This window comes from Tardiphaga sp. 841_E9_N1_2, assembly GCF_051811065.1.
Taxonomy (GTDB): domain Bacteria; phylum Pseudomonadota; class Alphaproteobacteria; order Rhizobiales; family Xanthobacteraceae; genus Tardiphaga; species Tardiphaga robiniae.
This window is the reverse complement of sequence record NZ_JBPWQC010000001.1, coordinates 6,028,924-6,085,991: the sequence shown is the minus strand read 5'-3', so window position 1 is coordinate 6,085,991 and position 57,068 is coordinate 6,028,924. Positions and strand designations below refer to the sequence as shown.

50 protein-coding genes (2 of these 50 only partly in view) are annotated in these 57,068 nt (G+C 61.7%); 26 read left to right on the top strand and 24 right to left on the bottom strand.

Annotated features, from left to right (window positions below; all coding sequences use genetic code 11):
• Together AB8A50_RS29205 and AB8A50_RS29200 are read right to left on the bottom strand one after the other, a co-directional pair.
• Positions 1-955: the 5' portion of an ABC transporter substrate-binding protein gene (locus tag AB8A50_RS29205; RefSeq protein WP_420878682.1), read on the bottom strand. The gene continues 230 nt to the left of window position 1, outside the view; the window shows 955 of its 1,185 coding nt (coding positions 1-955); it begins with the start codon at positions 953-955; its stop codon lies off the left edge, out of view.
• 50 nt (positions 956-1,005) lie between these two features.
• The gene (locus AB8A50_RS29200; RefSeq protein ID WP_089268011.1) at positions 1,006-1,980 is read right to left on the bottom strand and encodes an NAD(P)H-dependent flavin oxidoreductase; all 975 of its coding nucleotides are present in this window, start codon (positions 1,978-1,980) and stop codon (positions 1,006-1,008) included.
• Between the two features lie 95 nt (positions 1,981-2,075).
• Here AB8A50_RS29200 and AB8A50_RS29195 point away from each other — a divergent pair, with 95 nt between their 5' ends.
• Complete coding sequence (locus AB8A50_RS29195; protein WP_120288825.1) at positions 2,076-2,966, top strand: LysR family transcriptional regulator; 891 nt, start codon at positions 2,076-2,078, stop codon at positions 2,964-2,966.
• Here the strand turns inward: AB8A50_RS29195 and hydA (AB8A50_RS29190) are convergent.
• The 5 genes from hydA (AB8A50_RS29190) to AB8A50_RS29170 are packed head-to-tail and all read right to left on the bottom strand — an operon-like array spanning position 2,952 to position 7,767.
• Complete coding sequence (gene hydA / locus AB8A50_RS29190) at positions 2,952-4,376, bottom strand: dihydropyrimidinase (RefSeq protein ID WP_439079781.1); 1,425 nt, start codon at positions 4,374-4,376, stop codon at positions 2,952-2,954. The two genes, AB8A50_RS29195 and hydA (AB8A50_RS29190), sit on opposite strands and share 15 nt — an antisense overlap.
• 48 nt (positions 4,377-4,424) lie before the next feature.
• Positions 4,425-5,150, bottom strand: coding sequence for a maleate cis-trans isomerase family protein (locus AB8A50_RS29185; RefSeq protein ID WP_309946919.1), 726 nt, complete (start codon positions 5,148-5,150; stop codon positions 4,425-4,427).
• Positions 5,147-5,935 carry an ABC transporter ATP-binding protein gene (locus tag AB8A50_RS29180; RefSeq protein WP_231077750.1) on the bottom strand — a complete coding sequence of 263 codons (789 nt, stop codon included), beginning with the start codon at positions 5,933-5,935 and terminating at the stop codon, positions 5,147-5,149. Before AB8A50_RS29180 ends, AB8A50_RS29185 begins: the two co-directional genes overlap by 4 nt.
• 3 nt (positions 5,936-5,938) lie before the next feature.
• A complete protein-coding gene (locus tag AB8A50_RS29175; RefSeq protein WP_309946920.1) occupies positions 5,939-6,754 on the bottom strand; it encodes an ABC transporter permease in 816 nt (271 codons plus the stop codon).
• 8 nt (positions 6,755-6,762) lie between these two features.
• Positions 6,763-7,767, bottom strand: coding sequence for an ABC transporter substrate-binding protein (locus tag AB8A50_RS29170; RefSeq protein ID WP_309946922.1), 1,005 nt, complete (start codon positions 7,765-7,767; stop codon positions 6,763-6,765).
• Positions 7,768-7,972: 205 nt separating this feature from the next.
• Here AB8A50_RS29170 and AB8A50_RS29165 point away from each other — a divergent pair, with 205 nt between their 5' ends.
• The 9 genes from AB8A50_RS29165 (at position 7,973) to AB8A50_RS29125 (ending at position 18,619) form a co-directional block, all read left to right on the top strand.
• Positions 7,973-8,719 (top strand): GntR family transcriptional regulator, encoded by a 747-nt coding sequence (locus AB8A50_RS29165; RefSeq protein WP_184514353.1) that lies wholly within the window; start codon positions 7,973-7,975, stop codon positions 8,717-8,719.
• 144 nt (positions 8,720-8,863) lie between these two features.
• Positions 8,864-9,838, top strand: coding sequence for an NAD-dependent epimerase/dehydratase family protein (locus AB8A50_RS29160; protein WP_439079780.1), 975 nt, complete (start codon positions 8,864-8,866; stop codon positions 9,836-9,838).
• Positions 9,839-9,842: 4 nt separating this feature from the next.
• Positions 9,843-10,601 (top strand): SDR family oxidoreductase, encoded by a 759-nt coding sequence (locus tag AB8A50_RS29155; protein ID WP_309946924.1) that lies wholly within the window; start codon positions 9,843-9,845, stop codon positions 10,599-10,601.
• A complete protein-coding gene (locus AB8A50_RS29150) occupies positions 10,598-12,028 on the top strand; it encodes an NAD(P)-binding domain-containing protein (RefSeq protein ID WP_439079779.1) in 1,431 nt (476 codons plus the stop codon). Before AB8A50_RS29155 ends, AB8A50_RS29150 begins: the two co-directional genes overlap by 4 nt.
• Positions 12,029-12,178: 150 nt before the next feature.
• Positions 12,179-13,795, top strand: coding sequence for an ABC transporter substrate-binding protein (locus tag AB8A50_RS29145; protein ID WP_439079778.1), 1,617 nt, complete (start codon positions 12,179-12,181; stop codon positions 13,793-13,795).
• A 112-nt stretch (positions 13,796-13,907) separates the two neighbouring features.
• Positions 13,908-14,939, top strand: coding sequence for an ABC transporter permease (locus AB8A50_RS29140; protein WP_170849808.1), 1,032 nt, complete (start codon positions 13,908-13,910; stop codon positions 14,937-14,939).
• A complete protein-coding gene (locus AB8A50_RS29135; protein ID WP_439079777.1) occupies positions 14,936-15,784 on the top strand; it encodes an ABC transporter permease in 849 nt (282 codons plus the stop codon). The genes AB8A50_RS29140 and AB8A50_RS29135 overlap by 4 nt, the downstream gene beginning before the upstream one ends.
• Positions 15,784-17,466 carry a nickel ABC transporter ATP-binding protein NikE gene (gene nikE, locus AB8A50_RS29130; protein WP_439079776.1) on the top strand — a complete coding sequence of 561 codons (1,683 nt, stop codon included), beginning with the start codon at positions 15,784-15,786 and terminating at the stop codon, positions 17,464-17,466. The genes AB8A50_RS29135 and nikE overlap by 1 nt, the downstream gene beginning before the upstream one ends.
• 175 nt (positions 17,467-17,641) lie before the next feature.
• Positions 17,642-18,619, top strand: coding sequence for a Bug family tripartite tricarboxylate transporter substrate binding protein (locus AB8A50_RS29125; RefSeq protein ID WP_231077759.1), 978 nt, complete (start codon positions 17,642-17,644; stop codon positions 18,617-18,619).
• Between the two features lie 48 nt (positions 18,620-18,667).
• On the opposite strand, the gene AB8A50_RS29120 is transcribed toward AB8A50_RS29125, so the two are convergent.
• From AB8A50_RS29120 to AB8A50_RS29090, 7 genes are all read right to left on the bottom strand, one after another.
• Positions 18,668-20,323 (bottom strand): dipeptide ABC transporter ATP-binding protein, encoded by a 1,656-nt coding sequence (locus AB8A50_RS29120; RefSeq protein WP_120288815.1) that lies wholly within the window; start codon positions 20,321-20,323, stop codon positions 18,668-18,670.
• 5 nt (positions 20,324-20,328) lie between these two features.
• A complete protein-coding gene (locus AB8A50_RS29115; protein WP_120289223.1) occupies positions 20,329-21,159 on the bottom strand; it encodes an ABC transporter permease in 831 nt (276 codons plus the stop codon).
• 13 nt (positions 21,160-21,172) lie between these two features.
• Positions 21,173-22,195: an ABC transporter permease gene (locus AB8A50_RS29110; RefSeq protein ID WP_439079775.1), complete on the bottom strand. Its 1,023-nt coding sequence runs from the start codon at positions 22,193-22,195 to the stop codon at positions 21,173-21,175.
• Positions 22,192-23,778, bottom strand: a complete 1,587-nt coding sequence (locus tag AB8A50_RS29105; protein WP_439079774.1) for an ABC transporter substrate-binding protein — start codon at positions 23,776-23,778, stop codon at positions 22,192-22,194. Before AB8A50_RS29105 ends, AB8A50_RS29110 begins: the two co-directional genes overlap by 4 nt.
• A gap of 101 nt (positions 23,779-23,879) precedes the next feature.
• Positions 23,880-25,466, bottom strand: coding sequence for an ABC transporter substrate-binding protein (locus tag AB8A50_RS29100; RefSeq protein ID WP_439079773.1), 1,587 nt, complete (start codon positions 25,464-25,466; stop codon positions 23,880-23,882).
• A gap of 40 nt (positions 25,467-25,506) precedes the next feature.
• Positions 25,507-27,093 (bottom strand): ABC transporter substrate-binding protein, encoded by a 1,587-nt coding sequence (locus AB8A50_RS29095; RefSeq protein WP_439079772.1) that lies wholly within the window; start codon positions 27,091-27,093, stop codon positions 25,507-25,509.
• Between the two features lie 161 nt (positions 27,094-27,254).
• The gene (locus AB8A50_RS29090; protein ID WP_439079771.1) at positions 27,255-28,184 is read right to left on the bottom strand and encodes a 2-hydroxyacid dehydrogenase; all 930 of its coding nucleotides are present in this window, start codon (positions 28,182-28,184) and stop codon (positions 27,255-27,257) included.
• Positions 28,185-28,420: 236 nt separating this feature from the next.
• Here AB8A50_RS29090 and AB8A50_RS29085 point away from each other — a divergent pair, with 236 nt between their 5' ends.
• Positions 28,421-29,299 carry an AraC family transcriptional regulator gene (locus AB8A50_RS29085; protein ID WP_439079770.1) on the top strand — a complete coding sequence of 293 codons (879 nt, stop codon included), beginning with the start codon at positions 28,421-28,423 and terminating at the stop codon, positions 29,297-29,299.
• 15 nt (positions 29,300-29,314) lie between these two features.
• On the opposite strand, the gene AB8A50_RS29080 is transcribed toward AB8A50_RS29085, so the two are convergent.
• From AB8A50_RS29080 to AB8A50_RS29070, 3 genes are all read right to left on the bottom strand, one after another.
• A complete protein-coding gene (locus AB8A50_RS29080) occupies positions 29,315-29,545 on the bottom strand; it encodes a hypothetical protein (protein WP_439079769.1) in 231 nt (76 codons plus the stop codon).
• Positions 29,542-29,760 carry a hypothetical protein gene (locus AB8A50_RS29075; protein ID WP_068737424.1) on the bottom strand — a complete coding sequence of 73 codons (219 nt, stop codon included), beginning with the start codon at positions 29,758-29,760 and terminating at the stop codon, positions 29,542-29,544. The genes AB8A50_RS29080 and AB8A50_RS29075 overlap by 4 nt, the downstream gene beginning before the upstream one ends.
• 276 nt (positions 29,761-30,036) lie before the next feature.
• Positions 30,037-31,578 carry an acetolactate synthase large subunit gene (locus AB8A50_RS29070; RefSeq protein WP_439079768.1) on the bottom strand — a complete coding sequence of 514 codons (1,542 nt, stop codon included), beginning with the start codon at positions 31,576-31,578 and terminating at the stop codon, positions 30,037-30,039.
• A 239-nt stretch (positions 31,579-31,817) separates the two neighbouring features.
• Here AB8A50_RS29070 and AB8A50_RS29065 point away from each other — a divergent pair, with 239 nt between their 5' ends.
• Together AB8A50_RS29065 and AB8A50_RS29060 are read left to right on the top strand one after the other, a co-directional pair.
• A complete protein-coding gene (locus AB8A50_RS29065) occupies positions 31,818-32,432 on the top strand; it encodes a L,D-transpeptidase (protein WP_081422064.1) in 615 nt (204 codons plus the stop codon).
• Positions 32,433-32,537: 105 nt separating this feature from the next.
• Entirely contained in the window at positions 32,538-33,356 is an 819-nt protein-coding gene (locus AB8A50_RS29060; protein WP_089268029.1) for a DUF2927 domain-containing protein, read from the top strand.
• A gap of 1,083 nt (positions 33,357-34,439) precedes the next feature.
• Here the strand turns inward: AB8A50_RS29060 and AB8A50_RS29055 are convergent.
• From AB8A50_RS29055 to AB8A50_RS29045, 3 genes are all read right to left on the bottom strand, one after another.
• Positions 34,440-36,026: an MFS transporter gene (locus tag AB8A50_RS29055; protein ID WP_089268035.1), complete on the bottom strand. Its 1,587-nt coding sequence runs from the start codon at positions 36,024-36,026 to the stop codon at positions 34,440-34,442.
• On the bottom strand, positions 36,013-37,182 hold the full coding sequence (locus AB8A50_RS29050) for an HlyD family secretion protein (protein ID WP_439079767.1): 1,170 nt from the start codon (positions 37,180-37,182) through the stop codon (positions 36,013-36,015). Before AB8A50_RS29050 ends, AB8A50_RS29055 begins: the two co-directional genes overlap by 14 nt.
• Before the next feature lie 126 nt (positions 37,183-37,308).
• Positions 37,309-37,989 (bottom strand): MarR family winged helix-turn-helix transcriptional regulator, encoded by a 681-nt coding sequence (locus tag AB8A50_RS29045; protein WP_439079766.1) that lies wholly within the window; start codon positions 37,987-37,989, stop codon positions 37,309-37,311.
• Positions 37,990-38,132: 143 nt separating this feature from the next.
• Between AB8A50_RS29045 and AB8A50_RS29040 the strand changes: the two genes are divergently transcribed.
• Both AB8A50_RS29040 and AB8A50_RS29035 read left to right on the top strand, forming a co-directional pair.
• Positions 38,133-38,714: an amino acid synthesis family protein gene (locus AB8A50_RS29040; protein WP_439079765.1), complete on the top strand. Its 582-nt coding sequence runs from the start codon at positions 38,133-38,135 to the stop codon at positions 38,712-38,714.
• 48 nt (positions 38,715-38,762) lie between these two features.
• The gene (locus tag AB8A50_RS29035) at positions 38,763-39,962 is read left to right on the top strand and encodes an amidohydrolase family protein (RefSeq protein WP_439079764.1); all 1,200 of its coding nucleotides are present in this window, start codon (positions 38,763-38,765) and stop codon (positions 39,960-39,962) included.
• A gap of 247 nt (positions 39,963-40,209) precedes the next feature.
• Here the strand turns inward: AB8A50_RS29035 and AB8A50_RS29030 are convergent, their stop codons facing one another.
• Positions 40,210-41,718, bottom strand: coding sequence for a 4-hydroxyphenylacetate 3-hydroxylase family protein (locus tag AB8A50_RS29030; RefSeq protein WP_439079763.1), 1,509 nt, complete (start codon positions 41,716-41,718; stop codon positions 40,210-40,212).
• Positions 41,719-41,905: 187 nt separating this feature from the next.
• Here AB8A50_RS29030 and AB8A50_RS29025 point away from each other — a divergent pair, with 187 nt between their 5' ends.
• The 6 genes from AB8A50_RS29025 (at position 41,906) to AB8A50_RS29000 (ending at position 47,511) form a co-directional block, all read left to right on the top strand.
• Positions 41,906-42,577: a MarR family winged helix-turn-helix transcriptional regulator gene (locus AB8A50_RS29025; RefSeq protein ID WP_158596773.1), complete on the top strand. Its 672-nt coding sequence runs from the start codon at positions 41,906-41,908 to the stop codon at positions 42,575-42,577.
• A 447-nt stretch (positions 42,578-43,024) separates the two neighbouring features.
• Positions 43,025-44,251 (top strand): ABC transporter substrate-binding protein, encoded by a 1,227-nt coding sequence (locus tag AB8A50_RS29020; protein ID WP_439079762.1) that lies wholly within the window; start codon positions 43,025-43,027, stop codon positions 44,249-44,251.
• Positions 44,252-44,340: 89 nt separating this feature from the next.
• Positions 44,341-45,219, top strand: a complete 879-nt coding sequence (locus AB8A50_RS29015) for a branched-chain amino acid ABC transporter permease (RefSeq protein ID WP_068738539.1) — start codon at positions 44,341-44,343, stop codon at positions 45,217-45,219.
• Positions 45,219-46,055 (top strand): branched-chain amino acid ABC transporter permease, encoded by an 837-nt coding sequence (locus AB8A50_RS29010; RefSeq protein WP_175366874.1) that lies wholly within the window; start codon positions 45,219-45,221, stop codon positions 46,053-46,055. Before AB8A50_RS29015 ends, AB8A50_RS29010 begins: the two co-directional genes overlap by 1 nt.
• Positions 46,052-46,804 (top strand): ABC transporter ATP-binding protein, encoded by a 753-nt coding sequence (locus AB8A50_RS29005; protein ID WP_439079761.1) that lies wholly within the window; start codon positions 46,052-46,054, stop codon positions 46,802-46,804. Before AB8A50_RS29010 ends, AB8A50_RS29005 begins: the two co-directional genes overlap by 4 nt.
• Entirely contained in the window at positions 46,804-47,511 is a 708-nt protein-coding gene (locus tag AB8A50_RS29000; protein ID WP_439079760.1) for an ABC transporter ATP-binding protein, read from the top strand. The genes AB8A50_RS29005 and AB8A50_RS29000 overlap by 1 nt, the downstream gene beginning before the upstream one ends.
• A 163-nt stretch (positions 47,512-47,674) precedes the next feature.
• On the opposite strand, the gene AB8A50_RS28995 is transcribed toward AB8A50_RS29000, so the two are convergent.
• Both AB8A50_RS28995 and hydA (AB8A50_RS28990) read right to left on the bottom strand, forming a co-directional pair.
• Positions 47,675-48,790, bottom strand: coding sequence for a DSD1 family PLP-dependent enzyme (locus AB8A50_RS28995; protein ID WP_439079759.1), 1,116 nt, complete (start codon positions 48,788-48,790; stop codon positions 47,675-47,677).
• Complete coding sequence (gene hydA, locus AB8A50_RS28990) at positions 48,790-50,256, bottom strand: dihydropyrimidinase (protein WP_439079758.1); 1,467 nt, start codon at positions 50,254-50,256, stop codon at positions 48,790-48,792. The genes AB8A50_RS28995 and hydA (AB8A50_RS28990) overlap by 1 nt, the downstream gene beginning before the upstream one ends.
• Positions 50,257-50,355: 99 nt before the next feature.
• On the opposite strand from hydA (AB8A50_RS28990), the gene AB8A50_RS28985 reads away from it, so the two are divergent.
• Positions 50,356-51,015, top strand: coding sequence for an aspartate/glutamate racemase family protein (locus AB8A50_RS28985; RefSeq protein WP_170849729.1), 660 nt, complete (start codon positions 50,356-50,358; stop codon positions 51,013-51,015).
• 267 nt (positions 51,016-51,282) lie between these two features.
• On the opposite strand, the gene AB8A50_RS28980 is transcribed toward AB8A50_RS28985, so the two are convergent.
• Positions 51,283-52,212 carry an N-carbamoyl-D-amino-acid hydrolase gene (locus AB8A50_RS28980; RefSeq protein ID WP_120288796.1) on the bottom strand — a complete coding sequence of 310 codons (930 nt, stop codon included), beginning with the start codon at positions 52,210-52,212 and terminating at the stop codon, positions 51,283-51,285.
• Between the two features lie 212 nt (positions 52,213-52,424).
• On the opposite strand from AB8A50_RS28980, the gene AB8A50_RS28975 reads away from it, so the two are divergent.
• The 4 genes from AB8A50_RS28975 to AB8A50_RS28960 all read left to right on the top strand — a co-directional run.
• On the top strand, positions 52,425-52,967 hold the full coding sequence (locus AB8A50_RS28975; protein WP_089268047.1) for a DUF4142 domain-containing protein: 543 nt from the start codon (positions 52,425-52,427) through the stop codon (positions 52,965-52,967).
• An 80-nt stretch (positions 52,968-53,047) separates the two neighbouring features.
• Positions 53,048-55,165, top strand: a complete 2,118-nt coding sequence (locus AB8A50_RS28970) for a catalase (RefSeq protein ID WP_439079757.1) — start codon at positions 53,048-53,050, stop codon at positions 55,163-55,165.
• Between the two features lie 226 nt (positions 55,166-55,391).
• A complete protein-coding gene (locus AB8A50_RS28965) occupies positions 55,392-57,005 on the top strand; it encodes an ABC transporter substrate-binding protein (protein ID WP_439079756.1) in 1,614 nt (537 codons plus the stop codon).
• A gap of 24 nt (positions 57,006-57,029) precedes the next feature.
• Positions 57,030-57,068, top strand: the start of a protein-coding gene (locus AB8A50_RS28960; protein WP_439079755.1) for an ABC transporter permease. 939 nt of this gene lie beyond the right edge of the window; only the first 39 of its 978 coding nucleotides appear in the window; its start codon is at positions 57,030-57,032; its stop codon lies beyond the right edge, outside the window.

Below are 57,068 nucleotides of genomic sequence, written 5' to 3'. Positions count from 1 at the left end.
GGAAGCCGGTCGCATAATTGGTGTTGCGCGGATCGGCTGACGGCAGACTCTCTTTCATGAAAGCGAAATAGGCCTTCACGTCCTCATCGTTGGCCCATGACGCGTCGTTGATGTCTTTCTGATAACTCGACGTGATCAGACCGGTGGCGTTGTCCAGACCTGCCGGTTCCAGAAAGGTGGTCGACGAAGCGGACGTGGGGACGAACATCAGGTCCGGCTTCCAGCCGATTTCCGCAACGCCCTTGATCATCTGCGACGAGAATTTGCCGACCACCGCGCCAAACAGCACATTCGCGCCGGACGATTTGAGCGCCGCAAGCTGCGACGAGATCGTCGGCGCACTGGTCTCATAGGTCGCCTCGGATACGATCATACTGGCGGCCTTGTCGCCCAGCGCACGTTTAAAGCCAGCCACATAGTCTTTGCCGAGATCGTCGTTCTGCGCGAGAATGGCGATCTTGGCATCCGGCTTGGTCTTCAACACGTGCTTGGCGTAGACAACGCCTTCCGATTCATAGGCGGCCATGCCCGGCATGGTCCACGGAAAACCTTTCGGATCCGCCCATTTGGTCGCGCCTGATAGCACGAACAGCTGCGGGATTTTCTTGCTGTTCAAATAGCGATGCACCGCGTTGTTGGTCGCGGTGCCGAGCGTCCCGAACATCATCAGAACCTCATCCTGCTCCACCAGTTTGCGGGTTTGCTCCACGGTCTTCGGCGGCGAATAGGCGTCATCGAGACTGATGAACTTGATCTTGCGCCCGTTGATGCCGCCTTCGGCGTTGAGCTTGGCAAAATAGGCTTCCTGCGCGCGGCCGATCACGCCGAAGCCCGAGAGCGGACCGCTATAGGGAAGCGTCTGCCCGATCTTGATCTCTTCCTTGCTGTTGGCCGCGGCTTGCGTCGGCGCATTCACGCAGACGGCAAAAGCGAACAGCCCAAGCGTCCTCAGCATGACTGATGTCATGATTGTCTTCTCCCCGTTATATTTTTATCGGGCCGCGCTTATGCGCGTGCCCGTCTCGCAAAGTCTCCGGTCGCTTCCGCATATTCGCGCTTCAGGCGATCCACGAGTTCTGCCACCGGGGGAGCATCAACGATCTGGCCGATACCCTGGCCGCAACCCCAGATGTCCTTCCAGGCCTTGACCTTCATGTTACCGCCGGAGCCGAAGTTCATCTTGGTCTTGTCAGCCACCGGAAGATTGTCGGGATCGAGGCCGGCGGCTGCGATGGACGGGCCGAGATAGTTGCCGTGAATACCGGTGAACAGGTTGGTGTAGACCGTGTCATGCGCGGCGAATTCGGTCAGCGCCTTCTTGTAGGCCGGGTCGGCATTAGCTTCTTCGGTCGCAATGAAGCGCGTGCCCATATAAGCGAGGTCTGCGCCGAGCGCGAGCGCCGACGCAATCCCGTAACCGTCAGAGATTGCACCAGATACCAGCACAGTCCCCTTGAACCACTGCTTCACTTCGCGCACCAGCGCAAAGGGCGACAGCGTGCCGGCATGGCCACCCGCACCGGCGCAGACCAGGATCAGTCCATCGACGCCCTGCTCGGCTGCCTTGCGCGCATGCTTGACGTTGATAACGTCATGAAACACGACGCCGCCATAGGAATGCGCGGCCTCGACGATCTCCGAGGGCGGGCGCAACGAGGTGATGATGATCGGAACCTTGTGCTTCACACAGGTTTCCATGTCCTTCATCAACCGGTCGTTGGACGCGTGGCAGATCTGGTTCACCGCATAGGGCGCGACCTTCTTGCCGGGATTCTTCGCTTTGTATTCGCCGAGCTCATCCTCGATGCGCGTCAGCCACTGATCGAGCACTTCCACCGGCCGCGCATTCAGCGCTGGAAACGAACCGACGATACCGGCCTTGCATTGCGCAATGACGAGTTCAGGACCGGAGACGATGAACAGCGGGGAACCGAGCACAGGCAGCTCGAGGGTGCCATCGAGAGCTTTGGGGAGCGACATAAGCGTTTCCTTATATTTTTATAATCGAACTATAAGGGTTGACCGCCCGTGCGTGTTGTTCGAATTTGAACAATGAGCCTTCCGGATTTGATCACATGGACTGGGATCTCTGTCGCACCTTCAATGCCGTGGTCGACGCCGGAAGCTATCTCGGCGCGTCCAGGCAGTTGCGCACCAGCCACCCGACCGTGAGCCGCGAGGTCGCGGCGCTGGAGAAGCAACTTGGCACCAAGCTGTTCGTGCGCTCCGACGAAGGGCTGGTGCTGACTGCCCGCGGGCGGCGCTTTCATGAGAGCACCAAAGCGATGGCCGAGGCCGCGCTGAAAGCAGAAGCTGCCGCCGGCGCGTCGGGCCAGAGCGCACGCGGCGTGGTCAAGGTGTCGATCGGACCGACGCTGGCGAATTTCTGGCTGATGCCGCATATCGGCGCTTTCATCCGCCAGCACCCGCATGTCGAGATCCAGCTGGTGACGCATCCCTTCCCGGTCAGCGTGCGCAAGCGCGAAGCCGACATCGTGCTGCGGCTGTATCAGACCGGCGACGAAAATCTCACCGGACGGAAAATCGCCAAGCTCGGCGTTGGCTTCTACGCCTCGCGCGATTACGCAGCGCGATGCCCGCTGCCCGAACAGCGGGCCGCTTGGAAGGACCACACTGTCATCGGCTTCGCCGACAAATCGTCGAACTCCGAACTCGGACGCTGGAGCGACCACATCACCAAGGACGCCACCGTCGCCATCCGCTGCTCGTCGCAAGCGGATATGCTTGCGGCCGTCCGCGCAGGAATTGGCATCTGCGTGCTGTCATGCATCGTCGGCGACGCCCATGCGGATCTGATCCGCGTGGCACCGCAGAAGCTGGCCAGCCTCTCTGATATCTGGCTGCTGGCGCATCCGGACCTCATCGATCAGCCGTCGGTGCGCGCCGTGCTGGAATTCATCACGGCCTGCGCGCGCGACGACCGCGCGCTGTTACGCGGCCGATGATGTCGCGCCCTTGCCGGGAAATGGCGCCGCACGGCTGACATAGCGTCCCTCGCCTTTTCCGCCGACGAGCTTGCCGTCGCGCGTCACGAATTTCCCGCGCAGCATCGTTGCCACCGGCCAGCCGGTGATATCCATGCCCTCATAGGGCGTGTAGTCCGCGCCGTGATGCAAGTTCGCCTGGGTAAGCGTTGCTTGGCGCTTCGGATCCCACAGCGCGATATCGGCATCGTAGCCGATGGCGATGGAGCCCTTGCCGGTGAGGCCATAGGTCTTCGCATGATTGGTCGATGTCAGCGCCACGAACTGGTTGAGCGTGATGCGGCCCTTGCTGACGCCTTCCGAGAACAGGATCGGAAGGCGCGTCTCGACACCGGGAATGCCATTCGGAATCCAGCGGAAGCTGGTACGCGCGTTGGGTGGCTGCTTGCCCTGCACGTCGTCATAGCGGAACGGGCAATGGTCGGAGGAGAACAGGGAGAACACACCCTGCTGCAAACCTTCCCAGCATGCCTGCTGGCTAGCGAGATCGCGCGGTGGTGGCGAACAGACATATTTCGCGCCCTCCATGCCCAGATCCTTCAGGTCTTCCTCTGTCAGCACCAGATATTGCGGGCAGGTCTCGCCATGGATCGTCAGCCCGCGCATTTGCGCACGGCGGATCTCTTCCATGGATTCACGATTGGAGACATGAACCACCACCATCCACACGTCGACCAGTTCGGCCAATGAGATCGCGCGATGCGTGGCCTCGCGCTCGACAACGATGGGACGTGACTTGGCATGAAAATAGGGACCGACATTGCCGTCACGTTCGAGCTTGTCGACCAGAAAACGGATGGCGTCGTAATTCTCCGCATGAACCTGAACCAGTGCACCGGATTCACGCGCCACGGCCAGTACCTGCAGGATCTGCAGATCGCTCAGCGCGAGGTCTTCATAGGTCATGAAGACCTTGAGCGAGGTGTAGCCATCGGCGATCAAGGCTGGCAGCTCCTGCCCGAGTACCGCTTCACTGGGATCGGCGATGATCAAGTGGAAGGAATGATCGATATGGCAATTCTGATCGGCAAGCGTGTGATAATTCTTCAACGCCTCGCGGATCGGTTGGCCCTTCGCCTGCAGACAGTAAGGCATCACGAAGGTGTTGCCGCCAAAGGCTGCCGCGCGTGTCGCACTCTCGAAATCGTCGGCCATGACGATGCCGGGGCCGGATGGTTGCGCAATATGAACGTGGCTGTCGATACCGCCGGGCAGCACCAGCAGACCGGTTGCATCGACTGTCTCGTTCGCGTCGGTCAGCGCTTCGCCGATGGCAACGATGCGGCCGTTCCTGATGCCGACATCGGCTTTGGTGGTCTCGCTCGCGGTTGCAATGGTGCCATGACGAATGACGGTATCGAAAGCGGTCATGAGCAAAACCTCATCAATTCAGCAACGTAGGGTGCATACAGACAAATACTAGACTTGCTGAAACAGCGATCCCCATTGGGTGACGCGTTTGGTATCGACGCCAGCCATCTTCAGGCATTTCCAGACCACCGTGGCAATGGTGTCATAGACCGGAATGCCCGTCTCCCTTTCCAGTTTCGCCGCGGACGGAGCAACTCTCAAATTGGTGCAGATGATCGTGATAGCGTCTGGCTTTTCCTTGGCCACGTCCCGCGTCATATCCTCAAGTTGCACAACGGGCACTTCGGAGAACGAGAAATTATCCTGCAGGCCGAGATGGCGTTCACCCTGGCACGCAAAGCCCAGCTTTTCATAATTCTCCAGAATCTTGGCCTGAACGTCGTCCAGATAGGGTGTCACGTACCCCAGACGCTTCACCTTTTGATGTTCAAGAATCTCATTGAGAGCCAACATCGACGTCGTCGCAGGAATCCCGGTTGCTGCGGTGATCTGCTCACACAGGCGGACATCCGCCTCAAAGCCGAGCCAGCCAGAGGATGTTCCATTCCAGCCGATGACATCGACCTTCGCATGAGCCAGCAATTCTGCGGCCCGCAGGATTTCCGAATTGTCGAATTGTGCGAGTGCCTTGGTCGACAGCGCGATCTCCGTGACCTTGAAACGCGAGAAATGCGCGGAGACTTCTTGCAATTCGCCGAGCATGGCGGTCGTGATCGGCTCCAGCGCCGTGTTCGACGAAGGCGTCAGCATTCCGAGAAGCACACGTTTGGTCATGGTTGATCCAGAGTTTCGAGGGATGGTTTCGTCCGTTCAGATCGAAGCAGATCGAGAACGTGACGTTTGATTTCGTTGAACTGCGGGCTGGTGATGTCGCGTGGCCGCGGCAGGTCCAACGGGATGATTTCGCGGATACGCCCCGGACGGGCGCTCATCACGGCAACATGCGTGCCCAGCGTCAGTGCTTCGTCGATGCCATGCGTGACGAAAACGATCGTGCCCTGGTGTTCCTGCCAGATCCGGACGAGTTCATTCTGCATATCCATGCGGGTCTGCTCATCGAGCGCGCCGAACGGCTCATCCATCAGGATGACCTGCGGATTCATCAGCAATGCACGGGCGATGCCGACACGCTGATTCATGCCGCCTGACAGTTCGGACGGATAATGATTTTCAAATCCCGTGAGCCCGACCATGTCGATATAGCGCTGTGCTGTTTCGCGGCGCACGGCCTTCTGGCCACCGCGCAGCAACAGGTGGAAGCCGACATTCTCCCAGACCGGGAGCCACGGCATCAGGTTGGCCTGCTGAAACACCACGCCGCGCTCCGAACCGGGCGCCGTGATCAATTGACCATCGACAGTGACGGTGCCGGATGACGGCTTCTCGAAGCCCGCGATCATATTGAGTAGCGTGGACTTGCCGCATCCACTGGGGCCGAGCAGACAGAGAAACTGGTTCTTCTCCACCTTGATATTGATGTCGTCGAGAGCCGTGACATCAGCCTTGCGTTTCGCGTCCTTGAAGATTTTGGAGACACCGGAGATTTCGATCGTCGCCATGACCTAGCTCTCCCCGCTCTGGATCGTCGTGTTGCGCTGCCAGTGCAGCACGCGCGCCATCACGAGACGGATGCCGAAATCGCTGAGAAAACCGAGCAGGCCGATGCTGGCCATCGCAGCGAGGACGAGGTCGTAGCGAAGGAAATAATAGGAATCCCACAGCACATAGCCAAGGCCGCTTTTCACAGCGACCATCTCCGCCGTCACCGTCAGCATCCAGGCCGAGCCGATGCCGATCCGCAGACCGGCAAAGATGCTGGGCAGTGCCGCCGGCAGCACGATGAAGCGCAACAGTTGGCGATTGCCGCCGCCGACCATGGCTCCGGCGCGGATCAGATTGCGATCGCAGGTCTTCACGCCGTGGATCGTATTGAGGAGGATCGGGAAGAAGGCGCCGAGAAACACCAGGAAGATCGCCGGCTTGTTGGCGATGCCGAACCAGATGATGGCGAGCGGAATCCACGACACCGGCGGGATCGGCCGGAGCGTCTGCAGCGTCGGCTCGATGATCACCTCGACAGTGCGGGACCACCCGATGGCGACCCCGACCGACACGGCCAGCGCCGTGGCGATGGCAAAGCCCGCGAGAACGCGCGACAGACTGGCGAGCATGTCGAACAGCCAGTGGCCGCTATAGGTCTGGGTATTGCCGTCGGTGCCGAACACCCAATCCGCCCAGGCCCAGGCCACGGTGGAAGGCGCCGGCAACAGCGCCGCCGGCAGTGCGCCGGATCGGGAAAACGCTTCCCAGCCCGTCAGAATCAGGACCGGTACGACATACCGATCCAGCCGTCTCAACATCGTGACGATCTGGCGCATGACCGGACTCAGTAGCCGAGTTCGGATTTCGGCTTGCCGGTGGCAGCCTCCAGGAAGCGGTAGTCCATGTTTTTCTCAACCGCCGCGGAGACATCGGAATTAATGTATTTCAGGTCGCGCATCATTGCCGCGATGGCGAGCGCCGATGCGCGGTACATCTTCGGATCGGGATCGAGGTTTTCGACAGCGCCTGTGGCGATCGCCTTGTCGAGGCCGGTGATCTTGGAAATCACGTCGATCAGGGCCCCCTTGTCCGCCGCGACGAATTCATCGACTTTCACAACCGCACGCACGGTCTCTTCGAGCTGCTTCGGTTTGTCCTTGACGACATCCGACCGTGTCAGAATCAGGTTGGTGAGCTTTCCCGCAGCCTGATCGTAGGGAAGGCCAAACATCTTGGCGGCCTTGGCCTGAAGGATCTGGGTGGCGAAGGGCTCCACGGTGCAGATCAGCTCGATTTCACCGCGACGCAGCGCCTGAAGGTGATCGGAGGGATTGGGAATGTTGACGAACTGCACATCCTTGTTGATGTCGATGCCCTGCTTGGCGAAGGCGCCGCGCATATGAATGTCCTGCGCGTTACCGCGGGACGCCGCGACGCGAAATGGCTTTCCCGCAGTCTTGTAGTCAGCGATGACTTTCTTGAGCGAAGCCCAGTCATTCGGAACGATCGACAGGTCATTACCGACCAACATTGCCGAACCGCCATTGACCTGCCCGGAAATGGCGACCACGTCGAAACCCTTGTCGAGCGCGATCGCATAATGAAGATAGGTCACCTGGGCGACGTCGATGTTCTTCGAGACAAGCGCAGTCAGCGCATCCGTGCCTGTGTTAAATCCAACCGCATCGATCTGAACGCCCTTGGCGTATTGCGGGGTGAGTGACATCGGTGTGCAATGCGCACATTTCGCATAGCCGAGCTTGATCACCGACTCGGACTGGGCCATCGCGGTCGGGGCAATCGATGCCAAACAAAGCGCAATCAGAATGCCGAGCAGATTTTTCTTCATCGTCGCAATCTCCGGAGCGGGTGGCGGTGAATTCACGATACGTCGACCACTCAGCAAGCCTCATGCCAATCCGGATACGATATACAATTATAAAATTATATAGTAATATCAATAACTACGAATTACTATTATCTTGACTTCGATGCTGCATTTTTGGGCGAAGAATGTCGTTTGGAGGCAACCTCGCCACCCGAGAGACTGAACCATGAGTGAGATTGCCCCACGCGCGAAGCTTCGGACGCGCTTCAAGCCGACACGGCTGAAGCTCTCCTCGGATCATTCAAAACGGCCGCTGGACCGTATGTCGCTGCACGATCAACTCGTCGCGAAGGTGCGCGAAATGATTGTCGATGGCGAACTCCAGGCCGGAGCCCCTTTGCCAGAAAAGATGTTGTGCGAAACGTTCGGCGTATCGCGCACACCGTTGCGCGAAGCATTCAAGATACTGGCCTCCGAAGGGCTGATCGAACTGCGCCCTCACCGCACCCCTGTCGTCACCCCGGTCGACAGGGAAGAAATCGCAAACAGCTTTGCGATCATGGTCGCACTGGACGGCGTTGCCGGCGCCGAGGCCGCAATGCGCGCGACGGATGAAGATATTGCCCGGCTCAGTGCGATGCACGACCAGCTTGTTACCCTTCATCGCGAAGCATCGCGCCCGGCCTATTTCAGGCTGAACCAGGACATCCATATCGAGATTACCAGGCTCGCCAAAAATCCCGTGCTCCTCAATATCTGGACGACGTTGAACGCGAATATCTATCGGGCACGCGCCACCGCCAATTATGATGCGGCACGGTGGACGGAATCCGTAAAGGAACACGAGGCTTTCATGGCTTTGCTTCGCGTGCGCGATGCGCAAGGATTTGCAGCCTCCCTCAGTGCGCATACGCGCAAGACGGGCGATGCCGTTCTTGCGACATTGAAGATTGCGACCGACGCGAAGACCTAGCTGGGCTTCTATCACGACAAAAAAGCCTGGGCCCGTACACTGCTCACCGCATAATCGCCAAGCGCCTGCAAAACGTGCTTGGGGCATGCGGCGCGATGGTCCAAACAGGGGCGAAGGACCGCTCCGCGGTTCATAGGCTGATCGATGAAGATACTCGTTTTTGGCGGCACCGGCTTTGTCGGGCTGAATATCGCGGAAACCCTGTTGAAGCGCGGCCATCTGGTGACCCTGTTCGACCGTTCTGGCCTGCCACCGGCGGCGCAGCTTGCCTTCGCTGACTATGGCGACAGGCTTTCAGTGATCGACGGCGATGTGCTCGACCGGACATTGATCGACAGTGTCATCGCGGCCGGCTTCGATGCCATCATTCTCGGTGCTGCGATCACGGCAAGCACAGAGCGCGATGCCGCCGATCCGGAAAGCATCCTGCAAGTCAACCTGATGGCGCAAACGCCGATCCTCGCGGCAGCACGCCGCCATGGCGTCAAACGCGTGATCAATCTGTCATCTGCCGGTGCATACGGCACGTCCGCGTTCAAATATCCCCTGCTCGATGAAGAGCTGCCCTGCGATCCCGTCTCGCTCTATGCCATCACCAAATTTGCATCGGAAAAAGTCGCATCGCGTCTTGCCGCGCTGTGGCAGACCGATTTCATCAGCGTGCGGCTCAGCGCCGTGTTTGGACCATGGGAGCGCGCAACAGGCGTACGGGATACGCTCAGCCCGCTGATGCAGATTTTCGCGGCGCACGCGAAGCAGAGCGCCGCCATTCTGGTCCGTTCCGGCGTGCGGGACTGGATCTATGCGCCCGATGTCGCCGATGCCATGACTTTGCTGATCGAGGCGCCGAAGACGCAGCATCGCCTCTACAACATCTCAACCGCCACGCCGTGGTCAGCGCTGGGGTGGGGGCAGCAATTGGCGGAATCCCATCCGGGCTTTGTTTGCCGCCTGGCCAGCACCGGCGAAACCCCAACCATCGATCTGCACAGTGACAGCGACAGGGCACCGCTATCGGTCGCGCGATTGGAGCAGGAATTCGGATGGCGCGCCAAATTCGGCTGCGCCGACTCAGCCGCGGATCTGATCGACTGGTCGGCGCGGCACAGCATAGGATGATGACATGAGACTTCAGGGGCGCACGGCAATCATCACCGGCGGAGGCTCTGGCATCGGCCAGGCCAGTGCCATGCTGTTCGCACAGGAAGGCGCGTTTGTCGCACTGGTCGATCGCGACGAGGCCGGCCTGAAAGAAACGCTGGCGACACTGCCCAATGCAACCAAGGCGTCGATGCATCTCGGTGATGTCGGCGACGGCGATTTTGCGCAGACCGTGGTCGGGGAGATCGTCGCCCGGCGCGGTCAGCTCGACGTGTTGATGACCTCGGCTGGCTTTTCCTGCGGCGGCACCGTGGCGACTACAGCGCCAGAAGATTGGGACGCCGTGTTTCGCACCAATGTCGGCGGCACCTGGCTGTGGGCGCGCGCGGCCATTCCGCAGATGCAGAAGCAGGGCAAGGGATCGATCATCACGCTGGCCTCGCAATTGGCCATTGCCGGCGGCAAGGGCAATAGCGCCTATATCGCAGCCAAAGGCGCGATCATCAGCCTGACACGCACCATGGCTGTGGATTTCGCCACCGACGGCATTCGCGTCAACGCGATCGCACCGGGCGCTATCGACACGCCGCTGCTGCGCCGCAGTTTCGCGCGCCATGCGGACCCCGAACCCGTGCGCGATGCCTCGCGCAATCGTCACGCCATGAAGCGTTTCGGTCTGGCCGAAGAAGTCGCGCAGACCGCGCTGCATCTGGCGAGCGATGCATCCTCGTTCACGACCGGCACGGTCATGCCGGTCGATGGCGGATGGCTCGCAGCATGAGCGACGCTCTCGCAGCGCTGGAAGCGCAGGTCCGCGACGATCTCCACAAGATTGCCCACCCGAACATGCCGTGGCTGCAGCCGAAATCCGCGCCGGACGGCACAGCCGCGCTGGACGTGCTGATCGTCGGCGCCGGACAGGGCGGCGTCACAGCGGCCTTTGGCCTGCTACGATCGCAGGTCACCAATATACTCGTTGTCGACAAAAGCGCCGAAGGCCGCGAAGGCCCCTGGCTCACCTACGCCCGCATGCCGACGCTGCGCAGCCCCAAACACTTCACCGGCCCCGATCTCGATATCCCCGCTCTCACCTATCAGTCATGGCACGAAGCCATGTTCGGGAAGGATCACTGGCAGGCGCTCGATCGCATCCCGCGCGGACACTGGGCGGACTATCTGCTGTGGTTCAGGCGCATCACCGGCGTGCCCGTGCGCAATGGCTGCGAAGTCCTCGACATTGCACCTGCCGCGAACGGCTTGCTTGCAGCAACCGTACAGAGCGCCGGCGGCATCGAAACCATCCATGCGCGCAAGATCGTACTGGCCACCGGCCAAGAAGGCATGGGCGACTGGATGATTCCGGAGCAGCTTCGGCACCTCCCCTCATCGCTTTGTGTGAACGCATCCGCCGATATCGATTTCGAAGCCCTGCGCGGCAAGACCGTCGCCGTGATCGGCGCCGGCGCATCCGCCTTTGACAATGCGGCAACCGCGCTCGAAGCCGGCGCTGAGGTGCACCTGTTGTGCCGCCGCGCGGAAATCCAGATCGTGCAGCCCTATCACTGGCTGACGTTCCGCGGGTTGCTGCGTCACTTCAGCGAGCTCGACGATGCCTGGCGCTGGCGCTTCATGCGCCGGCTGATGGATTTGCGCGAAGGCTTTCCACAGCCGACCTGGGATCGCTGTGCGCGGCATGCCGGCTTCCATCTCCACGAGAACGCGCCCGTTCAGTCGGCACAAAAAATAGGCAACCAAGTTACATTGCAGACGCCACAGGGTACCTTCACGGCGGACTTCGTAATCTGCGGCACCGGCATCGACATGGATTTCGCAGGCCGTCGTGAGCTACAGAGCTGCGCCGGCAATATCGCGATCTGGTCTGATCGCTACCAGCCGCCGGATACCGAGTTCAGCCCGCGCCTCGGCCGTTTTCCATATCTCGGCGATGATTACGCGCTGATGGAACGCGTTCCCGGCACCACGCCGTGGATCGCCGACATCCATCTTTTCGCAATTGCGTCCACCATGAGCTTCGGCCCGTCGGGATCATCGATCAATGCGATGACCACCGCGATCCCGAAACTGGTGCATGGCCTGACGCGCGGCTTGTTCCGCGCGGATATCGAGCGATACTGGACCGCGTTCGAGGCTTACGACGTTCCACAAGTGACCATTGCAAGGGCGACGGAAGCTGCGGCAAAAAGCTAAAGGACCAAATTATTCCGACGGGGAAAGTTCTCCGCTTGGCACCTATCGACCATCGTTTGGCGCGTTCCTTGCTTCAGTGGATGGGTCGCTCGACAGATCAGGCACTGACGAGTCCGTTCAGAGTTTCCGTCGAATTCAGAGGATAGGGTTATGGGACTGATCTATTCCAAGCAGATGCTCGGCGCCGCCGCAGCGCTGGCATTTTTCACCGCTGCCGTTCCTGCCAAGGCGCAGACCCGCGCCGAGACGCTGCGTTACGTGACCGGCGCCGCCGTCAACACGCTCGATCCCAATATTCCCGGCTCGACCCGCGAAGCCTTCGCCGTCAGCCTCTCGACCTATGACCGTCTCGTCTCGTTCGGCCGCAAGCAGCTGAATGGCAAATGGGTGTTTGATCTCGACACGATCCGCGGCGAACTCGCAGAGTCCTACTCTGTCAGCCCGGATGGCCTGAAGATCACCTTCAAGCTGCGCAACGACGCGAAATTCCAGGACGGCTCGCCGGTCACGGCCGAGGACGTGAAGTGGTCGCTCGACCGCGCCGTCACCGCCAAGATCCTTGGCAAGGCGCAGCTACTGACCGGTTCGCTCACCGATGCCAGCCAGTTCAAGGTGATCGATCCCACGACATTCGAAGTAACACTGCCGCAGCCGGACAAACTGGCCCTGCCAAACCTCGCAACCGTCTATCCGATCATCATCAATTCGAAACTCGCCAAGGCCCACGCCACCGAGGAAGATCCGTGGGCACAGGCCTGGCTCAAGGAAAACACTGCCGGATCCGGCGCCTATATCGTCGAGACCTTCAAGCCCGGCGAGCAGGTCATCCTCAAGCGCAACGACACCTGGAATCGTGCCGCCGGCGACAAGCAGGCTTTCTTCAAGCGCCTGATCATCCAGTCGGTGCCGGAACCGGCAACGCGCGCCAACCTGGTTGAAAAAGGTGACGCCGATATCGTCATCGATCTGCAGGCCAGCGACGCGCAGGCATTAGAGGCCAAGGGCAAGCTGCAGGTGATCTCGACGCCGCAGTATAACGCCATCACCTTCATCTCGATGAACAACCAGATGGCTCCCTTCGACAAGCCGGACGTGCGTCGCGCCGTGGCCTATGCGTTGCCTTATGACGACATGTTCAAGGCGGCACTCTTCAGCCGCGGTGATTTGCTGGCCGGCGCGACCTGGGCCGACGGCAAGCCGCCATCAGGCGCGTTCCCGATCAAGCAGCCGATCAAACTCGATATCGAAAAGGCCAAAGCCTATCTGAAGGCCGCAGGGTATCCGGACGGTTTCTCGACCACGTTCAGCTTCAATGTGGGCCAGTCGGCAACGGCTGAGCCGATGGCTGCACTGCTGAAGGAATCGCTCGCCAAGATCGGCATCAAGGTCGATATCCAGAAGCTGCCGGACGCACAGATGTCGACGCAGATCACCGAAAAGAAGCTGCCCTTCTTCACCGAAGGCATCGTCGCCTGGCTGCCGTCGACCGACTACTTCTACCGCAACTTCTACACCGGCAATCAGCGCTGGAACTACAGCTCTATCGACAATGCCGAACTGACCGCGGTCGCGCAGAAGGCTCGTTTCGAGGCTGACAAGGCCAAGTACGAAGCCGACGGCAAGGTGCTGAACGCGATGAATTTCGACCTGATGCCCCAGATTCCGCTGTGGCAGTCGAGCCAGGACGCGGTGATGGCCTCGAACCTGACGGGCTACACTTATCAGTTCCATCGCCAGGTCGATTACCGCGACCTCAGCCGGAAGTGATTTTCCGAGCACCATGCGAGCGAATCCCGAAGCGCCCCTCAGCGGCGCTTCGGATCTACGCAGCTTGCGAACTTAACTGCAGCGAGCTGTCCTTGACTTCGAGTAACCGATCATGACGACACTGGGCGCAACGGCCATCCGTGCAGCGCGACGCTTCGCATCCTCGCTTCCTGCATTGTTCGGCGTGCTGATCTTCACCTTCCTGCTGATGCGCGTCTTGCCGGGCGATCCCGCCGTGTTCTTTGCCTCGGGACCCAACTCCGGCAAGGAAGAGATCGAGACCATCCGCAAACAGATGGGTCTCGACAAGCCCGTGCCACAGCAACTGTTCCTTTATCTCTACGACGTCGGCCGCGGCAATCTTGGCCGTTCGCTGATGACGGGCCAGAACGTGACCAAGGACCTGCGTGAGCGCCTGCCCGCCTCCCTCGAACTGACCTTCTCGGCACTCCTGATCGCACTTGTTCTCGCAATCCCGCTGGGTGTCCTTGCTGCGCTTAAACCAGGATCGTTGGTCGATCACGGCGTAAGGCTATTCTGCGCGCTCGGGGTCTGTGTCCCGACCTTCGTATCGGGCCTGCTGCTGATCTATATCTTCTATTATCTGTTCGGCGTGTCGCCCGATCCGACCGGGCGCGTTGACATTTTCACCACGCTGCCGCCAGCACATACCGGCTTCCTGTTGATCGACTTTGCGCTCGCCGGCGACTTCGATGGCTGGTGGGCCGCGTTCAAGCAATTGATCCTGCCGGCCTGTACCATGGCGCTGTTTGTTATCGCGCCATTGGCGCGTATCACCCGCGCCTCGATGCTGGCCTCGCTCGGCAGCGACTTCGTTCGCACCGCGCGTTCTGTCGGCCTGTCATGGTGGCGCATCATCGTCACCTATGCGTTGCGTAATGCGATCCTGCCTGTCATCACCATTGCCGGCATCGTGTTCTCGACCATGCTCGGCGCCAATGTCCTGGTGGAGAAAGTGTTTTCCTGGCCAGGCGTCGCCTCCTACGCGCTCGACGCGCTGCTGTCGTCGGACTATGCCCCGGTGCAAGGCTTCGTGCTGCTGATGGCGTCGGTCTTCGTTATCGTCAATCTCGTTGTCGATGTGCTCTACGGCATCGCGGATCCCAGGATCTCCATCGGATGAGCAGCGCAACACTTCAACACGCCGCCTTCATCCTACGCGGCAACCCCATCACCGGCATCGCGGCCATAGGCGCATCGCTGCTGATCTTTGTCGGCATCTTCGGTCCATGGATCGTGCCCTATGATCCTATCACGTCAAACGTTCAGAACGCGCTGATGCCGCCGAGTGCTGCGCATTGGGCCGGCACCGATCAGCTTGGCCGCGACGTCTTCAGCCGCATCATCGTCGCCGCACAGCTCGACCTTGCCATCGCCGTTTCTGCGGTCGGCATCTCCTTCGCGCTGGGCGCCGTCATCGGCGCCCTCTGCGGCTATTCGGGCGGCAAGCTCGATCGCGCCGTAGGTCGCTTCGTCGACGTGCTGATGGCGTTCCCGCTCTTCGTACTGGCCATGGCCATGGTCGCGGCCCTCGGCAATCGCGTCGAGAACATTGTCATCGCCACCGCCATCATCAACCTGCCGTTCTACATTCGCTTTGCACGTGCCGAAGTGAACGTCCGCCGCAACCTCGGCTGGGTCGAGGCCGCGCGCGCCTGCGGCGACAGCCATGTCTCCGTCGTACTGCGCTTTTTGCTGCCGAACGTGCTGCCGGCAATGGTGGTGCAGATGTCGCTCAATCTCGGCTGGGCCATCATCAATGCCGCCGGTCTCTCGTTCATTGGCCTTGGCGTGAAACCACCGACGCCGGAATGGGGCATTATGGTCGCGGAAGGCGCGCGTTTCATCTCTACCGGCAAATGGTGGCTGGTCGCGTTTCCCGGCCTGGCGCTGATGCTCGCCGTGCTGTGCTTCAATCTGCTCGGCGACGGGCTGCGTGATATTCTTGATCCGAGACAGCGAACGTGATGACGACACCAAAACCGCTGCTCGATATCGAGAATCTTCAGGTCACCTTTTCAACGCGCCGCGGCCCGGTTGAGGCCGTGCGCGGAATTTCGTTGTCGCTTGCCGAGGGCGAAACGCTGGGGATCGTCGGTGAGAGCGGCTCCGGAAAATCCGTCACGGGTTTTGCGATGACGCGCCTGCTGGACGCATCGGGTAAAATTTCCGGCGGCCGCATCGGTTTCCGTGATCGCGACATCACCAAGATGACCAGCGCCAGCCTGCGCGAGATGCACGGCTCGGCGATGGCCATGATCTTCCAGAATCCGCGCGGCGCGCTGAACCCGATCCGCGCCATCGGCCAGCAGATCGCCGATGCCATTCTCGCGCATCGCAAGATCTCCGCCTCCGAGGCCCGCGCAGAGTCCCTCGAACTGCTGCGGGCGGTGAAAATCCGCGATCCAGAGAAGCGGATGAACGCGTATCCGCACGAACTCTCTGGCGGCATGTGCCAACGCGTCATGATCGCCATGGCGATCTCCAGCAATCCGGCGCTGCTGATCGCCGACGAGCCGACCACCGGCCTCGATGTCACCACGCAAAAGGTAGTGATGGATCTCCTCGCCAGCATCGCCGCCGAGCGGGGCATGGCGACGATCCTCATCACCCACGATCTCGGCCTCGCCGCCCGCTATTGCCGCCGCGTCGTGGTGATGGAACAGGGCAGACTGGTCGAGGAAGCCGACGCCCTGACGCTGTTCCGGTCGCCGCAGCATCCCTACACCAAGCGGCTCGTCGCAGCATCGCCGACCGCAACCTCGCGGGTCGAGGATCTCGTGACCGATGACGAGAAGCTGCTGGTACCGGCGGTGCCCGTCCCACAGCCGCCGAAGCCGGCGCATGGCACGCCGCCGCTGCTGGAAGTTCTCGATCTCGTCAAACGTTTCGACGACGGTACCGTCGGCGTTGCGAATTTCTCGATGGCCATCGCACCCGGCGAAAGCGTCGGCCTGGTCGGCGAGTCCGGCTCCGGCAAGAGCACGACCTCGCGCATGATCTGCCGCCTGCTCGATCAGAGCGAAGGCACCATCAATTTCAACGGCCAGTCGATCAGCCATATTCCCGCGCGCGAATTCCACCGGGCGCCGCAGCGCCGCGAGATCCAGATCGTCTTCCAGGACCCGAACGACAGCCTTAATCCGCGCTTCAACGCCTTCGACTGTATCGCGCATCCGCTGATCCGCCTGCTCGGCATGCGCAATGGAGCGGCGTTGCGCCAGCGCGTCGGCGAATGCGCTCACCGCGTCGGCCTGCCTGCCAATCTGCTGGAACGGTTTCCGCACCAGCTGTCGGGCGGCCAGAAAGCCCGCATCGGCATCGCGCGCGCGATTGCCTGCCGGCCGAAGCTTCTGGTGCTGGACGAGCCGACGGCCGCCCTCGACGTTTCCGTTCAGGCCGTGGTGTTGCAGCTCCTCGACCGTTTGCGCCGCGAAGACAATCTCGCCTTCCTGTTCGTCAGCCACGATCTCAACGTCGTGCGCATGATGTGCCAGCGGACCATCGTGCTGCGCAACGGCGCCATCGTCGAAGAAGGCGAGAGTCATCAGTTGTTCGACAGCCCGAAGACCGACTACACCCGCGAGCTCGTCGATGCAGTTCCGCATATCGAGATGATCGCCGCAGAAAAAATGGCCGCCGGCGCCTAGCCGCGGGTGGCTAGCGGCTAAACGCCTCAACGGACAGCCTTGTCCGGTTCCATTGGCGTAACCATACCGACTATAGTGTGAGTTATACCGGTGCCGGATACCTTGCATCCGCGCCTTATCTCGCAGAACATAAGACCAAGCGTCCCCAATGACGCAATAAAATCGGGAGGATTCCGTGCGGATCAAAGCCGTTCACGTTGCCTTGCTTGCCGTCATGGCGAGCTGTTCTGCGATCACGACCGGCGCGCACGCCCAGTGGCCGCAGAAACAAGTCACCTTCATCGTTCCCTTCGCTGCCGGCGGCGGCACCGATGCCTTTGCGCGGCCACTGGCGGCGCAGCTCGATACCCAGCTTGGCAAGCGCGTCATCATCGAAAACCGCGCCGGTGCCGGGGGCACGGTCGGCGCTTCGGCGGCTGCCAAGGCGGCGCCTGACGGCTACACCTTCTTCATGGGTGCCGCGCATCACGCGATCGCCCCGTCGCTCTATCCCACCCTCGATTATGACATCGAGAAAGACTTCATCCCGGTGGCGCTGATCGCACGGCCGCCACAGGTTATCGTGGTCAATCCAGACAAGGTCGCCGCCAAGACACTGGGTGAATTCATCGCCTATGCGAAGGCCAACCCGGACAAGCTCTCCTATGGTTCGGCAGGCGCCGGCACCACGCATCATCTGGCCGGCGAGCTGTTCAAGATCCTGACCCAAACCAAGATCCAGCACGTGCCCTATCGCGGCGCCGGACCGGCCATGCAGGACCTGATCGCCGGTCACGTGCCCGTCGTGTTCGACGGTCTCGGCTCTTCGGCCGCGCCAATCCGCGCGGGGCAACTCCGCGCGCTGGCGATTGCCGCTCCGAAGCGCGTGGCAGCCTTTCCCGATCTGCCGACTGCGGCGGAAGCCGGTTTGCCGAATTATGAAGTCGCCACCTGGTACGGGCTGTTCGCCCCCAAAGGCACGCCGCCCGACGTGGTCGAGCGCATGGCGAAGGAATTGAAAGCTGCATTGCAAGTGCCGGCGATCAAGGAAGCGTGGGAACGCAACGGCTCCGACGTGCCTGATGTGGCCGGTGCCGACTTCGGCAAGATGGTGTCGGCCGAGGTGGCGCGCTGGCGCAAGGTCGTGACCGAGGCCAACGTCAAGCTGGACTGACCTGACAGAATTACGAAGCCCGCCAGACGTAAAGCCTGGTGGGCTTTTTTATGCGGAAGCGACTTCTGCCTGCCTGGCACCTGGACCGGCAAACATCGCACGGCCGGGAATCGCATCCAGCAGCGCGCGGGTATAGGCGTCGGTGGGATTCTGGAAGATCTTCTGCGTCTCGCCCTGCTCGACGATCTCGCCGCGCCGCATCACCACGATGCGGTCGGCAATTTCAGCGGCGACACGCAAGTCATGGGTGATGAAGATCATGGCGAGGTTCATCTCCTCGCGCAGTTCTGCGAGAAGCTGCAGCACCTGCGCCTGCACCGACACGTCGAGCGCCGAGACGGCTTCGTCCGCGACCAGCACCGAAGGCTTCAGGGCCAGTGCACGGGCGATACAGATACGCTGGCGCTGACCGCCGGAGAATTCGTGCGGATAGCGATTGGCCGCACTCTCCTGCAGGCCGACGCGGGCCAGAAGGCGCTTGGCATCGGCCATGGCTTCCTTGGAGGGCGTGCCATAGGCAATCGGGCCGCCGGCAATCGCGTCGCCGACCTTCTGGCGCGGATCGAGCGCCGCGAAGGGATCCTGGAACACGATCTGAATCTTGCGGCGCATCTGGCGCAATCGTTCGCCACGCTGTGACAGCAGATCCTTGCCATCGAAATGAACTGAGCCCGTGTCAGGCTCGATCAGCCGCATGATCAACCGCCCCAGCGTGGACTTGCCTGACCCGGACTCGCCGACGATGGCCACCGTCTCGCGCGCCTTCAGGCCGAGCGAGATGTTCTGCACCGCATCGGTCCGGCGCGGCGGCAGGAACATGCCCTGCTTGGTGATGAAGGTCTTGTTCAGCCCGACCGCATCGAGCAACGGCTCACCGGTGATCTTGCGATCGGCTTTGGTCAGCGAGCGCGCGCCGGGGACGGCGGCGATCAGGCTCTTGGTGTAATCGTCCTTCGGATTACGCAGGACCTCGTCGACGGTGCCCTGCTCAACGACACGGCCGTTGCGCATGACCACGACGCGATCAGCGACATCGGCAACGACGCCAAAATCGTGGGTGATCAGCAGCACGCCCATACCGCGCTCCGACTGAAGCTTCTTCACCAGCGCCAGAATCTGCTTCTGCGTGGTCACGTCGAGCGCGGTGGTCGGCTCGTCTGCAAGAAGCAGCGCCGGATTATTCGCCATCGCCATCGCGATCATGATGCGCTGACGCTGGCCGCCCGAGAGCTGGAACGGAAAGCTGCGCGCGAGCGCCACCGGATCCGGCAGGCCAACGTCCCGGATCAACTCCTGCACGCGCGCATCCACCGCCTCTTTGGACGGCGTCGGCTTGGTGTGTGTGATGATCGATTCCGCAATCTGCTGGCCGACACGGGCCAGCGGATTGAGCGCGCTGAGTGGCTCCTGGAAAATCATCGAGATCGCGCCGCCGCGCAGCTTGCGCATTGTCGGCTCATCGGCCTTGGCGATGTCGTTACCATTGAAGCTGATGCTGCCCTGCGCAACGCCCGTTCGGTCGGGCAGCAGTCGCAGGATCGCATGCGCGGTCATCGACTTGCCGGAGCCGGACTCGCCGACCAGACAGACGATTTCGTTGCGGTTGACGGTGAGCGATACGTCTTCGATGGCAAAAGGACGATCTGCGCCCGGCGGCAGGCTGATAGAGACGTTCTCGATGGCAAGCAGTGTTTTGTCGGTCATGGATACTATCGCTTGCGTGAGATACGGGGGTTCAGCGTGTCGTTGAGACCTTCACCCACGAGATTGATGGCGAGCACGGTGAGCAGGATGGCGAGGCCGGGAAACACGCTCATCCACCATGCCTGACGGATCACAGTGCGCGCAGCACCGATCATGAAGCCCCACGACATCAGATTGGGATCGCCGAGACCCATGAAGCTCAGCGCGCTCTCGATCAGGATGGCGCTGGCAACCGCGAGCGATCCGGTGACGATGATCGGAGAGATCGCATTGGGCAGGATGCGCCGCAGCACCACGGTCAGCGGACGCTGGCCCTGGCAGACCGCAGCCTGAACGAATTCACGCCCACGCAGCCGCATGAACTCGGCGCGCGTCAGGCGTGCCAGCGGCGGCCAGCTGACGATGCCGATGGCGAAGATGATGTTGGAGATCTTCGGCCCGATGGTCGCAACCAGCAGGATCGCGAGAATGAAGCCCGGAATGGTCTGGAACAGCTCGGTGATGCGCATCATCACCTCGTCGACCTTGCCGCCGAAATAGCCGGCGGTTGCGCCGATGGTGACGCCGATAACCAGCGAGGTCAGCGTCGAGATGACGCCGATGATCAACGAAATCCGCGCACCATGCGCGATGCCGGCAGCGACGTCACGGCCGAGCATGTCGGAGCCAAGCCAGAGCCCTTCACTGAACGGCGGCTGGAACGGCGCGCCGACCATGTCCCAGGGGTCGTCAGGAAACAGCCACGGAGCCGTCACCGCGAGGAGGACCACCGCGAGGAGGACGATCAGACCAATCATCCCGGTGGGATGGCGGAGAAACGATTTGAGCGTAGACATCATATAATCCCGTTCACGATGCCGCACGCACGGAGACGCGTGGATCGATCACCCGGTAGATCGCATCGGTGAGAAGATTGAGCGCAATCACAATCACCGACATCACCAGGAATACGCCCAGCAACACTGGATAGTCGCGCTGCAACAGCGCGTCATAGATCAGACGACCGAGACCCGGCCACGCAAACACAGTCTCGATCACCACCGCACCGCCAACCAGCGCACCGGCCTGCATGCCGGCGACAGTCACGATGGGCAGCATCGCATTGCGCAGGATATGTCGAATGATGATACGGCCCTGCTTCAGGCCCTTGGCCTTGGCGGTCTTGATAAAGTCCTGATGGGTAACGTCCAGCACCGAAGAGCGCATCAGACGCGTGTAGATCGCGAGATAGACGGCCGCGAGTGACACCGCCGGCAGGATCAAATGCCAGCCGATGTCGACCATGCGCTGCAGTGCGGTCATCGGCACACCGATGGTCACGTAACCAAACGCCGGCAACCAGTCAAGCTGCACCGAAAACAGCAAAACCAGCATCAGGCCAAGCCAGAACACCGGCGTTGCATAAAGCAGCAACGACACGACGGTCAGCACCGTGTCAGACCACTTGCCGGCGCGGACACCGGCCAGCGTGCCGAGAATGATACCTAACAGAAGCGCGAGGCTGAAAGCCGTCGCCGTCAGCAGCAGTGTTGCCGGCAGACGCTCGAGAATGAGCGATGCCACGGTCCGCTGCTGCCGATAGGAATAACCAAGGTCGAGCGTCACGACGCGCTTCAGATAGGTGGCGAGCTGAATCGGATAGGGCTTGTCGAGCCCGTATTCAGCGCGCAGCTGCGCCAGAAGCTTTTCGTCGGAGGCGCCGCTCTGGCCGGCAATCACCTGCGCGGGATCGCCAGGTGCGGCATGAACGAGAATGAAGTTGAAGGTCGCAATGACCAAGACGACGGCTACGAATTTGACAAACCAACCCGCAAGCGCAAGGGCGATCGCGAACACGCGACCGCCTTTTGCATCGACCGACACCGCCGTCATCCGAAGCTCACGTCGCTGAACGATTCATGCACGCCGATCGCTGTTGTAGTCACGTTCTTGAGGCGCTTGTCGATGAAGGTGGGATAGGCCTGCTCGAACATCCAGACCACCGGCACGTCCTCGACAAGGATCTTCTGAACCTGGCTATACAGTTCCTGACGCTTGGCGTCCGAGGTGGAGGTTGCAGCCTCTTCGAACAGACGGTCGACTTCCGGATTGGAATAGCCTGCCGTGTTCGAGAACAGGATGCCCTTCTTGATATTCGACGAGATGTAGGTGCGCGACACGCCGAGCGCGGGATCGCCGAACTGATAGACCAGATTGCCGGTCATCTCGTAGTCCCAGTTGCTGAACTTCTCCGCCCAGCCACCGACGTCGGTGTTCTCGATCTGCACATCGATGCCAACGCGGCCGAGCGACTGGCGAATGAACTCGGCCGCACGCTGATAGATTTCACCATAAGGCGGGGTGAGATACTTGATGGTGACGCGTTTGCCGCCGGCACCCGGCTTGAGCCCCATCTCGTCGAGCAGCGCCTTCGCCTTGTCCAGCGAGTAATCGTAACGCTTGACGTCCTTCTCGTAGAACCTGGTCGCCGACGACACCGGACCGGTCGCGACCTTGGGCAGACCGAAATAGACGCGCTGCGCCATCGACTTCAGATCGAGCGCATAGGCAACAGCCTGACGGAAACGCTTGTCGTCCATCGGCTTGATGCGGTTGTTGAGTTCGAGCCACTGATGCGGAGCGAAATATTCATAGCCCTTCGTGGTCATCTCGAAATTCGGCAGTTTCGACAGCCGCGCCACATCGAACATTTCGATGTCGTTCCACTGCGTCAGCTGAATCTTGCCCTGCTCCAGCGCAACGGCGCGTGACGCCGAGTCGGGAATGATGCGATAGATAATTTCGTCGAGATACGGCTGATCCTTGCGGTAATAGCCTTCGTGCTTGATGAGATGAACATGCGAGCCCTTCACCCATTCCTTGAGTTTGAACGGGCCTGAGCCGATCGCCTGCGCATTGGCCGGATTCTTGCGATATTCTGTGCCGTCATAGATATGCTTCGGCACGATCGGACCCGTCGTGCAGTCGAGCGCGGTCAGGAACGGGGCAAAGGTCGACTTCAGCTTGAACACCACGGTGAGCGGATCCGGTGCATCGGCCTTTTCGATGCGCGAGTAAATGCCGCGCGCACGTGCATGAGTCTCCGGCAGCAGCTTGGTCATCGAGAAGATGACGTCGTCAGCCGTCAGCGGCCTGCCGTCATGAAAGGTAATGCCGGGGAACAGTTTGAATGTATAGGTCAGGCCGTCCGGCGACACTTCCCACGACTGTGCGAGACCGGGAAGCGGCTTGAGATCGGGGCTGTAACGCAGCAGGCTCTCATAAATCTTGCCGCCCAGGGTCAGCGTTGGCTGCTGCTGGTTCAGTGCAGTGACGAGGATCGGAGGCTCTGGCTGAATGATCGTGTTCAGCGTGCCGCCCTTGGTCTGACCAGCGGCACGAGTGATGCCGAGGGGGATACCCGAGAGCGCAACCGCACTCACGCCCATCAGCTTCGCGAATTCACGTCTATTCATAGCCTCTTCCTTTAAACATTGACGCCTGACAGTGGCTGTAGCCGGACGCTTGCACGTCCGGCTACAGCCAAGCCATCAAGTGACTTTCAGTAACTTCGGCTTCAACCGAGCGTCACGGCTCCAAAAGTCTCGTGCACACCGATGCCGGTGGTGATGACGTTCTTCAACCGCTTGTCGATGAAGTTGGGGAAGTCTTGCTCGACCATCCATGCGATCGGGACTTCTTCTACGACAATTTTCTGCACGGCCGTGTAGAGTTCCTGACGTTTTGCGTCAGAGGTCGCCACGGCGGCTTCCTCGAATAGCCGGTCTACTTCCGGATTGGAATAGCCCGCGATATTTGAGAACAGAATACCCTTGCGGATATTCGCCGTGATGTAACTGCGCGATACGCCCAGCGCCGGATCGCCGAACTGGTACAGCAGATTACAGGTCATCTCGTAATTCCAGTTACTGGTGCGCTCGGCCCAGCCGGCGAGATCGAGATTTTCCAGTTGCAGATCGATGCCGACACGACCGAGCGATTGCTTGAAGAATTCGGCCGAGCGCTGCCAGATTTCGCCATAGGGCGGAACCAGGAATTTGATGCTGACACGCTTGCCGTCGGCACCGGGCTTCAGGCCCATCTCGTCGAGCAGGGCTTTCGCCTTGTCCAGCGAATAGTCGTACTGCTTGACATCTTTTTCGTAGAACCGGGTCTTCGACGAAACGGGTCCGGTCGCCACCTTCCCGAGATTGAAGAACACGCGTTGCAGCAGCGCTTTGCGATCGACCGCGAACATGACCGCCTGGCGGAAGCGCTTGTCGTCCATCGGCTTGACGCGAAGATTGAACTCCAGCCAGAAATGCGGCGCGAAGAACTCGTAGCCCTTGGTGGTCATTTCGACATTGGGCAGCTTCGAGAGACGCGCAACGTCGAACAGTTCGACGTCAGTCCACTGCGTCAACTGGACCTTGCCCTGTTCGAGCGCAACGGCGCGCGATGCGCCGTCCGGAATCACGCGATAGATGATCTCGTCGAGATGCGGCTCGCCCTTGCGGTAATAGCCCTCGTGTTTGACGAGATGGACATGCGAGCCCTTGACCCATTCCTTGAGCTTGAACGGGCCCGAGCCGATCGCCTGCGCATTGGCAGGGTTCTTGCGGAAATCGGTGCCGTCATAGATGTGCTTCGGCACGATCGGCGCGGTGGTGCAATCGAACGAATTGAGGAACGGCGCGAACGGCGCCTTCAGCGTGAACACCACCGTGAGTGGATCGGGCGCTTCGGCCTTGTCGATGCGCAGGAAGGTGCCGCGCGCACGCGCATGGGTTTCGACGAGGACCTTGGTCACCGAGAACACAACATCTTCCGATGTCAGCGGCTTGCCGTCATGGAAGGTGATGCCCGGGAACAGCTTGAACGTATAGACGAGGCCATCAGGCGAAACGGTCCAGGATTCAGCGAGACCGGGCAGCGGCTTGAGATCGGCGCCGTAACGCAGCAGGCTCTCATAGATCTTGCCGCCAAGCGTCAGCGTCGGCTGCTGCTGGTTGAGCGCGGTCACCAGGATCGGGGGCTCGGGCTGGATGATCGTATTGAGCGTGCCGCCCCTGGTCTGACCCACGGCGCGGGTGACGCCGAGGGGAATTCCCGAAAGCGCCGTCGCACTCAAACCCATTAGCTTCGCGAATTCACGTCTGTTCATCTTAATTCCTTTGTAGTAAAGATATTTGAAGCGCTCAACGTCATCCGAAACTCACCGCCCCGAATGTCTCGTGCACCCCGATCGCCGTCGACAACACGTTCTTCAGCCGCTTGTCGATGAAGTTCGGATAGTCCTGCTCGAACGTCCAGACCACTGGAACGTCCTCAACGAGAATTCTCTGGACCTGACTGTAGAGCTCCTGCCGCTTGTCATCGGATGTCGCCACGGCTGCTTCTTCGAACAGGCGATCAACTTCCGGATTGGAATAGCCGGCGGTGTTCGAGAACAGGATGCCCTTCTTGATATTCGATGTGATGTAGGTGCGCGCCACACCGAGCGCGGGATCGCCGAACTGGTAGACCAGGTTGCCGGTCATATCGTAATCCCAATCGGCGAACTTTTGCGCCCAGCCGGCGATATCGGTTGTCTGCAATTGCAGATCGATGCCGACGCGCCCGAGTGACTGGCGCAGGAATTCGGCGGCCCGCGTATTGGCCTCGCTGACCGGCGAGATCAGATAACGCAACGTGACGCGCTTGCCGTCCGAGCCCGGCTTCAGGCCCATCTCGTCGAGCAGCGCTTTCGCCTTGTCGACGGAGTAGTCATAAGTTTTGACGTTCTTGTCGTAGAATCGTGTCTTCGACGAGATCGGGCCGGTCGCCAGCTTGCCGAGCCCGAAATAAATTCGCTGCAGCATCGCCTTGCGGTCGATCGCATGCATCACGGCCTGACGAAAACGCTTGTCGTCCATCGGCTTGATGCGATTATTGAGTTCGATCCATTGATGCGGCGCAAAGAACTCGTAGCCCTTGGTGGACACCTCGTAATTCGGCAGTTTCGACAGTCGCGGCACCTCGAAGAATTCGATATCGCCCCACTGCGTCAGCTGCACCTTGCCCTGCTCGACCGCCACGGTCCGCGATGCACCATCGGGGATCGCGCGGTAGATGATTTCGTCGAGATAGGGCTCGCCGGGCCGATGATAACCTTCGTGCCGGACAAAATGAATGTGCGATCCCTTGACCCATTCCTTGAGCTTGAACGGACCGCAGCCGATTGCCTGCGCATTGGCGGGATTCTTGCGATAGTCGGTCCCCTCATAGATGTGCTTCGGCAGGATCGGCGCCGTGGTGCAATCCAGCGACGTCAGGAACGGCGCGAAGGGCGACTTCAGCGTGAAGATCACCGTCAGTGGATCGGGCGCTTCCGCCTTTGCGATGCGCGCAAATGTCACGCGACCGCGCGCATGGGTTTCCATCAGCACCTTGGTCATGGTGAAAATCACGTCTTCCGACGTCAGCGGCTTGCCGTCGTGAAACGTGATGTTCGGGAACAGCTTGAATGTGTAGGTCAGCCCGTCCGGCGAAACCTCCCAGGATTTGGCGAGGCCGGGAATCGGCTTGAGATCGAAATCGTAGCGCAGCAGGCTCTCATAGAGTTTGCCGCCGACGGTGAGGGTCGGCTGTTGCTGATTGATCGCCGTGACCAGGATCGGCGGTTCGGGCTGAATGATCGTATTGAGCGTACCGCCTCTGGTCTGTCCCGTGGCGCGGGTAATGCCGAGCGGGATGCCTGACAGCGCTGTAGCGCTCAGACCCAGCAATTTCGCAAACTCACGTCGATTCATTCAGCTCTCCCGATGGACACAGAGGGTTGAACGTCAGGGTTGCACTGACGCGCAAGGATGAGCTTGCAAAATTCAAGCCGCCGCCGTCGCCGGGCCGATCATCATCGCGATCGGGCCGGCGTTGTCCGAGAACCGAGCATGTTCCGTGAATGAGCAGGCATTCAGTATCCCAGTGCCGGATCGACGCGGTTGAGTAGAATCTCTCCAGCCTCGAGACGGCGGATATTCTCGGCAATCTGGTCGGCAATGACGCGCGGTTTGGCCAATCCGGCCATGTGCGGCGTCACCAGAATACCCGGCTCCGTCCACAGCGGATTGTCGGGCTGCAGCGGCTCTTTGTCGAACACATCAAGAATTGCGCCGCGCAGATGGCCCGATCGCAATGCGGCGACGAGGTCTGGAACGTTAAGATGCTCGCCACGGCTGCAGAGAATAAGCGCCGCCCCTTTCGGCAGGCGGGCGAAGCGGTCAGCATTCAGGATTCCCACCGTGCTTGGCGTCAGCGGCAGCAAGCAGACCAGAATGTCGGTCTGCACCAGGAAATCGTCGAGCGCAGCGTCGCCGGCGAAGACCTCCACACCCTCGACCTGTTTTGCGGAGCGCGACCAGCCGGAGACCTTGTAGCCAACCGATTTCAGTAGCGTGGCAGCCTGGATTCCGAGGGTGCCGAGACCGAGGATGCCGACGCGCTTGTCGGCGGCAGCGACCTGATCGTAGCGATGCCAGTGGCCGTTGCGGGCATTGGCGGAGACACGATCAAACTCGCGGTGAAAATACAGCGTGCCCCAGAGCACATATTCGGCCATCGCCTTGCCCAGCAGCGGATCCACGATCCGGCAAAGCGGCAGCTTCGGCAGCGCCGTATCGGACAGCACATTGTCCACACCGGCGGCGATGGAATGGATCAGCCGCAAATTCGGCATGGCCGCCATCACGCCCGCGGGTGGTTTCCAGCAGACCACAACCTCCCCGTCCAGCGCGCCCTGCTCCGGCCAAGTGGTCACGACCGCGCCGGGAACCACCCGCTTCAGGTGGTCCTCCAGAAAGCCCATGGTGTTGGACAGGGTCGTCATGAGAGTAATGCGGGTCATCGAATTCCTGCGTTTGTTTCTGCCCGAGCCTTTTCCGTTCCAATTGAATCGGAACGGGGCTCAGGATTGTTGTTTTACGTGTTTTCTTAACGCGAACCGGTACCTGGAAAACGCGCTAGTGGCATGAAGCCTGCTTTGAGAATGGCAACGTCCGGAACGATGCGCTCAAAACCTCTATCCTAGGGTACGATGTCAGCGCATCATCTCCGTCTTCACAGGGTCAGGATTTGTCGCGTATGGGCCATATCTCTTCAATTTCGTGCAACACGCCGCGCCAGCGCGTCGCGCCGCCGGCCATGGTGAGTTTTTCCGGCTTCGAGGCCAGCGGCCGCCGCGCCGATGCACTCCAGGGCGCACAACGCCCGGTGGTTGCGATGGCTGCCGAATTCTCCTCGGGCGGCGTCGGCGTCCGGCACAGCCACCGCCGCGCGCAATTTCTCCACGGCCTGACCGGGGTCATGACCGTGATCACCGAGACCGGCAGCTGGACCGTATCACCGCAGCACGCGCTGTGGATCCCGCCCGGCGTTGTCCATCAAAGCCGCTGCTGGGGCACCGTGCAGCTGCGTACGCTCTATGTCGAACCCGACGCGACGATCGGCCTGCCGACCTCGTGTCAGTTGATGGAAGTCTCCTCGCTGGTGCGCGCATTGCTCAACGAAGCCGTCACCTTCCCGACCGAATACGACATGGATGGCCGCGAAGGGCAGATCATGAATTTGATGCTCGCGGAAATCGGCCGCATGCCGGCCGTGCCGCTGCGCGCGCCGATGCCGCAGGACCGCCGCCTCGCGCGTATCTGTGAAGCGATCCTGCGCGAGCCCGGCAACAATCAGGATCTGGAATCCTGGTCGCAGATCGGCGGCCTCGGCCGACGGACGCTGACACGGCTATTTCGCCGCGAGACCGGCATGAGCTTCGCCGAATGGCGCCAGCAGGTGCGATTGATGGAAGCGCTGTCGCGCCTGACCATGCGCGAACCGGTGACCAATGTGGCGCTCGATCTCGGCTATGATAGTCCAAGTGCCTTCAGCGCCATGTTCCGTCGCTCGATGGGAATTTCACCACGCGACTATCTGCGCTGGAGCGAACAGACGGCGGACTTGGCAACGTGACCGACGCGCACCTCCTTAGGACTCGACCACTGGCCGCGCTTCCATCGAAGCACGCAATCGGCGAATACCGGCTTCGATCTCGCGGATGTCGTCGTCGAGCTGCCCGAGCAGCACCCCGAAATTGAAGTCCATTCTGTTGCGGACGGACGCCGCCAGCGTTTCGCGATGCACCTTGAGATCTTGCAACGCACTTAGCTGGTTCGTATCGACATAGGCGGCAACCACAAGCTCAATCGCGCTTTTCACCGCAACGCTTTCTTCTCGGCTTCATCGATTTGCGCCTTCAGCCGCGCCTTGGTCGCTCGAACACCGGGGAATGGTGCTCCGAGCCGGCGTGCCTGGATCTGAACGGAACTCTGCGGTCGTTTCATGATCACTGCGGCTCTGGCCAGCGATACTTTACGCGCGATAAGCCCTTTCAAAATTTCAATCTGTTCGTCGTCCCAACGATTTTTTGCCATCTGATCTTATGAGTGCGCTGAAATAACTTGTCTGTGCGGTAGCTGTCCCTTTGCAACGCGATGTTCACAACTATTGTTCCCGATGCGTCCAGGTTGCAGAGCACAATCCCTGCCGGAGAAAGCGCTGCGTGGAGTTGCGCCGAAAAATCGGAACGTGTTTCAATTGATATCGTTTCGTCAGCAGGGAACAGTACTGAAAAGGCTCCGGAGTGATCCGGAGCCTTTCTCTATTTGGCAGGCACCCCGCTTGGTAGCGGGGTATTTGTCAGCTGCGGCTCACATCACCACTTCGATCAGCTTCGGACCCTTCGCAGCGATCGCGTTGGCGAGCGCCTTGTTGAAGTCGTCGACGTTGGACACCGAGACGCCGGGGACGCCCATGCCTTTGGCGAGCGACACCCAGTCGAGCGTCGGACGGTCGAGGTTGAGCATGTCCAGCGCGCGTTGGCCGGGCTCGCCGGCATCGACGCCTGCGAATTCGCCGAGCAGGATTTGATACTTGCGGTTGGCGAACACGATGGTGGTGATGTCGAGCTCTTCGCGGGCCTGGGTCCACAGCGACTGCAGCGTGTACATCGCGCTGCCGTCACCGACCATGCAGATCACCTTGCGGTCCGGGCAGGCCACCGCGGCGCCGGTGGCGACCGGGGTCGAGAAGCCGATCGAGCCACCCATGTTCTGCAGCCAGTCATGCGGCGCAGCCGCTGCGGTCGGCGGGAAGAAGCCGCGGCCGGTGGTCAGCGACTCATCGACCATGATGGCGTTTTCCGGAATCGCATAGGCAATCGCCTGCGCAATCGTGGTGTGGTTCAGCGCGCCGGTCGGCTTCACCAATTCGGCGAGCTTCTGCGGCTTCACATCCGATGGCTTGGCACCGAGCGCGCCGGCCAGCGCTTCGAGCGCAGCGATCGAGTTCTCGCCGCCTGCGGTTATGCGATGCACTTCGCAGCCTTCCGGCTTCAGCATGCTCGGCTTGTTCGGATAGGCGAAGAAGGCCACGGGATCGTTGGCTTCCACCAGCACGATGTTCTTGAAGTCCTTCAGGAGCGGAAGTGCGGCTTCGATCACATAAGGAATGCGATCGATGGAGAAGCGGCCACGGCCGCGCGCCATGCGCGGGTTGTAGGTCTGGCCCATCACCTTGCAGCCGGTCTTGCCGGCGATCTGCTCGGCCAGCGCCAGGCCCTTTTCGGTCAGCCCCTGGCCGGTCATCAGCAGCAGCGTCGAGGCGCCACCGTCCTTCATGATCCTGGCGGCAGTCTCGACGGCCTGTGCCGAATAGCCGGCGCTCTGCTTCTCGGTCGGCACCGGGGCCACACCATCAGCCGCGCCCCATGCGGTGTCAGCCGGCAGGATCAGCGTCGCGATCTGGCGATCCTTGGCGGCGGCAATTGCTGCGGCGCCGTCCTTGGCCACCGACTTGGAATCCGGCGAGGTGTGCACCCACTGCGACATCGGACGGGCGAGGCCCTCGATGTCCGAGGTCAGCGGCGCGTTGTATTCGATGTGATAGACGGCATGCTGGCCGACGATGTTGACGATGCCCGAATTGGCCTTCTTGGCATTGTGCAGGTTGGCGAGGCCATTGGCGAGGCCGGGGCCGAGATGCAGCAGCGTCGAGGCCGGGGTGCCCTTCATGCGGAAGTAGCCATCCGCCGCGCCGGTGACGACGCCTTCGAACAGGCCGAGCACGCAGCGCATGCCTTCGACGCGGTCGAGCGCCGCAACGAAATGCATTTCCGACGTTCCCGGATTGGCAAAGCAGACATCCACATTGCCCGCCACCAATGTCCGCACCAGGCTTTCCGCACCGTTCATCGTCTCACTCCGTTTGATTCAGGGTCGTATCTCGGTTTCTTGATCTCGGGGGCTGATGAACCATTGTTCGGAGGGCCCGTCAAAGGGTCGGAACGCAAGGCTTCGTTGTGAGGGCCGCGGGGCGGGCTGAACGCCGGTTATTATCGCTCCATCCGGGCTGTCCTCACACGGCCGTGGGTTGCGGATCGGGGCGATTTATGGCCTGTCTTGGGCCTCAATTTTTTCTGGCGAGGACCATGATGAAGCGCCTTTTTGCTCTCTTTTTTGCCGCAGCCGCGTTCACCACAATTGCGTTTCCTGCCGATGCACGCGTTCGCAACCAGCCGCCGGCACAGGACTTCGAGGTCGACGACGGCCCGTCGCTCTCCAACTTCTTCTCCAATTTCGGCAATGGCGGCGGCAACAGCTCCGGCCCGATCCAGCGCCAGACCGTCGGCTTCCACAGCAATTACGCCCCGGGGACCATCGTTGTGAACACCGCCGAGCGCCGGCTCTATCTGGTGCAGCCGGGCGGCCAGGCGCTGCGCTACGGCATCGGCGTCGGCCGCGATGGCTTCCGCTGGGGCGGCGTCCACCGCGTCACCGCCAAGAAGGAATGGCCGAGCTGGACCCCGCCGGCCCAGATGCTCGCCCGCCGGCCCGACCTGCCCCGCCACATGCCCGGCGGCATCGACAACCCACTCGGCGCCCGCGCCATGTATCTCGGCTCGACGCTGTACCGCATCCACGGCTCCAACGAGCCGGAGACCATCGGGCAGGCCGTGTCCTCGGGCTGCTTCCGCATGACCAATGACGATGTCACCGATCTCTATAACCGCGTCTCGGTCGGCGCGACGGTCATCGTCAAGAACTGAGCTTGACCTGAGAACGAAGGCTTCCTGCGGGAAGCCTTCGAATTGTCCGCGGGGGCGGCACTGAACGCTTGCGCAAATACGCGCATTGCGAGAACTTGAGTAATAATGCCCGCCCCGACACCAGATCGATTCATCGTCCGGACGATTGCCGCGCTGCTGGCGCTAGCGTCTTTGACCGCCTTCGTGCCGCAGCCGTCTTATGCCGGTGCGAGCGAGCCGCCCGCCGTTACGGCGCGCCAGCGCACCGAGAAGAAAACCTTTACCGACAGCGAGATCATCGACGGTTTTTTCAAGACCGCCTTTGGCGCCGAATATCACCTCGCCGGCCGCGTCGACCGCATCCGCAAATATGAGCTTCCGGTGCGGGTCTTCGCCGAGGGCCGTGCCGACCGCAAGGCTCAAATCGCCAAGGTTGTGACCGACATCGCGCGCCGGGTGCAGCATCTCAACATCGCCATGGCGGACAACCGCGACGACGCCAATGTACTGGTGAAGCTGGTGCGCGACCGCGATCTCTATCGCACCATCTCGACCTTCTATGGCACCGACCGGGCCAACGAGATCCGCGACTCCCTGGACCCGCAATGCCTGTCCGGCTTCCGCAAGAACGAGGCCTTTGAGATCGAACGCTCCGACGTGATCCTCACTGTCGACAATGGCGACTTCGTCTTTCTCGATTGCGCCTATGAGGAATTGCTGCAGTCGCTGGGCCCGATCAACGATACCAGTACGGTGCCGTGGACGATGTTCAACGACAACGTCCAGATGGGCTTCTTCGACGTCTACGACCAGTACATCCTCAACATCCTCTACGACCCCCGCATCAAGGCCGGCATGACCGTGCAGGAGGTCAAGGACGTGCTGCCGCAGGTGCTCACTGACGTGCGAATCTGGGTGAGCAAGGTGAACGAGCTGCAGGATTGATTCTTGTCCCTCCCCCAAGCGCGACTTAGTCGCGCGCAGTGGGGAGGGTGGCGCGGCGCGAGCTCTTGCGAGCGACGTGACGGGTGGGGTGGTGCAACAGACGCCGCTCTCGCGTGGGGAGAGACCCCACCCCGTCCTCCACTTCGAACGAAGCTTCGCTTCGTCCTCGTTTGGCCGACCCTCCCCACTGCGCAGCTTCGCTGCTTGAGGGAGGGATATCGCTGACGCCTGTGCGTCGTTGCGCATTCGAATGTCAAACAGCCACGGCCCTTCAGACATGCGTCATCACCCCCATTGTTTGCGGCGCGGGGGCGCCGTCGTGCTTCGCATTCCCACCCTCTTGCGAGAGGGCGTGCGGAACGCCGGGTGCCCGTTGCACCCTTGGGCCTGATGCGAATGCGGTCTTCCGCAATTGAGAGTGCATCAGGACTTTCGGAGGCGCCGAGCGATTGCCCGGCGTTCCGCATGCGGTGTTTTTTCGGTTGCTTGCACATCTGCCATGGCGAACGGTCCCATCGCCAAAATTAATGTCCCAGGGCGGAGGGACAGGGTAGCCGCAAAGCACTTGGCCGAACGCGTTTCGATTTGGTCGTCCGTCACACTGTCCAGGGGGTTGTCCATCTCAAGGTCGGCCGTGTCCTTGCCAGTGGCAGTGCTGGCGCAGATCCGTCCTGCCGGAAGACAGACGTCACCCGTGAACCGCGTAACGCCGCATCTCCGGCGTCCACCGCACCCTGCCCCGCGAACGTGACGATCGCGATCGCCCCTCTCGGTGGGGCAGGACGAAGGGGAATATAAACCTGACGGGGATGTTGTCAACGGAAGATAGGAAAAAATGTTTGGGCACTGTCTTGCCGCCCCACCCCCGTCATTCCGGGGCGGGAGCGGCGCCGGAGGCGACGGGACCGAACCCGGAATCTCGACCTGTTTTGCGCTGAACATGTCGGGATTCCGGGTTCGCATTGCAGCGGCTTCGCCGCTTTCATGCGCCCCGGAATGACGAGCTTGGATCGAGATTCCGAGCTCAGTCCGGCCCCCAGGCACACCAATTGGTGTGCCCCGGAATGACGAGAGAGATCCCCCTCACCCTCGCGGCTTCGGCGTGAACGGGCCCTTCGGCGCATTGCCGATCAGCGACACGACGATCAGCGCTGCCATCGCGAACCAGAAGGTGAGCCAGAAGCCGTCGATATAGGCCAGCGTATTGGCCTCGCGCTGCACGAGGCTTGCGAGCGTGCCGATGCCGCGCGCTTGTGCGAGACCCTCACCATGGCTGGCGAAGCGGCCGGTGAGCTTGGCAAGAATGCCGACGACATCGGCATCGCCGCTGGCGACATGCTGGCCGAGCAGATTCGAATGGATCTGCTCGCGCACGCGCAGCCAGGTGCCCATCAGCGCGATGCCGATCTCGGCACCGCCGAGTCGGAAGACCTGGATATAGGCCGCAAAGGCGGTGGCGCGCGACGGATCGGAATTCGACAGCGCGATGATCACGATGGGCAGCAGCGTGAAGCTCTGCCCAAGCGACTGCAACATCACCATCGGGATGAAATCGCCAAGCGCCCATTCATGGGTGAGCTGCGTGCCCAGGAGGGCGGCGGCGGCGAATGCCGCAAGGCCAATGATCAGCGTCAGCTTCACGTCGTAGTAGCGAATGAGCCAGATCGACAGCGGCACCAGCACGATCATCGGCACGACGGCATAGAGCAGAAACAACATGCCGGACTGCTCCGGCCGCAACAGCGCGATGTTGGTGAGAAAATTCGGCGCCAACGATGAATTGGACAGGCTGGTCATGGTGTAGAGAATGATCGTCAGCAGCGCGAGACCGATATTGCGCGACAGCAGCACCTCGGCATGCGCCCATGGCCGTTTGACCACCGACTCATTGATGAAGAAGCCGACGGTCAGGACCGTGCCGCCGCCAAGCAGCGCCACCACCGTACCCGAACCCAGCCAGTCCAGCCGGTTGCCCTGATCGAGCCCCGCATAGATCATCGCCATGCCGGTGCCGAGCAAGAGCATGCCGCCCCAATCCGCCTCGCACAGCACGAAGCGGTTGATCGGCTCGCGCGGTGTGCCGAGCCAGACGAACAGCGCCAGCAGCGGCGCGATGATGACATCCTGCCAGAACATCCATTGCCAGCCGATGTGGCTGACATAGAAGCCGACCAGCGCGGTGCCGGAATTGAGCGAGAAGCCGACGCGAATGGAATAGATCGCAATGGCCGGTAGCCACCACTTCATCGGCAGATTGCGAAAGATGATCAGCAGCGTTGCCGGCACGAAGGTGCCAAGCAGCATGCCGTGCACGATGTTCAGCACCAGCAGCAGATTGTAGTCGCGCACCAGCGGGATCACCAGCGAGATCGCCGCATAGACCAGGGCAGGAATGCCGAGCACGCGGCGCAGCCCGAACACGGTGGCCATCCAGGCCACCGCCGGCGCGATGAAGATCTGCGACGCGGTGCCCGCGGTGGAGAGCCACGCGCCTTCGTCGAAACTCAACCCCAGCGCCCCGCGCAGATCGGCGAGGCCGATGGAGAAGATACGCGTATCGAAATTGGCGAGGAATGCGCCGAGCAGCACCGCGCCGACCGCAAAGATCGGATGATGCGAAACGCCCCCGGTCGAGACCGGGCCGCTTTCGATGACCTTACTTTCCGCCATTGCCGGCCGCCGGCGCGTCGGTGTTGATGCTGGCGGTTACCGACATGCCCGGCAGCAACCGGTCGAGCAGCGGCTGTCCCTTGTCGAGCGTGATGCGGACCGGCACGCGCTGCACGACCTTGGTGAAATTGCCGGTGGCGTTATCCGGCGGCAGCAAAGCGAATTGCGATCCCGACGCCGGCGAGACGCGCTCGACGCGGCCACGCAGCGTCTCCGCCGAGAATGTATCGACCACGATGTCGACGGGTTGGCCGGGCTTCACGCGCGTGAGCTGCGTTTCCTTGAAATTGGCGATCACATAGACGTCCGGCAGTGGCACGATGCTGATCAGGCTGGAGCCGATATTCACATAATCGCCCGGCTGCACCTGACGCTCGCTGACCACGCCATCGAAGGGCGCCACGATCTTCGTATAACCGAGGCGTAGCCTGGCGGCATCGAGCGTCGCCTTGGCGCCGAGCAGATCGGCGGCGCGCTGCTTGCGCGTGCCGGCGAGCACTTCGAGCTGATGTTTTTGCGCAGCGATCACCGCGCCGCTTGCCTTTACATCGGCCTGTGCCTTGGCATAGGCGGCAGTTGCCTGTTCGAAGCGCTGCCGCGTGCCGGCTTCGGTCTGCGTCAGCGAAGCCTGACGTTCCCGCTCCTGCTGCGCCTGCACTTCCATCGCCTGCGCAGAGACACGCTGCGCCTCGGCCTGCGCGATGGTGGCATATTGCAGCTCGACCTGGTTCGCGAGATTGTCCAGCGCCGCCTGCGCACCGGCGACGCCGGCTTCGGCTTGCGCTACCTGCGCCTCGTAATCCGCGGGATCGATCTGGATCAGCAGATCGCCGGCTTTGACGTGCTGGAAGTCGTTCACCGGCACGGCTTTCACGGCACCGGCCACGCGGCTCGACAGCCGCGTTGTCTGCGCTCGGATATAGGCATCATTGGTGGTTTGCACCGCGCGGTTGCCCATCCAGATGTCCCAGCGGGTGGTGGCCAGAACGATGAAGACAACCGCGGCAGCAACGGCCAGCAGCGGAATCGCAAGACGACGCCACGCCTGCTGTGCTGGCGTCAACGCCGCAGGCTGTGCGGGCGGTTGCGCAGGTGTCGGCGCAACAGGTTGTGACGGCGCCGGTTGCGGCGTTGGGGATGCATCAAGCTGGGACATGTCTTCCTCGCAGCGACCTGAGTGACATTATGTCTCATGTCGTCGCACCCGATTCAATCGCCCGATATCGGCAATCCATACCGGTGCCGCAGCATTCGGGTTCGATTCGTACCAAAGACCGCAGATTTATATCTTTTTGCGGCGTGCCGGTTTGTCGCCGCCATCAGATGGCGCCGGAGTATCCGGACCACGCGGCTGCAGATAGCGTTGCAGCGCAATGGCGCGCTCGCTGGATTCGACGAGTCGCTCGACGCTCCCCAGCAATTGATGAAATTCGTCCGCGTTGAGACAATCGAATTGCACGTCGTTGACCTGACGCTGCGTCGGATTGAGGCTTGCGAGCAGCGCATCGCCGGTCTGCGTCACCGTGAGACGCAGACGCCGGCGATCGGCGGGATCCACGAGCTTGTCGAGCAATCCCATCTGCTGCAGCTTGTTGGACACCGTGGTGACGAAAGCGCCGCTGAGATGCAGATGCGCTGCGAGTTCGCGCACGCTGACATCGCCTTCAGCGGCCAGATATTTGACCGAGATCAGCACAGTGTATTCGATCCCCGCCAGGCCGATCGCGGCGGCATGCCCCTCACGCACGGTCTCGTGACGCGCGAGGAACGCCAGCAATGTGTGCACGAGTTGCCGGAATGCATGATCGGAACCATCGACCAGCAGCGCCTTGCGCGACGTGGTCAGCGCCGGTGCCGGAAGTTTCGCCTTGAGCGCAGTTTTGGCGCCCGTCTTCACCGCGGGCTTTTCGGATTTACGCAGTGCCGGCGTCTTGGAGAGCGGCGCAACCTTGGAACGAGACATACCGCTTCCCAGTGAACGATCCGCTACAGGATTGGCTGGCGCCCCCTGCTTCGTCAAGCGATTCTGCATACCTTCTTAACGAAGCTATTGATCAAATGCATTTACTGGGTCAGGATCGGCGCCAAATCTGACGGGAGAACATCATGAAACTCGATATCAGGCGCCTGCTCTGCTTCACCGACCACAAGGAGGTCGAGGCCGGCCACCGGCACGACCAGCCGCTGCGCCGCGTCGCCGCCGTGGCCATCGTCGCCAATCCCTATGCCGGACGCTATGTCGAAGACCTCTCCGAGGCAATTGCCGCCAGTGTGGAGGTCGGCGCCGTGCTGGCCAAGCTCGCTGTCGAGGCGATGGGATCGTACAAGGTGGAAAGCTACGGCAAGGGCGGCGTCGTTGGCCTCGGCGGCGAACTCGAACATGCCAATGCGATGCTGACCACGACTTTCGCGACGCCGCTGCGCGAGGCCGTCGGCGGCGCCGAAGCGTGGATCCCCTCCTTCACCAAGCTCGCCGCCCCCGGCTGCCTGATTGACGTTCCCCTGGCGCACAAGGACGCGCTCTATGTCCGCTCGCATTACGACGGCGTCTCGGTGACGCTGCCACCCGATGCGCCTGCCACTGATGAAGTCGCGCTGATCGTCTGTCTCGCCAATCGCGGGCGGCTCAATGCGCGGGTCGGCGGGTTGAATGCGAGGGATATCGGCGGCAAGGACGGCTTGCGCTAGGCTGCGGCTTTGTGCGGCCTTGGACGGTCTTGAGATGCGGAGACGGGTATGAAAACGGCCATCGTCAATATCGGCACCATCGTCACCGGTGATCTCAAGGCGCCGTTCGCCGACGGCGACGGCATCCTGATGCAGGATGGCCGCATCAGCGAGATCGGCACGCTGTCATCGGACCAGGTCTCATCGGCCGATGTGGTGATCGACGCCGCCGGCACCACGGCGATTCCCGGCCTGATCGACAGCCATGTGCACATCACCTTCGGCGATTACACGCCAAGGCAGCGCGTGGTCGGCTATCTCGAAAGCTACGTGCATGGCGGCACGACGACGTCCATCACCGCGTCCGAAGTGCACGTCCCCGGACGCCCCAAGGATCCCGCCGGCGTCAAGGCACTGGCGCTGGCCGCCCGCGCCTGTTTCCTCGACTATCGCCCCGGCGGCATGCGCGTGCATGCCGGCTCGATCATCCTCGAGCCGGGACTGACAGAGGCCGATCTGGAAGAACTGGTCAAAGCGGGTCTGTGGCTCGCCAAGGCCGGCTTCGGCGCATTCGAGACACCATTCGACTATGCGCCCTTGATGCTCGCCGCACGCAAGCTCGGCATGGTCACCACCATGCATACCGGCGGCTCATCGATTCCCGGCTCATCGGGCATCTGGGCCGAACATGTACTGAAGTCCAATCCGAGCGTCTCGTTCCACGTCAATGGCGGACCGGTGGCGATGCCCGAAGCCGGCTTCGCGCGGCTCGTGAACGAAAGCGACATCGCGCTGCAGCTCTGCACCGCGGGCAATCTGCGCACCGCATTGCTGACGGCGAAACTGCTCGACGAGGCCGGGCAGCCGGAGCGGCTGCTGATCGCGACCGATACGCCGACCGGCAGCGGGATCATGCCGCTCGGCATGTTCTACACCATCAGCCATCTCGCCAGCCTCGGCGGCATGCCGCCCGAACAGGCGATCGCCGCGGCGACGGGGAACAATGCAACGGTCTATCGGCTCAACAGCGGATTTCTGAAGCCCAGCAAGGATGCCGACGTGGTGCTGATCGACGCCTGCGCCGGCGGCTCGCAGGACAATGCACTATCAGCGCTTGTGAATGGTGACGTGCCGGCGGTCAGCGCCGTGATCACCGACGGCGTGCCGCGCTTCGTCGGTCGCAGCCGGAACACGCCAGCGGGTATGCGGAATGTGCGCGTGGCGGAAACGAGATTGCCGCGGGATTTCTCAGGCGCCGCGGCGCATTGATCGGGATTGCAGGGAAGCAGCGGCACGCACCGTAGGCTCCCTCTCCCCGCATCTTGCGCGGGGAGAGGGGTGGGGTGAGGGGCAAGGCACAAGACCCGCCGCATTTAATCCCCCACAGATCGGCACGTTCTCCGAACTGCACATACTGCGCTTGCGTTGAACTCCGAGAATGGCCCCTCACCCGCCGCGAAGACGCGGCGACCTCTCCCCGCGCAGAGCGGGGAGAGGTTAAGGAAGCGACTGCGCTTTAGTTGCTGCCCTTGAACTCCGGCAGATCGTATTTCGCCGTCATCTTCTCCGCCATGCCCGCCGCGCGCTCCCAGTCATAGGTGCGGTAGCTATGGCCGCGGGTGACAAACTGAGCGCCGGCATAGAACATCTCATATTGCAGATGGCGCGAGGCGAATTCGGAGCCGACGGCGTCCCAGGTCAGCTTCAGCAGCTTGACGCGGTCCTGGCCCGACATCGCCGGCGAGATTTGCGTCAGCCCGATAATATCCGCGATTTCCGGATTGCTGAAATCATCCACCGAGGACGGCAGCATCAAGAGCGCACCACCGGCGAGTTCACGGATGGCGCTGATGATCTGCGGATACATCTCCTGCGACTGCACCTGTGCGGCGTAAAGCAGATGCTTGTTGGGGAGGAAGTAATCGCCGCGCATCGCGCCGCCGGCTTCCATGCCGAGCACCATGCCCTCGATCAGCGCCGCCTGCGAGGCGAGCTTGCCGAGCGTATCGACCACGGGCGGGAAATTGATGGTGCCGATGGTCTTGGCGATGCCGCGCGCAAGGCCGACCAGGAAGCGGAGCTTCACCGACAGGCGGATCTGCGCCTGATAGTTCTGATAGACATGAGCCGGCGTATCATGGAGCTGGGCGCGGCACATATCGGTGTTGCGCAGCAGGAACACGCGCTCCCACGGCACCTTCACGTCGTCGAAGAACACCAGTGCGTCGTTCTCGTCATAGCGATAGGCCAGCGGATTGTCGTATTCGTTTGGCGCATGGGCCTCGAACGATTTCCGCGACAGCATCTTGAGGCCCTTGGTGCCCATCGGCAGCGCGCAGGAGAAGGCCAGATGTTCCTCGCCAGGCCGCAGCGGCTGGCCGGAGCCGACGAAAATCTCGTTGGCCATGATGGCGCTCGTGGCGAACAGCTTGGCGCCGCGGATGGTGATGCCCGACGCATCCTCGTCGACAATGCGCGCGACCATGTCCTGCGCATTCTTGCCCTGATCGCCGAACGCCTTGGAGCGATCGCCCTGCACGTTGTTGATCACATAGGTCAGGAACAGGTCGCTCTTGCGGGCATAGTCGTACCAGTCGCGGAACGCCTGTGCGCGTTTCGGGTCGTAATTGTCGAACACCTCGATGCCCATCATCATGCCGGACATGGATGACGCCACGTGATCAGGCGAGCGGCCGAGGAAGCCGCCGGACAGTTCGGCCCATTCCACCAGCGCCTTGCGACGCTCGACCAGTTCCGCGTAGCTGGTCGGCAGTTGCCAGGCGCGATTGACGCGGCGGCCACCACCGACATCGAAGGTCATGCGTTCGATATTGGCGGGGTCGGCCTGATAGTCATACAGCGCGCCGGCCGAGGCGACCGCATGGCGATAGGCCGGATGGGTCGAGACGTCGTCGACCTTCTTGCCGTCGAGATAGACCGCACGGCCGTCGCGCACAGCGGCGACATGCTGGGCGCCAGTCTTGACGCCGGCAACTGCCGCCCCGGATCCAAATGCCTTGTTCATCACTCTTCTCCGTCACCTGCTGCCGGCCGCGTGCCGGTCATCACTATTAATAGCTATCATCCGAAGCTATTTTAAATCCGTTGTCAAGCGGACCTGTGGCATTCGCACACTTGCATCATTCGTCGCGATTGCAATTACCGCGCGAAGCCGCCAAGCTCGGGCAAGTTTTGATACATGGGATCATCACGTGGCCAAATCCGCAGCGCGCTCCACTTCGATCGGCAAATCAGTTGGCAAGGAGATCAGCAAGAAGCCTGCCACAGGCCGGCCGGCGTCCCGCGCTGCATTGACGGTCTCCCGTCCGGAGCTGCTGGTGGACGGTTCGGACGCCCAGTTCCGCCGCCTGGTCCACAGCCTGTTCGGCTTCCTTGTCCGCCACCAGACCTTGCGCGAAGGCCATGCCGCCGTCATCGGCCTCGCCGGCATCGAATACACGACCCTCATTTCGATCCGGCATCTGTCGGCGCAAGGCGACGTCCATGTGCGCGCCGTCGCCGATCACCTGCATCTGAGCGGCGCCTTCGTCACCACCGTGACCAACAAGCTCGAAACCAAAGGGCTGATCACCAAGACCTCGCACACCGGCGACCGCCGCCGCATCAGCCTCGTGGTGACACCGCATGGCGCCGAATTGCTGGAGCGGCTCGCGCCGACTCAAGCGCAGGTGAACGACGTGCAGTTCGGCTGCCTCGGCACCCGCGAATTCCACCAGTTGCTGGACATGGTGCAGCGGCTCGTCGATTCCAGCGACCGCGCCATTGCGTTGCAGCGTTATCTGGCCGACACCAATGTGAAGCAGCTCTCGCCCGAGGCTCAATCGATCGCCGTCGCCAAGCGCGGCAAGCCGCGCAAGGGCTGAATCCGGTCTGCAATCTGACCCGCGTCAGGACCGGCGGTTGCACCCGGCCAAGGCCCCGGGGATAGCCACTGCCCGCGCCGCCATTGCTGCGACAAAACGGCGCCCGTGCGCGCAGCCCCTGCCCGCCCAGGGGCGACACGGGAATCAGCCGCGACGCGCCCGCAACACCAAACACCCGTGAAACAGGCAATTGCGCGCATTCCCGCCAGCTTCGAATTGCTGCATTTCCGGGCCGCACTGCCGCATAAATTAGCTTCTTAAGAGAACTATTTTATAAAGATACTCAGAATGACGATTGTCAAAGCCTGAAATTTATTGGACGATCCGACCAACGCTGTCATTCCGCTGTCACAGCTGGCGATGGCACATGGCGTGCATAGAAATCTTTATCTGGATTATGCTGCGGATCACTGCAGCAAAAGCATCAGCAGAAGAGGACGATCGTCGATGTCACGGATCAAATCGAATTTGCCGCGCGTATTGGGCACAGTTGCCGCCGTCACGCTTTCCGCCATGGTTGGCGGTCAGGCATGGGCGCAGGAAATCGCCATCGGCGCGGTGGTGCCGAGCTCCGGTCCGTTCGCCGAGTGGGGCCGCAGCAACACCGTGACGCTGAAGATGCTGGAACAGCAGACCAACGATGCCGGCGGCATCAATGGCGCGAAGCTGAAGATCACGATTCTCGACGACGCCGCCAAGCCGGCGCAGGCCGCAAGCTCGCTGCGCAAACTGGCCGGCGACGAGAAGGTTCTTGCCGTGGCCGGCCCGCTGACCTCAAGCGCCGCCGAAGTGACCTTCCCGGTCGCCAATGAAATGAAGGTGGTCTCCACCTCGCAGGCCTCCTCGAAGCCGGGCGTGGCGAAGCTCAACCGTCCGTGGGCGTTCCGCAACACCATCGACGAAGGCGTTCTCGCCAAGACCACCGTGCCTTTCTACAAGAAGGCCTTCAACATCAAGACCGTCGCCGTGATCTTCGACGCCAAGGACGCCACGGCGTCCACCGTCGGCAAGGCGATCATGCCGGCTGTACTGAAGGCCAATGACATCATCGTCGCCAACGAGAACGATCTGCTGTCGTTCAACACCGGCGACCTCGACGTGTCAGCACAGGTCACCAAGCTGAAGGCCCTGAATCCCGACGGCGTCGTTGTCAGCGCCGATTACAGCCAGGCCATCACCGTGCTGCGCGAGATGAAGCGCCAGGGTCTGATCAAGCCGGTGGTCGGCGCCACCCAATTGATCTCGTCAGCGATTCTCAAGGCTGCGCCGGAAATCCCGGTGATCGCGCCCGCGACCTTCTATGCCACCATGACAGGCCCGGCACCCGAGAAATTCACGGCCACCCTGACGCCGCTGCTGCGCAAGGAATCGGGCCTGCCGAAGGACATCGAGCCCTCGATGTATGACGCCAACATCTACGAGATCGTCTCGATGTATATCGACGCGATCAAGAAGACTGGCGTCACCGGCAAGCCGGCCGATCTCGAAGCCGACCGCACCAAGATCCGCGATCACCTTGCCAAGCTCGAAGGCTTCGCCGGTCTCGGCGGCCCGATCGGCTTCAATGACGACGGCGACGCGATCAAGGCCTTCTACGTGCTGCAGGGCCAGAACGGTGCCTGGGACACCAAGGTCAAGGGCTGCAGCTCGGCGCCCGGCCACCCGGCCTGCTGATCTCTCACATGATCCACGCCGCTGCGGCCGGGAAGTCCTCCCGGCCGCAGTCATGATGACGACCACCTGATTTAACGATTGCGATTCCCATGCTGATACAGCAACTCGTCAACGGCCTGACGCTCGGAGCGGTCTATACGCTTCTGGCGCTGTCGTTCTCGCTCGTGATGGGCATTCTCGGCATTCTCAATCTCGCGATTGCCGAACTGTTCATGATCGGCGGCTATCTCGGTTTCACGCTGATCACCGCAGGCTTCCCGCTTCCGGTCGCCGTGCTCGGCGGCATGCTCGGCGCAGCCGTGATCGCCATTGCCATCGAGAAGATCGGCTACCAGCCGCTGCGCGACGCGCCGCTGGTGACGCCGATGCTGTCGACGCTGGGTTTCTCGATCATCCTGCAGAACGTCGCCACCAACATCTGGGGCTCGGATCCTGCCCAGCTCCCCGACGAATATTTCGGCAAGCAATACGCGCTCGGCCCGGTCAATATCGGCGAGATGCAGCTGATCGTTCTCGTCGCCACCGTCGTGCTGGTCGCGCTGGTCGCCTATATCGTGCAGAAGACCCCGATGGGCCGCGCGCTGCGCGCCGTCGCCGAGAACCGTGAAGTCGCAAGAATCCTGGGCGTCTCCGCTGACCGCCTGACCATGCTGGCCTTCATCCTGTCGGGCTCGCTCGCCGGCGTCGCCGGCGTTTTGATCGCCCTGCATTACGGCACCATCACGCCCTATCTCGGCGTCGAGATCGGCCTCAAGGCCATCGCCGTGATGGTGATCGGCGGCACGCGCCAGATCTGGGGCGCGCTCGTCGCGGGTCCCTTGATCGGCATCGCCGAAGTGCTGACCGTCGCTTACGGCGGCTCGCAGGTGCGCGACTTCGTCGTCTACGGCTTCATGATTTTGATTCTGTTGCTGCGTCCGCAGGGCCTGCTCGGCGGCGCACGGTCCGATCAGGGGCAGCGCGTCTGATGTCGACCTATTACGCAAGCCTGCTCGCCGAGTCCGGCATACTCCTGCTGGGCGCACTCAGCGTCTATATTATCCTCGCCACCGGCCAGCTCTCGCTCGGCAACGGCGCCTTCATGGGGATCGGCGCGTATCTGTCGTCGTATCTCACCGTCGCGCTGAACGTACCGCTGACCCTCGCACTGGTGATTTCGGCCATCGCCGCGGGCATCATCGGCGCCATCGTTGCCTTCCCCGCGCTGCGCCTCAAAGGCATCTATCTCGCCATGGCCACCGTCGGCTTCGGCGAAATGGTGCGCAGCTTCTTCCTCAATTTCGACGCCATGGGCGGCTCCGGCGGCTATCGCGGCATGCAGCACATCTCGGTCGGCTATGTCTGGCTGTGGGCCGGCGGCATCCTGATCGCCGTGATGCTGCTGGAGCGCTCGCGCGTCTGGCTGGAAATGCAGGCGGTGCATGATGATGAAACGGCCGCGGGCCTGATCGGACTCAACACCACCGTAACCAAGATCGGCGCCTTCGGTGTCGGCGCCGCCGTGGCCGCCATCTCCGGCGGATTGTTCGCGCATCACAATGTCTATATCGAGCCGGCCAATTTCGGCTTCGATCGCTCGATCGAATTCGTGCTGGCCGTGATCCTCGGCGGCTCCACCGTCGGACCGGGCTCGCTGGTCGGCTCTCTCCTTCTGGTGTTCCTGCCTGAATTCCTCCGCCCCATCGCCGACTGGCGGCTCGCTGCCTTCGGCACGCTGCTGATCGTCGTGCTGCTGGTACGGCGTCAGGGCATTCTCGATCGCTCGCTGATCCGCACACTGACCTTCCGGAGGGCCGCGGCATGAGCACGCCCCTGCTTCAACTCACCGGCGTCACCAAGACGTTCGGCGGCATCCATGCGCTGTCCGGCATGGTCTGCGAAGTGCCGGAAGGCAAGATCGTCGGCGTGATCGGCCCGAACGGCGCCGGCAAGACGACTTTGTTCAACACCATCACCGGCGCCTATCGCGCCGATGCCGGCGAAGTGAAACTCAAGGGCGTCGACGTCACGCAGTGGCCGTCCTATCGCATCGTGCGCGAGGGCATCGCCCGTACCTTCCAGAACATCCGGCTGTTCGGCAGCATGACGGTCTGGGAGCATCTGCTGGTGGCGCAGCCGCATAGCGAAAGCGCGTGGCGGCGTCTGCTGCCGATCTCCTGGGCCAATCCGGCGGCGCAGGAACGCGCCGAGGAAGTGATGGCGTTCTTCGGCCTTACCGAACTGCGCGACCGCCCGGCGAAATCGCTGCCCTACGGCATCCAGCGCAAGGTGGAGATGGCGCGCGCCGTCACCGCCAGGCCGAAGCTACTGCTGCTGGATGAGCCCGTCGCCGGCATGAATCATGACGAGGCCGAGGAGATCCGCGCGCTGATGATCCGCTTGCGCGACACCGGCCTCACCATTCTCCTGATCGAACACGACATGAATTTCGTGATGCGGCTCTGCGACTATCTCTATGTCCTCGATTTTGGCGTGCTGATCGCCGAAGGCAAGCCCGAGGAAGTGCGCACCAACCCGGTTGTCCTCGACGCCTATCTCGGAAAGGACGACTGATGCTCACGATCCGTGGTCTGCAGGTCCGCTACGGCGCCATCACCGCCGTGCGCGGCGTCGATCTCGATATCAAGCAGGGCGAAATCGTGGCTTTGCTCGGCGCCAATGGCGCCGGCAAGAGCACCATCGCGCGGTCCATTGCGGGACTTCTCCCGTTCCAGGGCGACATCACCTATCAGGGCGAGAAGCTCATGCCGAATGCGGCCGAAAAGAACCTCCGCCGCGGCATCGCGCTTGTGCCGGAAGGCCGCGGCATTCTGGCCCGCATGACGGTCTATGAAAATCTGCTGATGGGCATCTACACCCGCAGCGACAAGTCTGCGGCGATGGCCGATGTGGAAAAGATGCTCGAGCGCTTCCCGATTCTCGGCAAGCGCCGTGACGGTCTTGCAAGCCTGCTCTCGGGCGGCGAACAGCAGATGCTGGCCATCGGACGTGCACTGCTGTCGAAGCCGAAGCTGCTGCTGCTCGACGAGCCCTCGCTCGGCCTCGCGCCGCTGATGACCGATACGCTGTTCAAGATGATTGCGCAGTTCCGCGACGAAGGACTGACCGTGCTGCTGGTCGAGCAGAAGGCGCGGCAGACGCTGAAGATCGTCGACCGGGCCTATCTGCTGGAGACCGGCCGCGTTGTGACCTCAGGCACGGCGCAGGCGTTGATCAATGATCCGACGGTGTCGGATGCGTTTTTGGGTGGGCCGCACTAACGCAGTACTTGTCTTAGCCACACTCTGTCATTCCGGGGCGCGGCCGACTCTTGTCGGACGCGAGCCTGGAATCCCGAGATAGTTGAAACGCCGGGGAGCCAAACACTCCGGGATTCCGGGTTCGCGAACTACGTTCGCGTCCCGGAATGACGAGTGTGAGGCGCTACGCCCCGTACCGCGCCAGCACCGGCCAGGTCTCGACGCCATTGTTGTGCCCGACCACATGATACGCCGCGTGCAAATTCACCGTGGGATCGCAATGCGTGGTCAGCAGCAATACGCGGCTGCCGAGCTTCGGCGCGGTGCTGCCCTCCGGCATGGTGATCATGCCATGCTCGTCGCCGCCGAAGCGATAGGTCGAGCCTTCCGGGGCGCCGATCATCAGTGACGGCACCGGACCGTTGAAGGCCATCGCCTTGACGCCGGCATCGACGGTAAATTCGCCGGCGCGATTGACCGACGTGACCGTCGCGAGAATGAACAGACTTGGCTCGTAAGGCAGCGCACCACCCTCGTGCTCCAGCCTGCCGTAGTCGGAATCCATGAATACATAGGAGCCGACCTGCAACTCGGTGAAAGTGCCCGTTGCATCATAGGCACAAGCTCCAGTGCCACTGCCGGTGACGATCTCCGCCTTGATGCCGGCTTCCGTCAGCACATGCAGATGCTCGTCGAGCATCGCGCGCACGCGCGCAGCACCTGCCCTGCGCTCCTGCGAGTCGATCACGTGCTGCACATGACCGGCAAAGCCCTGGATGCCGCCGAATGTCATGCCCGGCGTGGCTTCGATCAGTTGCGCCAGCGCGAGTGTCGATGCTGTGTCAACGACACCGGTGCGGCGCTGGCCGACATCGATATCGATCAGCACCTGCAGCGGACGGCTGCCGGCATCAAGCAATTCATGCAGCACGTGAATCTGGTCGGCGTGATCGACGACGATGCTGATATCGGATTGGTCGGCGACAGCGGCCAAACGCGCGAGCTTCGGTCGGTCGGCCACCGGCGTGGTCAGCAACAGCCCTGTGATGCCAGCCTGCGCAAAGGCCTCGATCTCGGCGACCGTCGCGCAGGAAATGCCGACAGCGCCAGCCTCGATCTGCAACTGTGCGATGCGTGTGGACTTGTGGGTCTTGGCATGCGGGCGAAGCGCAACGCCATGCGCTTTGGCGAAGTCGGCCATGGCCGTGATGTTGCGCTGAAGAGCAGACGCATCCAGCACCAGCGCAGGCGTCTGGATATCGGCGAAGGCCGGCAGATTGGGATCGAGCATGTTTGGCATCACAGCAACTTCGCGCCGAAGTTCTTCGCCGGGTCCATTTCGGCAGCGAGCTTGCCTGACGGCGTCGCGGCCCTGCCGCCCTCGCGCAGCATCAGGCGTCCCTCGCCCGGTTTGCTATTGAACGTATTGCCATCGACCAGCACTCGGCCGCGCAACAACACCTTTTCGGGCCAGCCGATGACGGTGCGGCCGGAGAACGGCGAGAAGCCGGCGAGATCGTGCATCATCTCGTCCGATAGTGTGACCTTGCGGACGGGATCCCAGATCGCGATGTCGGCATCGTTGCCGATGGCGATCGAGCCCTTCTTCGGCAGGTTGTAGATCTGCGCCGGCGCGGTCGATGTGAGCTCGACGAATTTCGACAGGCCGAGACGCCCTTTCGACACCATGGCGTCGAACAGCAGCGGCAGGCGCACTTCGAGGCCAGGCAGGCCGTTGGCGACCTGCTTGAAGGTCGGATTCGGGCCGGCGCGGAGCTTGCCGGTCTCGTCATAGCGATAGGGCGCGTGATCCGACGAGATCAGTTGCAGATCGCCGAGGGCCAGCGCGTGCCACAGCGCTTCCTGATCGTCCGTGGTGCGCGCCGGCGGGCTACACATCCACTTCGCGCCTTCGGCGCCGGGCTTGTCCATGTCCTCGGCGGTGAGGAACAGATATTGCGGGCAGGTCTCGGCGAAAATCTTGACGCCGCGGCCGCGCGCCTCGCGGATCACGGCGGCGCCTTCGCGGGTCGAGACGTGGAAGATCATCACCGGCTGATCGAGCAATTCGCTGAACGCAATCAGCCGCGTGAAGGCTTCGGATTCCGACACGCGCGCATGGCTGACAGCGTGATATTTCGGCGCGGTATAGCCCTTGTCGATCAGGCGCTTCACCATCCAGGCGATGACGCCGTGGTTCTCCGCGTGAACGCAGACCAGCGCTTTGGCTTCGCGCGCTGCGGCGAGAATATCCAGCAACTTCTCGTCATCGACCTTGAGCCGGTCATAGGTCATGAAGATCTTGATCGAGGAATGGCCTTCCCTGACCAGCGCCGGAATATCCTCGGCGATGACCTTGTCGGTGACGTCGGAGACGATGATGTGGAAGGCGTAGTCGATCATTGCGCCCTTCTTCGCCAGCGCCGTGTAATCGGTGACGACCTCGCGCACATCCATGCCGACATGCTGGGCGGCGAAAGAAATCACGCTGGTGGTGCCGCCAAAGGCCGCGGACCGCGTCGCGCTCTCGAAAGTGTCGGCATTCATGATGCCGGCGGCGGAGAGCTGCTCGATATGGGCATGGGCATCGACGCCGCCCGGTAGCACCAGCTTGCCTGTTGCATCGATCTCCGTCTTGCCGGCTGCAAGCCCGCTGCCCAATGCCACGATGGTCTCGCCTGTAATACCGACATCGGCGGCAAATACATCGCTCGATGTGGCGACAGTGCCACCGCGGATTACGAGGTCGTAGACGGGATCGGACAAGGGCAGAACTCCAGGGATGAGATCGGATATGCGAACATTTTACAGGCTTTGAGGATGCGCACTTTCCGGTAATACTGCTGTCCTGACAAGGAGCCGAATATGCAGCCCCGCAAGAAGATTCTGGTGGTCAATCCGAACAGCAATCCGCAGGTGACGCGCAACCTCGCGGAGGCGTTGCAACCGGTGATGTTCGAGGCCGGACCCGAGATCGAATGCGTCACGCTGGCGGAAGGACCATTGGGCGTGCAGACGCAGGCCGATCTCGAAAGCGTCACGATACCTCTGAGCCGGCTGGTGGCAGCGGACAATTCGGCCGATGCCTTCGTCATCGCCTGCTATTCCGATCCCGGCCTGCATGTCTGCCGCGAGGCGACGCAGCGCCCTGTCTTCGGCATCGCCGAATCCGGCGTGCTGACCGCGCTGTCACGCGGCGACCGCTTCGGCGTCATCGCGGTGGCGCAGGGCTCGATCGGCCGGCACATGCGTTATCTCCGCCAGATGTGCCTGATGGATCGCTTCGCCGGCGAACGTCCGCTCAACATGAGTGTGGCGGAAGCGGCCTCCGGCGATGACACGCTGGCGCGCATGATCAAGGTCGGCCGCCAGTTGAAGGACGAAGACGGCGCCAACGCCGTGGTCATGGGCTGCGCCGGCATGTCGCGTCATCGCAGCGCGCTCGAGGATGCGCTCGGCATTCCGGTGATCGATCCGACCCAAGCTGCGGTGAGCATGGCCATTGGCACGGTGATGTTTCAGTAAGTTTGAGCTCCGGCAGTGAGCTCCCTCTCCCCGCACTGCGCGGGGAGAGGGTCGGGGTGAGGGGCGAGGCACGAACTCAGCCTTAACTCTACAGCAAGTGAACTGCTCGACGATCGACACGAGAATCCGACATTAACGCAACTGCGGTGAACCGCCCCTCACCCGCCGCGAAGACGCGGCGACCTCTCCCCGCCTAGCGAAGCTTCGCTTCGCCCGGGAAGCGGGGAGAGGTTAGGTCAGCGCTTCTCGTCGATTTAAGAGCGTCACTTACTCCGGCGGCAGGACCACGCCGGTCTGGCTGGTGATCCGGCCATAGTGCTCGATGCGGCGGTGACGCTTGAAGTCGAAGATCGTGTCCTTGCCAAACTTCGTGTCGTCGAGATCGACGGTGCAGACCAGCAGCTCATCGCCTTCGGTCTTGGCTTCGGCGAGAATGACGCCATTGGGATCGACGATCAGCGAGCCGCCGATCAGGGGATGACCGTCTTCATCGCCGGCCTTGGCGACCGCGACGACGAAGGTCGAGTTCTGATAGGCGCCGGCCTGCACCGACAGGCGATTGTGAAACAGGCGCTGCTCCGGGCCCTCGACCGACTTCTGCGAATTCACCGACGGCGTGTTGTAGCCGAGCACGATCATCTCGACTCCCTGCAGGCCCATCACGCGATAGGATTCCGGCCAGCGGCGATCGTTGCACACCATCATGCCGAAGATGCCGCCCAGCGCGCGGAACACGGGAAAGCCAAGGTCGCCCGGTTCGAAATAACGCTTTTCCAGATGCTGGAACGCACGCTCGGTGTCGAATTCGACATGTCCGGGCAGATGCACCTTGCGATATTTGCCGACGATCTTGCCGGTCTTGTCGGTGAGGATCTGGGTGTTGAAGTGATGGCCGTCGGGCGTCAGTTCGGCGTAACCGATCGACAGCGCGATACCGGCCTTGGCGGCGGCATCGAACAGCGGCTGAGTCGCGGCGTTCGGCATTTCCGACTCGAACCAGGTGTCGACCTCCTTCTGATCGGTCATGTACCAGCGCGGGAAAAATGTCGTCAGCGCCAGTTCCGGGTAGACGACGAGGTCGGCGCCCTTCCCCTTGGCTTCGTCCAGCAGCGCCAGCATGCGCTTGACCACAGCCTCGCGGCTTTCGGCTTTCTGAATCGGGCCCAATTGGGCAGCGGCGACGGTAAGCTTACGCATAAAATTATCCGGGTTCGAGTTGCGTGCGGTTTGTACCAGAACCGAAAGCAATGATCGAGCCAACACGAGGCCCTTCCGGCACGGTTGGGACCGGGCGGCCCAGACACGCCTGATCCGGGCCTTCGCCCCCATGACTCATTTGGTCCGGAACACAACACGATTGATCCGGTTGTGCTGACACCTGATGCCCTCGTCCAAACATTGGAAAAATCATGAAACGCCGCACCCTTATTGCCGCGAGCCTGTTGCTCGTGTCCTCCGCCCTCGCCCCAGCCGTTTACGCGCAGTCCGTCGGCGAAAAGACGGGAGTCAATTCCGTTCTCGGTGTCAGCCCGAGCACCCCTGATTTCGTCAAGCAGGTCGCGATCAGCGACATGTTCGAGATCCAGTCCAACACGCTCGCGGAAAGCAAGGGAAATGCCGCCGAGAAATCCTTTGCAGCCATGATGGTGAAAGATCACACCAAGACCAGCACCGAGCTGAAGGCGATGGTCAGCAGCGGCAAGGTTAAGGCCGAACTTCCGGCAGCGCTCGACAGCGCGCATCAAAGCAAGCTCGACAAGTTGAAGGAACAAAGCGGCGCTGACTTCAGCAAGAACTTCAATTCGGTCCAGGTCGACGCCCACAAGGACGCGGTTGATCTGTTCGAGCGCTACGCCAAAAGCGGCGACAATGCCGAATTGAAGGACTGGGCCGAAAAGACGCTGCCGGCGCTGAAGCATCACCTCGAAATGGCGCAGAACCTCGGCAAGTAGCGCCTGCTCAACGCCGAACTCCCTGAGGCCCGCGAACGCAATCGCGGGCCCTTCTCCCGGTAACTTCTGCGAGACATCCCATGGCCAAATCATCAATGCCCAAAAGCGGCACCACCAATGCAACGATTCACGATCAGACGCTCATTCGCGGTGAAGGCGGCGAACTCCATCAGATAGCCGGACCAGATGACGCGTTGCTGACGACCGCCCAGGGCGGCCCAGTTTTCGACGATCAAAACTCGCTCAAGGCCGGATCGCGCGGACCGACATTGCTCGAGGATTTTCACTTTCGTGAAAAGATCTTCCATTTCGATCACGAACGGATTCCCGAGCGCGTGGTGCATGCACGCGGTTACGCGGCGCACGGCTTCTTCGAAAATTACGGTTCACTGGCCAAGCATACCCGCGCAGATCTGTTTCAGCGCGCAGGCGAGCGAACCCCCGCCTTCGTTCGATTCTCGACGGTCGCGGGCAGCAAGGGCTCGTTCGACCTCGCACGCGACGTGCGCGGCTTTGCCGTCAAAATCTATACCCAAGAGGGCAACTGGGACCTGGTCGGCAACAACATCCCGGTGTTCTTCATCCAGGATGCAATCAAGTTTCCCGATCTGGTCCATGCCGTGAAGGAAGAGCCCGACAGCGCCTTCCCTCAGGCGCAGTCGGCGCATGACAACTTCTGGGATTTCATTTCGCTGACGCCCGAAAGCATGCACATGGTCATGTGGCAGATGTCGGACCGAACGATTCCCCGCTCTTTCCGCTTCATGGAGGGGTTCGGCGTCCATACGTTCCGCTTCGTAAACGCCAAGGACGAATCGACCTTCGTCAAATTCCACTGGAAGCCGAAGCTCGGTCTGCAATCGGTGCTGTGGAACGAGGCCGTCAAGATCAACGGCGCCGATCCGGATTTTCATCGCCGCGACTTGTGGAGCGCTATCCAGTCCGGCGACTATCCCGAATGGGAGCTGCGGGTGCAGCTGTTCAACAACGAGTTTGCTGACAAATTCGATTTCGACGTGCTCGACCCCACCAAGATCATCCCCGAAGAACTCGTGCCCCCGATCGCTATCGGCCGTCTGGTGCTGGACCGCATGCCGGACAATTTCTTTGCTGAGACCGAGCAGGTCGCGTTCATGACGCAGAATGTTCCGCCCGGCATCGACTTCACCAATGACCCGCTGCTGCAAGGCCGCAACTTCTCCTATCTGGATACACAGCTGAAGCGGCTCGGCAGTCCGAACTTCACCCATATCCCGATCAATGCTCCGAAATGTCCGTTCGGACATTTCCAGCAGGATGGGCACATGGCCATGCGCAACCCGGTCGGTCGCGTCAACTACCAGCCAAATTCGTTCGGCGTAGGCCCGCGCGAGTCAACCGCCAAAGGCTTCAAGACATTTGCTGACATAGAGCAAGGCGCGAAGCGTCGGCTGCGCGCGGAGAGCTTTACGGATCACTACAGCCAGGCACGGCAGTTCTTCATCAGCCAGACCAGGGGCGAGCAACACCATATTGCCGCAGCGCTGACTTTCGAATTAAGCAAAGTGAAGACACCGGTGATCCGCGAGCGCATGGTCGCGCATCTCCTGAACATCGATGAAGGACTGGCCAACAGGGTCGGCACCATGCTGGGTCTTCCGACGATGCCGAAGCCTGCTGACGCGGCGATGCCCACGCGGCAGGATCTGGCGGAGTCGCCAGCGCTCAGCATTGTCGCAAATGGCCCGCAGCGTTTCGAGGGCCGCAAGCTCGGCATCCTCGTCACCGACGGGGTCGATGCCAAGCTGCTTGCCGCCCTGCAAGGCGCGGTGACGGAGGCCGGCGCAACATACGAGATCATTGCGCCAAAGGTGAACGGGGTTGAAGCCAGCGATGGCAGCCTGGTCGCCGCCGACCAGATGATCGATGGTGGCCCGTCCGTTCTCTATGACGCAGTCGCCTTGCTCCCGGCTGAAGCCGGAATCGACGACCTCTTGCAGGAATCAACCGCCCGCGACTTCGTCAACGACGCCTTTGCCCACTGCAAGTTTATCGGACATTCCGAGGCTGCCGAGCGGTTGTTCGCCAAAGTGGGAATCGCGGACGACCTCGATGAAGGCGTCGTTGCGCTGGGCAGCGCCGACGACGTGGCGGGCTTCATGGACAAGCTGGCCAAGCTGCGGCTCTGGAGCCGCGAACCGAGCGTCAAGATGCGCTGAAGCATGCAGTTGCCCGCCCTGTGTGCGGGCCGGCATAACTTTTGAGCAAAGCTTTCAGATCGAAGCAATGGCGCGGCATTTTATGCTGCGCCATTGCCATGTCTTGCAAGAATTCTCTGAGCCGCCGCAGCATTAGGGAATGACTTGGCCGCCGGTTATGCCCTAGGTTGCGTGGGCTATGCGCTGGTTCCATCTGCGCAGGCACGACGCAGGAGACTTCGACACCATGACCCGCCTGGAAATGACCCGCCGCACGGCGCTGCTGACCTCCGCCGCCATTGCCGCCAATGTCGCGAACCCACTGCGCGCCTTCGCGCAGGAAACGCCCCGCAAGGGCGGCGTGTTCAATGTCCATTACGGTGCAGAACAGCGTCAGCTCAACCCCAGCATTCAGGCCTCCACCGGCGTCTACATCATCGGCGGCAAGATCCAGGAAGCACTGGTCGATCTCGACGCCAATGGCCAGCCGGTCGGCGTGCTCGCGGAGAGCTGGGAATCCACGCCGGACGGCAAGACCATCACCTTCAAGTTGCGCAAGGGCGTGACCTGGCACGACGGCAAGCCATTCACCTCGGCCGACGTCCAATTCACCGCCATGAACATGTGGAAGAAGATCCTCAATTATGGTTCGACCCTGCAGCTGTTCCTCACCGCGGTGGAAACGCCGGACGCGCAGACCGCGATCTTCAAATATGAGCGCCCTATGCCGCTCGGCCTGCTCCTGCGCGCACTGCCGGACCTCGGCTATATCTCCGCCAAGCACCTCTATGAGGGCGGCAGCGACATCCGCCAGAACCCGACCAACCTCGCCCCGGTCGGCACCGGCCCGTTCAAATTCGTCAAATACGAGCGCGGCCAATACATCATCGCCGAGCGCAACGAGAATTACTGGCGCCCGAACGCCCCCTATCTCGATCGCATCGTCTGGAAGGTCGTCACCGACCGCGCCGCGGCCGCCGCCCAGATGGAAGCCGGCGACATCCAGTACAGCCCGTTCACGGGTCTCACGATTTCCGACACGGCACGCCTGAGCAAGGACAAGCGCTTCATCGTCTCCACCAAGGGCAATGAAGGCAACGCGCGCACCAACACTATCGAGTTCAACTTCCGCCGCAAGGAGCTCGCGGATATCCGCGTTCGCCGCGCCATCGCGCATGCGATCAACGTGCCGTTCTTCATCGAGAACTTCCTCGGCGACTTCGCCAAGCTCGGCACCGGCCCGATCCCCTCGGTCTCCACCGACTTCTATCCGGGTCCGGACACGCCGCAATATGCCTATGACAAGAAGAAGGCGATCGCGCTGCTCGACGAGGCCGGCTTCAAACCGGGTGCCGGCGGCACCCGCTTCTCGCTGCGTCTGCTGCCCGCGCCCTGGGGCGAGGACATCTCGCTATGGGCGACCTTCATCCAGCAGTCGCTGGGCGAAGTCGGCATTCCCGTCGAGATTGTCCGCAACGACGGCGGCGGCTTCCTGAAGCAGGTCTATGACGATCACGCCTTCGACCTCTCAACCGGCTGGCACCAGTATCGCAACGATCCCGCCGTCTCGACCACGGTCTGGTATCGCTCGGGCCAGCCGAAGGGCGCGCCCTGGACCAACCAGTGGGACTGGAAGAATGAAGCCATCGACAAGGTGATCGACGACGCGGCCACCGAGATCGACCCGGTCAAGCGCAAGGCGCTCTATGCGACCTTCGTCAAGGAAGCCAACACCGAACTGCCGGTGTGGATGCCGATCGAACAGATCTTCGTCACGGTGATCACGGCCAAGGCGCGTAACCATTCCAACACGCCGCGCTGGGGATCGTCGAGCTGGCACGATCTTTGGCTTTCCGCCTGAGCCAAACTTCGCCACAATAGCCAGATGCGCATCCTGAGCCTTGCGGGGCGGCGGCTCGCCGCC

What these genes read in the sequence shown, in the direction of transcription:
- AB8A50_RS29200 (WP_089268011.1), bottom strand. Translation starts at nt 1,980, where the DNA reads ATGTCGCTCCCCAAAGCTCTCGATGGCACCCTCGAGCTGCCTGTGCTC.
- AB8A50_RS29195 (WP_120288825.1), top strand. Translation starts at nt 2,076, where the DNA reads ATGGACTGGGATCTCTGTCGCACCTTCAATGCCGTGGTCGACGCCGGA.
- hydA (WP_439079781.1), bottom strand. Translation starts at nt 4,376, where the DNA reads ATGACCGCTTTCGATACCGTCATTCGTCATGGCACCATTGCAACCGCG.
- AB8A50_RS29185 (WP_309946919.1), bottom strand. Translation starts at nt 5,150, where the DNA reads ATGACCAAACGTGTGCTTCTCGGAATGCTGACGCCTTCGTCGAACACG.
- AB8A50_RS29180 (WP_231077750.1), bottom strand. Translation starts at nt 5,935, where the DNA reads ATGGCGACGATCGAAATCTCCGGTGTCTCCAAAATCTTCAAGGACGCG.
- AB8A50_RS29175 (WP_309946920.1), bottom strand. Translation starts at nt 6,754, where the DNA reads ATGCGCCAGATCGTCACGATGTTGAGACGGCTGGATCGGTATGTCGTA.
- AB8A50_RS29170 (WP_309946922.1), bottom strand. Translation starts at nt 7,767, where the DNA reads ATGAAGAAAAATCTGCTCGGCATTCTGATTGCGCTTTGTTTGGCATCG.
- AB8A50_RS29165 (WP_184514353.1), top strand. Translation starts at nt 7,973, where the DNA reads ATGAGTGAGATTGCCCCACGCGCGAAGCTTCGGACGCGCTTCAAGCCG.
- AB8A50_RS29160 (WP_439079780.1), top strand. Translation starts at nt 8,864, where the DNA reads ATGAAGATACTCGTTTTTGGCGGCACCGGCTTTGTCGGGCTGAATATC.
- AB8A50_RS29155 (WP_309946924.1), top strand. Translation starts at nt 9,843, where the DNA reads ATGAGACTTCAGGGGCGCACGGCAATCATCACCGGCGGAGGCTCTGGC.
- AB8A50_RS29150 (WP_439079779.1), top strand. Translation starts at nt 10,598, where the DNA reads ATGAGCGACGCTCTCGCAGCGCTGGAAGCGCAGGTCCGCGACGATCTC.
- AB8A50_RS29145 (WP_439079778.1), top strand. Translation starts at nt 12,179, where the DNA reads ATGGGACTGATCTATTCCAAGCAGATGCTCGGCGCCGCCGCAGCGCTG.
- AB8A50_RS29140 (WP_170849808.1), top strand. Translation starts at nt 13,908, where the DNA reads ATGACGACACTGGGCGCAACGGCCATCCGTGCAGCGCGACGCTTCGCA.
- AB8A50_RS29135 (WP_439079777.1), top strand. Translation starts at nt 14,936, where the DNA reads ATGAGCAGCGCAACACTTCAACACGCCGCCTTCATCCTACGCGGCAAC.
- nikE (WP_439079776.1), top strand. Translation starts at nt 15,784, where the DNA reads ATGACGACACCAAAACCGCTGCTCGATATCGAGAATCTTCAGGTCACC.
- AB8A50_RS29120 (WP_120288815.1), bottom strand. Translation starts at nt 20,323, where the DNA reads ATGACCGACAAAACACTGCTTGCCATCGAGAACGTCTCTATCAGCCTG.
- AB8A50_RS29115 (WP_120289223.1), bottom strand. Translation starts at nt 21,159, where the DNA reads ATGTCTACGCTCAAATCGTTTCTCCGCCATCCCACCGGGATGATTGGT.
- AB8A50_RS29110 (WP_439079775.1), bottom strand. Translation starts at nt 22,195, where the DNA reads ATGACGGCGGTGTCGGTCGATGCAAAAGGCGGTCGCGTGTTCGCGATC.
- AB8A50_RS29105 (WP_439079774.1), bottom strand. Translation starts at nt 23,778, where the DNA reads ATGAATAGACGTGAATTCGCGAAGCTGATGGGCGTGAGTGCGGTTGCG.
- AB8A50_RS29100 (WP_439079773.1), bottom strand. Translation starts at nt 25,466, where the DNA reads ATGAACAGACGTGAATTCGCGAAGCTAATGGGTTTGAGTGCGACGGCG.
- AB8A50_RS29095 (WP_439079772.1), bottom strand. Translation starts at nt 27,093, where the DNA reads ATGAATCGACGTGAGTTTGCGAAATTGCTGGGTCTGAGCGCTACAGCG.
- AB8A50_RS29090 (WP_439079771.1), bottom strand. Translation starts at nt 28,184, where the DNA reads ATGACCCGCATTACTCTCATGACGACCCTGTCCAACACCATGGGCTTT.
- AB8A50_RS29085 (WP_439079770.1), top strand. Translation starts at nt 28,421, where the DNA reads ATGGGCCATATCTCTTCAATTTCGTGCAACACGCCGCGCCAGCGCGTC.
- AB8A50_RS29075 (WP_068737424.1), bottom strand. Translation starts at nt 29,760, where the DNA reads ATGGCAAAAAATCGTTGGGACGACGAACAGATTGAAATTTTGAAAGGG.
- AB8A50_RS29070 (WP_439079768.1), bottom strand. Translation starts at nt 31,578, where the DNA reads ATGAACGGTGCGGAAAGCCTGGTGCGGACATTGGTGGCGGGCAATGTG.
- AB8A50_RS29065 (WP_081422064.1), top strand. Translation starts at nt 31,818, where the DNA reads ATGAAGCGCCTTTTTGCTCTCTTTTTTGCCGCAGCCGCGTTCACCACA.
- AB8A50_RS29060 (WP_089268029.1), top strand. Translation starts at nt 32,538, where the DNA reads ATGCCCGCCCCGACACCAGATCGATTCATCGTCCGGACGATTGCCGCG.
- AB8A50_RS29055 (WP_089268035.1), bottom strand. Translation starts at nt 36,026, where the DNA reads ATGGCGGAAAGTAAGGTCATCGAAAGCGGCCCGGTCTCGACCGGGGGC.
- AB8A50_RS29050 (WP_439079767.1), bottom strand. Translation starts at nt 37,182, where the DNA reads ATGTCCCAGCTTGATGCATCCCCAACGCCGCAACCGGCGCCGTCACAA.
- AB8A50_RS29045 (WP_439079766.1), bottom strand. Translation starts at nt 37,989, where the DNA reads ATGTCTCGTTCCAAGGTTGCGCCGCTCTCCAAGACGCCGGCACTGCGT.
- AB8A50_RS29040 (WP_439079765.1), top strand. Translation starts at nt 38,133, where the DNA reads ATGAAACTCGATATCAGGCGCCTGCTCTGCTTCACCGACCACAAGGAG.
- AB8A50_RS29035 (WP_439079764.1), top strand. Translation starts at nt 38,763, where the DNA reads ATGAAAACGGCCATCGTCAATATCGGCACCATCGTCACCGGTGATCTC.
- AB8A50_RS29030 (WP_439079763.1), bottom strand. Translation starts at nt 41,718, where the DNA reads ATGAACAAGGCATTTGGATCCGGGGCGGCAGTTGCCGGCGTCAAGACT.
- AB8A50_RS29020 (WP_439079762.1), top strand. Translation starts at nt 43,025, where the DNA reads ATGTCACGGATCAAATCGAATTTGCCGCGCGTATTGGGCACAGTTGCC.
- AB8A50_RS29015 (WP_068738539.1), top strand. Translation starts at nt 44,341, where the DNA reads ATGCTGATACAGCAACTCGTCAACGGCCTGACGCTCGGAGCGGTCTAT.
- AB8A50_RS29010 (WP_175366874.1), top strand. Translation starts at nt 45,219, where the DNA reads ATGTCGACCTATTACGCAAGCCTGCTCGCCGAGTCCGGCATACTCCTG.
- AB8A50_RS29005 (WP_439079761.1), top strand. Translation starts at nt 46,052, where the DNA reads ATGAGCACGCCCCTGCTTCAACTCACCGGCGTCACCAAGACGTTCGGC.
- AB8A50_RS29000 (WP_439079760.1), top strand. Translation starts at nt 46,804, where the DNA reads ATGCTCACGATCCGTGGTCTGCAGGTCCGCTACGGCGCCATCACCGCC.
- AB8A50_RS28995 (WP_439079759.1), bottom strand. Translation starts at nt 48,790, where the DNA reads ATGCCAAACATGCTCGATCCCAATCTGCCGGCCTTCGCCGATATCCAG.
- AB8A50_RS28985 (WP_170849729.1), top strand. Translation starts at nt 50,356, where the DNA reads ATGCAGCCCCGCAAGAAGATTCTGGTGGTCAATCCGAACAGCAATCCG.
- AB8A50_RS28980 (WP_120288796.1), bottom strand. Translation starts at nt 52,212, where the DNA reads ATGCGTAAGCTTACCGTCGCCGCTGCCCAATTGGGCCCGATTCAGAAA.
- AB8A50_RS28975 (WP_089268047.1), top strand. Translation starts at nt 52,425, where the DNA reads ATGAAACGCCGCACCCTTATTGCCGCGAGCCTGTTGCTCGTGTCCTCC.
- AB8A50_RS28970 (WP_439079757.1), top strand. Translation starts at nt 53,048, where the DNA reads ATGGCCAAATCATCAATGCCCAAAAGCGGCACCACCAATGCAACGATT.
- AB8A50_RS28965 (WP_439079756.1), top strand. Translation starts at nt 55,392, where the DNA reads ATGACCCGCCTGGAAATGACCCGCCGCACGGCGCTGCTGACCTCCGCC.